Annotated in this window: 52 protein-coding genes and 3 tRNA genes (2 of these 55 running past the window's edge); 38 read left to right on the top strand and 17 right to left on the bottom strand. The window is 35.9% G+C overall.

Annotation, left to right across the window (positions count from 1 at the left end):
- The 5 genes from AS4_RS21220 to AS4_RS21855 all read left to right on the top strand — a co-directional run.
- On the top strand, nucleotides 1–610 hold the 3' portion of the coding sequence (locus AS4_RS21220) for a Bcr/CflA family efflux MFS transporter (RefSeq protein WP_096735422.1). Its footprint begins 527 nt before the window's first position; 610 of the gene's 1137 nt are visible here — the last part of the coding sequence; its start codon lies beyond the left edge, outside the window; its stop codon occupies nucleotides 608–610.
- 185 nt (nucleotides 611–795) lie between these two features.
- A complete protein-coding gene (gene rph, locus AS4_RS21215; RefSeq protein ID WP_004723527.1) occupies nucleotides 796–1512 on the top strand; it encodes a ribonuclease PH in 717 nt (238 codons plus the stop codon).
- A gap of 218 nt (nucleotides 1513–1730) precedes the next feature.
- The gene (locus AS4_RS22140; protein WP_262087376.1) at nucleotides 1731–1859 is read left to right on the top strand and encodes a hypothetical protein; all 129 of its coding nucleotides are present in this window, start codon (nucleotides 1731–1733) and stop codon (nucleotides 1857–1859) included.
- Nucleotides 1860–1879: 20 nt separating this feature from the next.
- On the top strand, nucleotides 1880–4060 hold the full coding sequence (locus AS4_RS21210) for a phosphocholine-specific phospholipase C (protein ID WP_096735421.1): 2181 nt from the start codon (nucleotides 1880–1882) through the stop codon (nucleotides 4058–4060).
- A gap of 230 nt (nucleotides 4061–4290) precedes the next feature.
- A complete protein-coding gene (locus AS4_RS21855) occupies nucleotides 4291–4455 on the top strand; it encodes an ABZJ_00068 family colistin stress protein (RefSeq protein WP_004723523.1) in 165 nt (54 codons plus the stop codon).
- Nucleotides 4456–4469: 14 nt separating this feature from the next.
- Here AS4_RS21855 and AS4_RS21205 read toward each other — a convergent pair whose 3' ends face one another.
- The 3 genes from AS4_RS21205 to nadC all read right to left on the bottom strand — a co-directional run bounded on the left by AS4_RS21205 (nucleotide 4470) and on the right by nadC (nucleotide 8677).
- A complete protein-coding gene (locus AS4_RS21205) occupies nucleotides 4470–6347 on the bottom strand; it encodes an LTA synthase family protein (RefSeq protein ID WP_096735420.1) in 1878 nt (625 codons plus the stop codon).
- A 171-nt stretch (nucleotides 6348–6518) separates the two neighbouring features.
- Nucleotides 6519–7682 (bottom strand): tetratricopeptide repeat protein, encoded by a 1164-nt coding sequence (locus tag AS4_RS21200; protein ID WP_096735419.1) that lies wholly within the window; start codon nucleotides 7680–7682, stop codon nucleotides 6519–6521.
- Nucleotides 7683–7831: 149 nt separating this feature from the next.
- Nucleotides 7832–8677 (bottom strand): carboxylating nicotinate-nucleotide diphosphorylase, encoded by an 846-nt coding sequence (gene nadC / locus AS4_RS21195; protein ID WP_096735418.1) that lies wholly within the window; start codon nucleotides 8675–8677, stop codon nucleotides 7832–7834.
- A gap of 154 nt (nucleotides 8678–8831) precedes the next feature.
- On the opposite strand from nadC, the gene ampD reads away from it, so the two are divergent.
- The gene (gene ampD, locus AS4_RS21190; protein WP_096735417.1) at nucleotides 8832–9419 is read left to right on the top strand and encodes a 1,6-anhydro-N-acetylmuramyl-L-alanine amidase AmpD; all 588 of its coding nucleotides are present in this window, start codon (nucleotides 8832–8834) and stop codon (nucleotides 9417–9419) included.
- 74 nt (nucleotides 9420–9493) lie between these two features.
- The gene (murJ, locus tag AS4_RS21185; protein WP_171066920.1) at nucleotides 9494–11044 is read left to right on the top strand and encodes a murein biosynthesis integral membrane protein MurJ; all 1551 of its coding nucleotides are present in this window, start codon (nucleotides 9494–9496) and stop codon (nucleotides 11042–11044) included.
- Between the two features lie 265 nt (nucleotides 11045–11309).
- Here the strand turns inward: murJ and AS4_RS21180 are convergent, their stop codons facing one another.
- From AS4_RS21180 to AS4_RS21160, 5 genes are all read right to left on the bottom strand, one after another.
- On the bottom strand, nucleotides 11310–11999 hold the full coding sequence (locus AS4_RS21180; protein ID WP_096735416.1) for an FKBP-type peptidyl-prolyl cis-trans isomerase: 690 nt from the start codon (nucleotides 11997–11999) through the stop codon (nucleotides 11310–11312).
- Between the two features lie 46 nt (nucleotides 12000–12045).
- On the bottom strand, nucleotides 12046–12753 hold the full coding sequence (locus AS4_RS21175) for an FKBP-type peptidyl-prolyl cis-trans isomerase (protein WP_096735415.1): 708 nt from the start codon (nucleotides 12751–12753) through the stop codon (nucleotides 12046–12048).
- 190 nt (nucleotides 12754–12943) lie between these two features.
- Nucleotides 12944–15139 (bottom strand): polysaccharide biosynthesis tyrosine autokinase, encoded by a 2196-nt coding sequence (locus tag AS4_RS21170; protein WP_096735414.1) that lies wholly within the window; start codon nucleotides 15137–15139, stop codon nucleotides 12944–12946.
- 21 nt (nucleotides 15140–15160) lie between these two features.
- Complete coding sequence (locus tag AS4_RS21165) at nucleotides 15161–15589, bottom strand: low molecular weight protein-tyrosine-phosphatase (protein WP_096735413.1); 429 nt, start codon at nucleotides 15587–15589, stop codon at nucleotides 15161–15163.
- A 1-nt stretch (nucleotide 15590) separates the two neighbouring features.
- Complete coding sequence (locus AS4_RS21160) at nucleotides 15591–16691, bottom strand: polysaccharide biosynthesis/export family protein (protein WP_096735412.1); 1101 nt, start codon at nucleotides 16689–16691, stop codon at nucleotides 15591–15593.
- A 363-nt stretch (nucleotides 16692–17054) separates the two neighbouring features.
- Between AS4_RS21160 and rfbB the strand changes: the two genes are divergently transcribed.
- From rfbB to galE, 21 genes are all read left to right on the top strand, one after another.
- Nucleotides 17055–18131: a dTDP-glucose 4,6-dehydratase gene (gene rfbB, locus AS4_RS21155; protein ID WP_096735411.1), complete on the top strand. Its 1077-nt coding sequence runs from the start codon at nucleotides 17055–17057 to the stop codon at nucleotides 18129–18131.
- A gap of 15 nt (nucleotides 18132–18146) precedes the next feature.
- Nucleotides 18147–19052, top strand: a complete 906-nt coding sequence (gene rfbD, locus AS4_RS21150; protein WP_096735410.1) for a dTDP-4-dehydrorhamnose reductase — start codon at nucleotides 18147–18149, stop codon at nucleotides 19050–19052.
- Nucleotides 19052–19954 (top strand): glucose-1-phosphate thymidylyltransferase RfbA, encoded by a 903-nt coding sequence (rfbA, locus tag AS4_RS21145; protein ID WP_096735409.1) that lies wholly within the window; start codon nucleotides 19052–19054, stop codon nucleotides 19952–19954. Before rfbD ends, rfbA begins: the two co-directional genes overlap by 1 nt.
- 40 nt (nucleotides 19955–19994) lie before the next feature.
- Nucleotides 19995–20549 (top strand): dTDP-4-dehydrorhamnose 3,5-epimerase, encoded by a 555-nt coding sequence (gene rfbC / locus AS4_RS21140; protein WP_096735408.1) that lies wholly within the window; start codon nucleotides 19995–19997, stop codon nucleotides 20547–20549.
- Between the two features lie 194 nt (nucleotides 20550–20743).
- On the top strand, nucleotides 20744–21766 hold the full coding sequence (locus AS4_RS21135; protein WP_096735577.1) for a polysaccharide biosynthesis protein: 1023 nt from the start codon (nucleotides 20744–20746) through the stop codon (nucleotides 21764–21766).
- A gap of 4 nt (nucleotides 21767–21770) precedes the next feature.
- Complete coding sequence (locus AS4_RS21130; protein ID WP_096735407.1) at nucleotides 21771–22859, top strand: DegT/DnrJ/EryC1/StrS family aminotransferase; 1089 nt, start codon at nucleotides 21771–21773, stop codon at nucleotides 22857–22859.
- Nucleotides 22859–23926 (top strand): DegT/DnrJ/EryC1/StrS family aminotransferase, encoded by a 1068-nt coding sequence (locus AS4_RS21125; RefSeq protein WP_096735406.1) that lies wholly within the window; start codon nucleotides 22859–22861, stop codon nucleotides 23924–23926. Before AS4_RS21130 ends, AS4_RS21125 begins: the two co-directional genes overlap by 1 nt.
- Nucleotides 23927–23935: 9 nt before the next feature.
- A complete protein-coding gene (locus tag AS4_RS21120) occupies nucleotides 23936–24799 on the top strand; it encodes an acyltransferase (protein WP_096735405.1) in 864 nt (287 codons plus the stop codon).
- Between the two features lie 59 nt (nucleotides 24800–24858).
- Complete coding sequence (locus AS4_RS21115) at nucleotides 24859–25359, top strand: GNAT family N-acetyltransferase (RefSeq protein ID WP_096735404.1); 501 nt, start codon at nucleotides 24859–24861, stop codon at nucleotides 25357–25359.
- Nucleotides 25360–25466: 107 nt separating this feature from the next.
- Nucleotides 25467–26975, top strand: coding sequence for a lipopolysaccharide biosynthesis protein (locus AS4_RS21110; protein WP_096735403.1), 1509 nt, complete (start codon nucleotides 25467–25469; stop codon nucleotides 26973–26975).
- Nucleotides 26972–28117, top strand: a complete 1146-nt coding sequence (locus tag AS4_RS21105; RefSeq protein ID WP_096735402.1) for a glycosyltransferase family 2 protein — start codon at nucleotides 26972–26974, stop codon at nucleotides 28115–28117. The genes AS4_RS21110 and AS4_RS21105 overlap by 4 nt, the downstream gene beginning before the upstream one ends.
- Nucleotides 28117–29184 carry an EpsG family protein gene (locus AS4_RS21100; protein WP_096735401.1) on the top strand — a complete coding sequence of 356 codons (1068 nt, stop codon included), beginning with the start codon at nucleotides 28117–28119 and terminating at the stop codon, nucleotides 29182–29184. Before AS4_RS21105 ends, AS4_RS21100 begins: the two co-directional genes overlap by 1 nt.
- A complete protein-coding gene (locus AS4_RS21095) occupies nucleotides 29181–29975 on the top strand; it encodes a glycosyltransferase family 2 protein (RefSeq protein ID WP_096735400.1) in 795 nt (264 codons plus the stop codon). The genes AS4_RS21100 and AS4_RS21095 overlap by 4 nt, the downstream gene beginning before the upstream one ends.
- A complete protein-coding gene (locus AS4_RS21090) occupies nucleotides 29972–30562 on the top strand; it encodes a DapH/DapD/GlmU-related protein (RefSeq protein ID WP_096735399.1) in 591 nt (196 codons plus the stop codon). The genes AS4_RS21095 and AS4_RS21090 overlap by 4 nt, the downstream gene beginning before the upstream one ends.
- Nucleotides 30552–31691, top strand: a complete 1140-nt coding sequence (locus AS4_RS21085) for an NAD-dependent epimerase/dehydratase family protein (RefSeq protein ID WP_096735398.1) — start codon at nucleotides 30552–30554, stop codon at nucleotides 31689–31691. Before AS4_RS21090 ends, AS4_RS21085 begins: the two co-directional genes overlap by 11 nt.
- Nucleotides 31692–32723 carry a CgeB family protein gene (locus AS4_RS21080; RefSeq protein ID WP_096735397.1) on the top strand — a complete coding sequence of 344 codons (1032 nt, stop codon included), beginning with the start codon at nucleotides 31692–31694 and terminating at the stop codon, nucleotides 32721–32723.
- A gap of 256 nt (nucleotides 32724–32979) precedes the next feature.
- Nucleotides 32980–33600: a sugar transferase gene (locus AS4_RS21075; RefSeq protein WP_096735396.1), complete on the top strand. Its 621-nt coding sequence runs from the start codon at nucleotides 32980–32982 to the stop codon at nucleotides 33598–33600.
- Between the two features lie 20 nt (nucleotides 33601–33620).
- On the top strand, nucleotides 33621–34496 hold the full coding sequence (gene galU, locus AS4_RS21070) for a UTP--glucose-1-phosphate uridylyltransferase GalU (RefSeq protein WP_096735395.1): 876 nt from the start codon (nucleotides 33621–33623) through the stop codon (nucleotides 34494–34496).
- A gap of 14 nt (nucleotides 34497–34510) precedes the next feature.
- The gene (locus tag AS4_RS21065) at nucleotides 34511–35770 is read left to right on the top strand and encodes a nucleotide sugar dehydrogenase (protein WP_096735394.1); all 1260 of its coding nucleotides are present in this window, start codon (nucleotides 34511–34513) and stop codon (nucleotides 35768–35770) included.
- Nucleotides 35767–37428 carry a glucose-6-phosphate isomerase gene (gene pgi / locus AS4_RS21060; protein WP_096735393.1) on the top strand — a complete coding sequence of 554 codons (1662 nt, stop codon included), beginning with the start codon at nucleotides 35767–35769 and terminating at the stop codon, nucleotides 37426–37428. The genes AS4_RS21065 and pgi overlap by 4 nt, the downstream gene beginning before the upstream one ends.
- A gap of 17 nt (nucleotides 37429–37445) precedes the next feature.
- Nucleotides 37446–38465 (top strand): UDP-glucose 4-epimerase GalE, encoded by a 1020-nt coding sequence (galE, locus tag AS4_RS21055; RefSeq protein WP_096735392.1) that lies wholly within the window; start codon nucleotides 37446–37448, stop codon nucleotides 38463–38465.
- 41 nt (nucleotides 38466–38506) lie between these two features.
- On the opposite strand, the gene AS4_RS21050 is transcribed toward galE, so the two are convergent.
- Together AS4_RS21050 and AS4_RS21045 are read right to left on the bottom strand one after the other, a co-directional pair.
- A complete protein-coding gene (locus AS4_RS21050; RefSeq protein ID WP_096735391.1) occupies nucleotides 38507–40414 on the bottom strand; it encodes an acyltransferase family protein in 1908 nt (635 codons plus the stop codon).
- Nucleotides 40415–40542: 128 nt separating this feature from the next.
- A complete protein-coding gene (locus AS4_RS21045; RefSeq protein ID WP_096735390.1) occupies nucleotides 40543–41913 on the bottom strand; it encodes a phosphohexomutase domain-containing protein in 1371 nt (456 codons plus the stop codon).
- Between the two features lie 417 nt (nucleotides 41914–42330).
- Here AS4_RS21045 and AS4_RS21040 point away from each other — a divergent pair, with 417 nt between their 5' ends.
- From AS4_RS21040 to AS4_RS21030, 3 genes are read left to right on the top strand one after another with little or no spacing between them, the layout of a single operon-like run.
- Nucleotides 42331–43896 (top strand): TolC family protein, encoded by a 1566-nt coding sequence (locus AS4_RS21040; RefSeq protein WP_096735389.1) that lies wholly within the window; start codon nucleotides 42331–42333, stop codon nucleotides 43894–43896.
- Nucleotides 43893–46028, top strand: coding sequence for a type I secretion system permease/ATPase (locus AS4_RS21035; RefSeq protein ID WP_096735388.1), 2136 nt, complete (start codon nucleotides 43893–43895; stop codon nucleotides 46026–46028). Before AS4_RS21040 ends, AS4_RS21035 begins: the two co-directional genes overlap by 4 nt.
- Nucleotides 46025–47281, top strand: a complete 1257-nt coding sequence (locus AS4_RS21030) for an HlyD family type I secretion periplasmic adaptor subunit (protein ID WP_096735387.1) — start codon at nucleotides 46025–46027, stop codon at nucleotides 47279–47281. The genes AS4_RS21035 and AS4_RS21030 overlap by 4 nt, the downstream gene beginning before the upstream one ends.
- Before the next feature lie 182 nt (nucleotides 47282–47463).
- On the opposite strand, the gene AS4_RS21025 is transcribed toward AS4_RS21030, so the two are convergent.
- The 3 genes from AS4_RS21025 to AS4_RS21015 form a co-directional block, all read right to left on the bottom strand.
- Nucleotides 47464–47539, bottom strand: a tRNA-Gly gene (locus AS4_RS21025).
- A 45-nt stretch (nucleotides 47540–47584) separates the two neighbouring features.
- Nucleotides 47585–47660, bottom strand: a tRNA-Gly gene (locus tag AS4_RS21020).
- Between the two features lie 46 nt (nucleotides 47661–47706).
- A tRNA-Gly gene (locus AS4_RS21015) sits at nucleotides 47707–47779 on the bottom strand.
- Between the two features lie 217 nt (nucleotides 47780–47996).
- Here AS4_RS21015 and AS4_RS21010 point away from each other — a divergent pair.
- The 4 genes from AS4_RS21010 to AS4_RS20995 all read left to right on the top strand — a co-directional run bounded on the left by AS4_RS21010 (nucleotide 47997) and on the right by AS4_RS20995 (nucleotide 50064).
- On the top strand, nucleotides 47997–48305 hold the full coding sequence (locus tag AS4_RS21010) for a BolA family protein (RefSeq protein WP_004723487.1): 309 nt from the start codon (nucleotides 47997–47999) through the stop codon (nucleotides 48303–48305).
- 17 nt (nucleotides 48306–48322) lie between these two features.
- Nucleotides 48323–48715 carry a SirB2 family protein gene (locus AS4_RS21005; protein ID WP_096735386.1) on the top strand — a complete coding sequence of 131 codons (393 nt, stop codon included), beginning with the start codon at nucleotides 48323–48325 and terminating at the stop codon, nucleotides 48713–48715.
- An 85-nt stretch (nucleotides 48716–48800) separates the two neighbouring features.
- The gene (locus tag AS4_RS21000; RefSeq protein ID WP_004723483.1) at nucleotides 48801–49637 is read left to right on the top strand and encodes a ParA family protein; all 837 of its coding nucleotides are present in this window, start codon (nucleotides 48801–48803) and stop codon (nucleotides 49635–49637) included.
- Nucleotides 49638–49650: 13 nt separating this feature from the next.
- On the top strand, nucleotides 49651–50064 hold the full coding sequence (locus tag AS4_RS20995) for a hypothetical protein (RefSeq protein ID WP_096735385.1): 414 nt from the start codon (nucleotides 49651–49653) through the stop codon (nucleotides 50062–50064).
- 64 nt (nucleotides 50065–50128) lie between these two features.
- Here AS4_RS20995 and AS4_RS20990 read toward each other — a convergent pair whose 3' ends face one another.
- Nucleotides 50129–50779 (bottom strand): DedA family protein, encoded by a 651-nt coding sequence (locus AS4_RS20990; RefSeq protein WP_096735384.1) that lies wholly within the window; start codon nucleotides 50777–50779, stop codon nucleotides 50129–50131.
- A 196-nt stretch (nucleotides 50780–50975) separates the two neighbouring features.
- Here AS4_RS20990 and AS4_RS20985 point away from each other — a divergent pair, with 196 nt between their 5' ends.
- On the top strand, nucleotides 50976–51392 hold the full coding sequence (locus tag AS4_RS20985; RefSeq protein WP_096735383.1) for a DoxX family protein: 417 nt from the start codon (nucleotides 50976–50978) through the stop codon (nucleotides 51390–51392).
- Nucleotides 51393–51687: 295 nt separating this feature from the next.
- Entirely contained in the window at nucleotides 51688–53256 is a 1569-nt protein-coding gene (guaA, locus tag AS4_RS20980) for a glutamine-hydrolyzing GMP synthase (protein WP_004823655.1), read from the top strand.
- A gap of 124 nt (nucleotides 53257–53380) precedes the next feature.
- Here the strand turns inward: guaA and AS4_RS20975 are convergent, their stop codons facing one another.
- From AS4_RS20975 to AS4_RS20965, 3 genes are all read right to left on the bottom strand, one after another.
- The gene (locus AS4_RS20975; RefSeq protein WP_096735382.1) at nucleotides 53381–54469 is read right to left on the bottom strand and encodes an MrcB family domain-containing protein; all 1089 of its coding nucleotides are present in this window, start codon (nucleotides 54467–54469) and stop codon (nucleotides 53381–53383) included.
- A 237-nt stretch (nucleotides 54470–54706) separates the two neighbouring features.
- A complete protein-coding gene (locus tag AS4_RS20970) occupies nucleotides 54707–55474 on the bottom strand; it encodes a putative porin (protein WP_004823657.1) in 768 nt (255 codons plus the stop codon).
- A gap of 300 nt (nucleotides 55475–55774) precedes the next feature.
- Nucleotides 55775–56653, bottom strand: a complete 879-nt coding sequence (locus AS4_RS20965) for a putative porin (RefSeq protein ID WP_406565203.1) — start codon at nucleotides 56651–56653, stop codon at nucleotides 55775–55777.
- Between the two features lie 175 nt (nucleotides 56654–56828).
- Here AS4_RS20965 and prfB point away from each other — a divergent pair.
- Nucleotides 56829–57671, top strand: a protein-coding gene (gene prfB, locus AS4_RS20960) for a peptide chain release factor 2 (protein ID WP_096735380.1) whose coding sequence is annotated in 2 segments (ribosomal slippage) — nucleotides 56829–56900 and nucleotides 56902–57671 — 1095 coding nt in all (it continues 253 nt past the right edge of the window). Because the reading frame shifts where the segments join, the coding sequence is not laid out codon by codon here.

The raw sequence follows: 57671 nt of genomic DNA, 5'->3' as shown, positions 1-57671 counted from the left end.
TGTATTTGAGCTACCTGAGACGCTTGTTAAAAACAATAAAAAAGTTCCTATTCTTCATATTTTTATTGCCATGCTTAAAGATAATGAGATTTGGAAAACCGCATTTTTGGTTGCACTTTTTAATATCAATCTTTTTGCTTACTATCAGTTGTCTCCTTTCTATTTTCAAATATTAGAAGCCTCATCATGGGTGTTTGGATTGAGCGGTCTGTGTTTGACCTTAGGCGCCATTCTTGGCGCATTACTGAATAAATCTTTGCTTAATAAAAACGTAAATCCCCATACTTTGGTGTCCATTGCGGCATTGATTGCGATTTTGGGGAGTGTTTTGATCTGTATCACTCTAGCCATCAAGAGTTGGTTATTTATTTTTCCTGTACTGTTGATCATGGTTGCATATGGACTTGCCATCCCTAATCTTCTTGCGACAGCACTTAAACACTATGCCGAATGTTTAGGTACAGCAGGCGCACTGTTGGGCTTGATGTATTATTTATTATTAGGTGGGGGATTAGTTTTGGTTGGTTGGGGACAAAATTTGGCAGCAGTATTATTGATTTGTAGTGTGGCGACTTTATGCATAAATTTATTTCGGCATCGTGATGTATGAAAACTTTCACATTGATCCAATTATTTTTTAAGATGATGCTCCGTCGCATGCAAGTGGTTTGGACCAATCTGTCAGTCAGCGACGTATACTCAGCAATTTCAAAAACCACCATCTTGTAACAAAACCAACACTAGAGTATCTGTTATACTTAGCCGCATTATTTCTGAATCCAATAAGGACACACTATGCGTATCGACCAACGTGCATTAGATCAATTACGTGAAGTTAAAATTACTCGTAACTACACACGTTATGCGGAAGGTTCTGTATTGGTTGAATTTGGTCATACAAAAGTGCTATGTACTGCAAGTATTGACAATTCAGTACCTCGTTTCTTAAAAGGACAAGGACAAGGTTGGGTAACTGCTGAGTATGGCATGTTGCCACGTTCTACCCATACACGTAGCGACCGTGAAGCTGCTCGCGGTAAGCAATCTGGTCGTACTCAAGAAATTCAACGTTTGATTGGTCGTAGTTTACGCGCAATGGTAGATTTGAAAAAATTGGGTGAAAACACCATTACCATCGACTGCGATGTGATTCAGGCAGATGGTGGTACACGTACTGCTGCAATTACAGGTGCTGCGGTTGCATTAATCGACGCCATGAATGTACTTCTTGAGAAAAAGAAAATTAAGCATGATCCATTAAAAGGTCTCGTTGCTGCGATTTCTGTCGGCATGTATCAAGATGAAGTATTGCTTGATCTTTGTTATGAAGAAGATTCTAACTGTCAAACTGACTTGAATGTGGTGATGACTCAAGCAGGTGAGTTTATTGAAATTCAAGGGACTGCAGAAGAAAAACCATTTACCCGCGCTCAATCCAATGCGATGCTTGAAATGGCTGAAAAAGGTATTCAGGAATTGGTAAAAAAACAACAAGAAGCGCTTGGTTGGTAATTCGAAAATATTGATATATCTTTATAAAGAAACGCATCTTCGGATGCGTTTTTTATTGCATAAAATTGTTTTAAGCTAAGTCGCTTATTTATAAATTAAAACAAATATTTGATATTTATCATTTTTTTAAAAATATTCATCAAACTGCCATAAAAACTTCACTCTAGCGTCATAGCAGTTGTATTGACTATCCCTACCTTTATTTCATGGACAGGACAATGCGAAATTTTTTGCTGATTTTAGTGACCAGTCTGAGTGTCTTACTCAGTGCTTGTAATGATGATAATGAAAGCTCGACGACGAATCCACAGCCACCCGCTGCGTGTAAAGTACATTGCGCACCATAATAAAAAATAAGGAAATAGAGATGAACCGTCGTGATTTTTTAGTCAATTCAACAAAAACAATATTTGGTACAGCCGCTTTAGCCAGCTTTCCAGCCAGCATCCAAAAAGCCTTAGCCATTGACGCCAAAGTCGAAACAGGCACGATTAAAGATGTAAAACATGTCATCATTTTGACGCAAGAAAACCGTTCTTTTGATAATTATTTTGGAACATTAAAAGGTGTTCGTGGGTTTGGTGATCGTTTTACGATTCCGCTATCCGACAACCGTAAGATTTGGGAACAATACGATAAAGATAAGAATAAAATCTTTCCCTATCATTTAGACAGTACTCGCGGTAATGCACAACGTGTTAGTGGTACGCCACACTCATGGACAGATGGACAATTTGCTTGGAACCATGGCCGTATGGGCAATTGGGTACAATATAAGCAACCCCAATCTATGGGATATTACAAACAAAAAGAAGTTGAATTTCAGTTCTCACTTGCCAACGCCTTTACCCTGTGTGATGCATATCATTGTGCAATGCATACAGGAACCAATTCGAATCGTATGTTCTTATGGACAGGTTCAAACGGTCCTAAAGCTGCGGGTGTTGCCAGTGTCGTCAATGACTTAGACAGTATTGGTGCATCAAGCACAGGCTATGATTGGACAACCTATCCTGAGCGCCTACAACAAGCGGGTGTGACGTGGAAAGTTTATCAAAATATGCCAGATAACTTTACCGACAATCCTTTGGCTGGCTTTAAACAATATCGCCGTGCCAATGAGTTATCTGGTAAACCTGTAAACAATGACAGCACGTGTCCTGCTTATGATCCCGCAATTGATGCAGCACAACCGTTGTATAAAGGGATTGCCAATACGATGCCTGATGGTGGATTTCTTGCTTCATTTAAAGATGATATTGCCAAAGGTCAATTACCTCAAGTCAGTTGGATGGTTGCACCTGCGGCCTATAGTGAGCATCCAGGACCATCAAGCCCTGTACAAGGTGCTTGGTATATTCAGGAAGTTTTAAATGCTTTAACGGAAAACCCTGCAATTTGGAGTCAAACGGTTTTATTGGTCAACTTTGATGAAAATGATGGCTTTTTTGACCACGTTCCATCACCAAGCGCACCTTCAAAAGACACTTCAGGTGTGATGCAAGGTAAAACCACCTTGAGTGATGAACAAATCTCATATGAATACGCCACGCATCCTAAAGCTTCAGCAGGGCAACCTAACTTTACTGATCCTAAAGTCAGCAATGGTGTGGGGGTCTATGGTCCAGGAATACGCGTACCCATGTATGTGATCTCTCCGTGGAGTCGTGGTGGTTGGGTAAATTCACAGGTTTTTGATCATTCGTCTGTTATTCGTTTCTTAGAGCAACGTTTTGGCGTGCAAGAACCGAATATTAGTCCATATCGCCGTGCTGTATGTGGTGATTTAACCACAGCTTTTGACTTTAAAAATCCAAATACCACCGCTATTTCGGACTTGATGGGTAAAAAAACCAAGAATGATGCAGATGCAATTCGTAATGCGCAAGCGTTATTGCCGCCAGTTTCCCGCCCTTTAAGTCAGGTCTATCCTGTTCAAGAGTTAGGAACACGATTGTCTCGGGCATTGCCTTATATTTTACATAGTAGTGCGAAAGTTGATGTGGCAACAAAAACGGTGAAGTTAATGTTCTCTAATACCGGAACACATGCCGCAGTTTTCCATGTTTATGACAAATTGAATTTAGACGCAATTCCTCGTCGTTATATGGTTGAAGCAGGCAAGCAATTGGACGATGTATGGAAAGCTTCAAATGGACTATATGATTTATGGGTATTGGGTCCAAATGGCTTCCATCGTGGCTTTGCAGGAGATTTAGTCAAGTCTGCACAAATAGATGCATTGCCAGAAGTGCGTGTATGTGTTGAAGAGTGTGATCCTAAACTCTATTTAAAAGTTCGTAATGACGCTGCGAAAACAGCAAAATTGACCGTGAAAGCCAATGCTTATCTACCCAATAAGACATGGAATATCGAAACGGCTTCTACAGAAAAGGAGTTGAATTGGAATATGTCTGATTTCGGTGGTTGGTATGATTTTACTGTAACAATAGAGGGCGATAGCACCTTTAAACGTCGTTTTGCTGGGCGTATTGAAACGGGTAAAGATTCATTTTCTGACCCTTATATGGGATTTATAGAATCTTAATTTTAAATAGCTGAATTTTTATAATTTAAATAAGGTGCGCTTTGCACCTTATTTTTAGTTGATAGAAGGCCACATCATTTGCGCAAACTTACATGATTAAGATTCCAATCATCTATTTACTTCAATAGATACATAAATCAGCTGAAATCCCTTGTTTCGTATACAGACTCTACAAATCTTTTCATCAACCGATATTTAGAATATTTCAAACTTTAGCAAATGGCAGGCTTATGAAAATACTCATTGTTCTATTCGCAGTGATTACCTTTGTATTGATGGCTGGAGATCCACGCCGTGAAGATTTCGAAAGCAAAGAATTTGACGCAAAAAATAATGAACCGCAACAACATGCTGAACAGCAGCATGATCAAGAAGACTCTGGAGAACCTTCTTAATCATTTGGATAGGACTAGCTTTCAGCTTTTGATTTTAACATCTGATAAGTGAAATTCTTACCATTTAGCACATCCATATTCATGTCTTTATACTGTTGTAGAATCTCTGTTTGATCAAATTCACAAGATTTTTGCGTTTGCGTCCCTGTTTGATGAACAGTGCTATAACAAGAACCCACCTTATTTACAAAAGCATAGTAAGGTGAAAGGGGAATATGCGCAGCTTCTAATACTTTGGGTGCTAAGAAATGTGCCGCTACAAAAGGCCCTTTAAATTGCTTTTGATCAATCGGGAAATTTGCCCAAACTGCAAGTGGTGTTTCAAAGAAGCGAACATCTTTTTTCTCAGCTTTTTCTTGCGCTGATTTAAAGAAGCCATACTCATCGTAAACGCTTTGTAAGTTGGGTAAATGGTCACCAAAGAAAATCACAATTGTTGGGCGATCAAGCTGTTTGACATGCTCAATCAGGGTTTTAAATTTATCGTCAGCACGTTGCATACCCGTTAAATAAGTATTCAGCGCGCGTTTACTGTTCTCACTCACACCATCTTTGGTGATTTTAAAATGGTCTTTACCAAAGCGATCATCACTGTACATTGGATGATTTTCAACACTTATCGCATAGATAAATTGCGGTTTATCCGTATTTTTAAGCTGATTTTCAATGCTGTTATAAATTAAATCATCAGTAGCCCAACCCGCAGCATTAATATATTTAGCACGGTCAGCCATGTTGATCATATTTTCAATTGAAGTAAAACGGTTAAAACCTAGATTTTGATAAACTGCGCTACGGTTATAAAAATATTTGCCGTTGTTATGCATTGCAGTTGTTTCATAACCCAATGTATTTAAATACATCGGTAATGAATAAGTTGGACGTTTTAATTTTGATACATAAGCCAATTCATTATGATTTAAATAGGTATTTAGACTGGTTAATACTTCAAACTCAACGTTAGCAGTTCCTCCACCAAAACTTGGAGACAATAAGCTAGAAACCTGATTTTTACTAATCGTTGGGGTGATGTTAGGTGGAATGCTTTTGTCTAATTTTCTGGCATCCCAATGCGACTCGCTCATCACAAAAACGATATTTGGCAATTGTTTTTGTTGTGACGGATCATCTGATGCTAGATTCGATGTAGATTCTTCATCATGTTCAACCGCCATCGGTTGATAAAAAGCGGCAACTTTTTCTTCAGGGATGACTTGTGTTTGGAAAATTTTATTGTTTAATCCATCTACGGTTTTGGAAAAAAAGAAGGTCGAAAAACCTAAATATTTAATGGTTAAATGATCACCAATCCAGTCACCACGGGTATTGGGTAAATATTTTGCATATTGGCAAAGTGAGTTTTTTGCTGCATTGGCACAAGCTTCACTAAAATTATTTTTAAAATTCGCGGTGATAAAGAAGCCAAGGATAGCAAAAGATAAAATGCTGTTTGTCAGGAGGAGCGGCTTTGTTCCTAATTTCTCTTTTTTATAGAGAAATACAAATAGCCCAATAAACACTGCAATTGCTGCAAAGACTGCAATTTTGAGCATGATTGGAGAGGCGATAAAGGTTTCTTTAAATAATAAAAAATCACTAGGAACCAAACTTGCAGAAAGATATTGCTCTTTCTTGATATTGATAAAGCTCAGTAAAAAAATAATAAATTGACTGAGTAAAATGGTCGCAAAGGTTTTTCTTAAGATTAAATAAAATAAACTAATAAAGGCGTAGTTTAAGAGAATTGAAAAGCCATATTTATACAGACGTGGTTTTAGATAGATGTCACGTAATTGAAAGAAACGCGTGATATCTTCTTGGTATAAGAAAAAAGCAAATACAGATAAAAAAGCGACAAGTAAAAACAAAACTTGTTGTTTCAAAGTCTTCATTGGCCTAATTACAGGAATGTATTGGAAGCCAAAGATTATAGGCTTATTCGGACGACTTTTCTATGTAAAAACTGCTTGTTTTGTAAGCAAAATTAAAACTAATCAATAAAAAATAGCAAACTAAAGCATCAAAGTTGCCCAAAGAATGTAGATATCCTTTGGGCAATTTTTTTACTGGCTTACACGTTGTATCGCTTCATTATAAGTCGCGCTTGGTTTGTATTGATTGGCCAATTGGTAATGTTGCTTAGCTTGGACATAATCTTGATTATTTTCATAGATTTTACCCATATTATAGTGAGAATAAGCTTTGGTATTGTTATTGGTCGCCAAAGCAATGGCTTTTTGATTTGCCCATAAGGCTTCTGAGGAACGATTGAGCTTTTGATAGGCAACGGCAAGATTACTATAGGTCTGGCCAACATTTGGATTGTAGTCGATAGACTGTTGATAGAGCATTGCAGCTTGTTCAATCTGGTTGTTTTGATAGGCTTTATCCGCACTTAAATTAAGTGTCTTGGCTCGTTTTTGCGCATCGGCTGAGACAGGAACGATATTTACCCGAGTTGTTTGATTTTGATAATTTGATACTGTTGAACCCACTTGGCTTGCGTTAACCGTGGTTCCTGAAATACGATTGATGTCTTGAATTTCACCTTCAGGGCTAATGCGGAATACAGTCCATAAATTACCCGTTTGGCCAGTTGGAATATAATAAGAACGAATCAGTGATTCACCTGCATACACCATGACTTTGGCTTGGCTATTGGATAAATTGGTCGTAGTTGGTTGAGTCCGATCAGAAAAGTCATGTACTGAATACACATAATATTGACCTTCTAAACGTTTATCGATAGTGACGGTTTCTGGACCATAAGAGTCGGTGTCATCCACATCCAGATTTGCAGCCAAACCTTGTTTACTGTCCCAATATACATGCTGATTTTTATAACTTAAGTGTGAATCGAGATCTAAAGGGTTTTGCCCCCAATTCAGTACAATTCGCATACTGTTGAGATCTTTGAGTACAGGACTTAAGGCGTAGGTCATACCATCACATGGACATTTTGCAACCAGTGTTGAATAACCTGATTTTTTGATAATCAGTAAATTATCTGAACTGTCTATAGTATTACTATTGACTGCGGCTCGGCCGCTTGTATTGGTAGAACTTGAGGCAGAGCGCTCACCATTTTTTTGCAAAATTACTTCAGCATTGGCAATATTTTGATCTTTGACTGTTGCACTTAACACATGCACATTGACTGTGTCTGCATGGCTCAGGATCGGAATAGATAATGCGAATAGTGATGAATATAAAATATGTTTTTTCATTGTTTATCTCTTTTGTTGGTACACCTAATTTGATTGTTATTTAGAAGATCTTTTGCATAAAATTAGCTGATTATTTATTGACTCATCGTTATATTTTGTAATAAAAAGCAGTATATATATACTGCTTCATGGCTCAAATGATTGAGTGATTAGGCATTAAAACGCATAGATAAATCAATCGCTTTAACATCTTTGGTTAATACACCCATCGAAATATAGTCAACACCTGTTTGTGCAACTTGACTTAAATTCTCAAGGGTTATATTTCCAGAAGCTTCTAATTTACAGCGTCCTGCTACATGTTTAACCGCATCAATCATTTGTTGTTGGCTAAAATTATCTAGCATGACGATATCGGCTTTGGCTTCAAGTGCTTGATTCAGTTCATCCCATGTCTCAACTTCGACTTCAACAGGCTTACCTGGTGCGATTTGATGCGCTTTGGCAATTGCTTGAGCAATACCACCTGCAGCCATGATGTGATTTTCTTTAATTAAAAACGCATCGAATAAACCTAGGCGATGGTTTTGCCCGCCACCTACAGCAACTGCATACTTTTGTGCAATCCGTAAACCCGGCAAAGTTTTGCGTGTATCTAATAATTTGGTTGCTGTACCTTCTAGATATTTTACATATTCAGCCGTTTTGGTTGCGACTGCAGACAGGGTTTGTACAAAGTTTAATGCTGGACGCTCAACAGTCAGTAAACTACGTGCAGAACCTGCCAATTTATAAATGGTTTCATTGGCTTTAACCCAGTCACCATCATTTTTAAGCCAAGTAATTTGTACGCTTGGATCATACGCTTTGATCAGTGCATCGACCCAAGGTTGTCCCGCCAAGACCATATCTTCACGCGAAATGATCGTGGCAGTCGCTTGCTCATCTTCTGGTGTGAGTAGGGCAGTAATATCAGCATCGCCAATATCTTCTTGGAGTGCTTGTTGAATATTAATTTGAATAGATTGTTCAAGCAAAGATTCAGGTATGCTCATGGATATCCCTATTTTAGTCACCCTTAAAAACTGAGCGATATATTAGCACTGTCATTGCAAGTTTGAAGAAGTTTTTATTTTATACAGATAAGAGTACACTAAAATATTGAAAATCAGCTTTATTGAAAATAGAAAAATTCTGTAGGAATAAGATATGCAATCTGCACCACAGTTTCAGGTCGTGAATGGTCAATTGATTGGCGCAAGACAAGTCCCATCACCCAACTATAATCAACGTCCTGAAAATACAGAGATTCAGCTGATTGTGATTCACAATATTAGTTTGCCGCCATCACAGTTTGGTGGTGGTTATATTGAACAGTTTTTTCAAAATCAACTAGATTGGTCAGTCCATCCTTATTTTCAAACCATCGAGGGTATGCAGGTTTCTGCACATTTATTGATTTTAAGAACTGGTGAAATTATCCAATTTGTTAATTTTAATGATCGGGCTTGGCATGCTGGACGTTCAGCTTATCTGGGTAAAGTTGAGTGTAATGACTATTCAATTGGGATTGAGCTTGAAGGAAGTGATGATACCGATTTTGAAGCGATCCAATATCAACAATTGGTTGATGTGGTTGCCGCTTTGCAACGCGCTTATCCAAAAACAGATCATCATTTAACAGGACATTCTGATATTGCATCAGGACGTAAAACTGATCCTGGACCACATTTTCAATGGCAGCAGTTTAGAGAAGGTTTGAATCAGAAAAAAATTAAGATAGAACAACTGAAGTAAATAAGCGTCTGTTTATGATTTAACAACGCAATTTTAAGAATATTTAATTACAATAGCGACTTTATTTTAACTAGGTGAATACGATGGCGCTGTGGCGATCCACCTTTATTGTCAGTGCAATGACCATGTTGTCAAGAGTCTTGGGCTTAGTCAGAGATATGGTTTTGCTCAATGTGTTTGGGGCAGGTAAGGATTTTGACACCTTTGTGGTTGCTTTTCGTATTCCCAATTTTTTCAGGCGTTTATTTGCAGAAGGGGCTTTTTCGCAAGCCTTTATTCCCGTACTCACCGAATATAAAACTACAAAACTGCATGCGGAAGTACAGATTCTCATTAGTCGTGTGTTTGGCTGCCTGTTAATGGTGATGTCACTGTTAACCTTGATCAGTATGATCATTGCACCTGTGATCTTGTATGTCTATGCACCCGGTTTTCATAACGACCCCGCAAAATTTGATTTGGCTGTAGATATGTTTCGTTTAACGATTCCCTATCTGATGTTTATGTCGTTGACTGCATTTGCCAGCAGTATTTTGAACAGTTATGGATCTTTTGCTTCGCCAGCGTTTTCGCCTGTCTTACTCAACGTGGCAATGATTGCTGGTGCTTGGTGGTTAGCCCCGCATATGGCTCAACCAATCATGGCTTTAGGATGGGCTGTGGTTGCGGCAGGGGTTTTACAACTTGCGATTCAAATCCCTGAATTATGGAATAAAAAATTACTGATTCCACCTAAAGTTGATTTTAAACATGAGGGTGTAGATCGAATTCTAAAACTGATGTTGCCCGCTTTATTTGGTGTATCAGTCACTCAAATTAACTTATTACTAAATACAATCTGGGCATCATTTATGCAAGATGGTTCGGTGTCATGGTTATATAGTGCAGAACGTATGACCGAGTTGCCACTTGGATTGATTGGTGTTGCCATTGGTACGGTGATCCTTCCGTCTCTTTCCGTGAGTAAAGCAGAACAAGATCAGGCCAAGTTCCGTAGAATGTTGGATTGGGCTGCACGCGTGATTGTCTTGGTGGGTGTGCCAGCCAGCATTGCTTTGTTCATGTTATCTACGCCAATCATTCAAGCACTTTTCCAGCATGGTGCTTTTGATGCACGTGATACGCAAATGACCGCTATGGCACTGCAATGTATGAGTGGTGGTGTACTGGCATTTATGTTGATTAAAGTCTTTGCACCAGGTTTTTATGCAATTCAGGACACCAAAACGCCTGTACGTGTTGGCTTAATGGCTGTTGCAGCCAATGCGATTTTAAACATTATCTTTATTGGTATTTTTAAATTGATTGATTGGCAAGCTGAGCATATGGCCTTAGCCATTGCTTCTTCAGGCTCAGCCTTGGTCAATGCAGGGATGTTATATTTTTATTTACATAAGAAAAATATTTTCCGTTTTGGTGCGCATTGGAAAAAATTATTCGTTCAATTTGCTATTGCCAATATCGTGATGATTGGCGCGCTATGGTTTGCTTTAAATTGGTATGACGGTACGGCTTCGCAATGGCTTCGAATTCTTGAAGTTGTCGGGTTATGTTTGGTGGGTATTGTGGCTTATGGTATTGCACTGCTTGCTGCAGGATTTAGACCAAGACATTTAAAGCACTAAAATTAAGACCAATCAATAGAATATAAATGAGATAGCTTTTACTTTGAGCATCATTCAATCATAAGTGATGTATCTAGTGCATGGTGACAAGGATGTCGCCATAGCGTGTGGGATAGAATTTAAATTCTAAATATAGATACAGTACTGTAAGTTTGACCAAGGGATGAATTTACGTCTATGAAATACGATAAGATTTTTTATTAGAGCATAAAAAACATCGCAATTGAGCGATGCTTTTTATTTTCAAAGCTATTTTACCCTGAAACTAAGGTAAAACTTTTAATAGTTCTACATCAAAGATTAATGTACTGTTTGGACCAATTGCATCACCCGCACCAATCTCGCCGTAGGCAAGTTTTGCTGGAATAAAGAAACGATATTTCGCGCCTTCTTTCATCAGTTGCAAACCTTCTGTCCAACCTTGAATCACTTGGCTAACTTGAAATTCTACCGCTTCATTTCGTGCAAAAGAACTGTCGAATACAGTCCCATCAAGTAAACGACCTTCATAGTTTACAGAGACTTTAGATTTTGCAGAGGGCGATTTTCCAGTGCCTTGTTGTAAAACACTATACTGCAAACCACTTGGGCGAGTAATCACACCTGCTTTCTTCGCATTTTCTACAAGAAAGGCTTCACCTTGTTTGGCATTTATATCTGCAGCTTGCTTAAACTCAAGCATTTGTTTTGCTTCAGTTTGCTGTTTATATTGTGCAAGGGCTTTTGCCATTTCTTCATCAGTTAAGCTTGCTTTCTGACCGGTAGAACCTTCTTTGATGCCTTGGATAAAGGCATTTAAATTAATTTGTTTTAAGGTATCGGCATTGGTACGTCCCATGACATAACCGTAGCTATAACCCAGTTGATCTTGTTGGGAGCTTTTATTGTTAATCGGTGCTGAGAAAGTTGCAGTACTCAGCAGACTAAGACTAAGCACAATAAGTGTTTTTTTCATAATCAAAATCCAAAAAAGGAGAGTAAATCTCTCCTTTTCTTAAATGTTATTTCACTTTAACAAGTTCAACATCGAAAATTAAAGTGCTGTTTGGAGGAATCGTGCCAGGAACACCTTGTTCACCATAAGCCAATTTTGCAGGGATATATAAGGTTGCTTTACCGCCTTCTTTCATGAGTTGTAAACCTTCAGTCCAACCCGGAATCACTTGATTTAAAGGAAACTCAACTGGTTGACCACGATCATATGAACTGTCGAATACTTTGCCATCTAACAACTGACCTTTGTAATGTACAGTGACCATAGAGGTAGCAGCAGGTTGTTTACCTGTACCTTCTTTGGTGATTTTATATTGCAATCCTGAAGCCGTTGTTTTAACACCTTCTTTTTTCGCATTTTCAGCTAAGAATGAGTCATTTGATGAGGCTGTTTCTTTGCTTTGTTGCAATTGCTTTTGTTGCATTTCTTTTTGGAAGTCAACATACGCAGCTTGTAATTCTTCATCTGTATAGGCACGTTGTTTTTTAGCATGCCCATCACGAATACCACTGATAAATGTATTCACATCGACTTCAGGTGGGGTTTGGCTCGCAACTTCATAGCCAAGTGCATAACTAATTTTTTCTACAGGTTTAGCATTTTTTGACATTGAGTGACTGTTTACATCAGCAGGATGTTGAGATGCATAATAAACAGGTACAAGTGCAGCACCACCTAAGATTACAGCAATTGCGATGGGTAAGGCTTTACTCATAAAAATTTCCAAATTTTAATCTTTTAAGAGGCTAATTTGATCATTAGCATAATCTGTTCAAGCATATAACTTCTTCATCATAAACGATATAGTTATCTGATGACGACAACTAAAAATATACAGTTAGATTGATCAAAAAATTGGCACAAAAAAGCCAGATTCAATCTGGCTTTTTCTTCATTATTTGATATTAATCATCTTTGGAAGCGGTGTAGGCATAAGCATAATTATAGCCATAATTGCCCCCTACAGTTGCTCGGACATCATTGAGAATAATACCATTTACCTTAGTACCCGCTTGTTCAAAGCGATTAATGGTTAATTCGAGTTCTTTCATTTGTGTTTTTGCATAACGTGCAACCACAAGATTTACACCTGCAAATTGAGAAATAATGATGCCATCCGTTACCGCTAAGATAGGCGGTGTATCGATAATAATATGATCATATTGCAGGGAAAGCTGTTCTAATAATTCGCTAAAGCGGTCTGAACTGAGCATTTCAGAAGCATGATTATGATTCTTACCACGAGGCAGAAAATCTAAATTGTTTACAGTATTTGAATGGACAATGCATTGCTCAAGCGTACTCTGCCCTGCCAAATATTCAGTCAAACCAGGAGAGGTGTCATGACTAAAGTATTTATGTAAGTAGCCTCGGCGTATATCTGCATCAATCAATAAGACTTTCTTATTACCTTGTGCAAAAATTGCTGCGAGATTGGTAGAAATAAATGATTTACCAATTTCTGGAGCTGGTCCTGAAATGGCAATAATATTATTTTTTGCATTATTTAAAGCAAAGTGAATCGTGGTACGAATACTACGCAAGCTTTCAATCGCAATATCTTCACTATTTTTAGCAGCGAGAATAGGAATCGACTTTTTCTTTTTCAGTAACTGTACACGACTTTCTTGAATTGGAGAGCGAGGCACAGTGGCATAGACAGGGAGATCAAGTTCATTTTCAATTCGGCTTGAATCTTTAATCCCTGATGAAAGCATATTACGCAATAATGCAATAACAACACCAATAAACCCACCCACAAAAATTGAAAGAAGTAACACAATTACTTTTCTTGGTTTAATTGGATTAATAGTTTCTACCGCTGTATCAATAATACGAACATTACCAATTTCACCCGCTTTAACAATTTTTAATTGTTGGTAGCTGTTTAAGAGTGATGTATAGAGTTCTGTATTGACTTTAACATCACGATAGAGTTGTAAATATAAACGTTGAGTTTCAGGTAAACGTTTAATAGCCTGATTCAGCTCCGTAGATTTTTTATCAATTGCCGCGAGTTGCGCATTGATCTCTGTCATGAGCGGGTGATCAGGGGTATATTTAGCAGAATATTCAGCTTGTTTTTGCTTTAACTCGATCCGTATTTTTTCTAATTCAATATTCTGCTTTAACATCAACTCTGATTCTTGAGTGACATCAACAGTATTGTATTGTTCACGGAATCTATTAAATTTAATTTCTGATTCTTCAAGTTGCTGTTTTAGCTCAGGTAGTTGTTGGTCGAGAAAGCTTAATGTTTGTTTCGACTCTAAGGTTTTTCGTTCAATGTTCTGTTCATGATAAACTCTCAGGATACTGTTGAGAACCTGAGTAATATGTTGTTGATCATTCCCGATATAACTGAGGCCAATAACACCTGTCATTTTGCCTTTTTCAGCAACTGAATAATTTTCTTGCATCAGTTTAACAGCTGAAGGAAGTGCAAGTTTAGTGAGTGTGAAATCTTGTTGAAATGGGTTTAGGCTATTAATCTGAACAGACCATAATCCTTTATTATCTTGAGCTTGATTGAGCTGGTTGAGGGTACCTTTAAATACAACTTGATCTTGATAACTTAAACTAAATTGATTTTTGTCAATAAAGTGTAGAGTGAGTTTTTTATCATAATAATATTCGGGAGTATCTAACTTTAAAATAGAAAAACTAGATTGATTTTTCTGAAAATCAACCGCTTTAGCACTATAACTGAGCTGGGCTTTGTCTTTGGAAACTAATTTATGTAAAAAAGTATCTGCATTATCTTGAATTTGAATATTTAAATTCAAATTATTAATTACTTTGCCAAGTACAAGTCGTGAATTTAAGATTTCGATTTCGGCATCAGCTGGAGATTTCTGACCAATCCCACCTGCAACATCTTTTAACTCACCCATCAAAGCGGCTGAAGCCGCACTTTTACCATCTTCAACCTGAACCAGTGCATCAGTGGAATAAACAGGGGAGGTTACACGTAAATAGAGTAAGGCACATATTAAAGATAAAATGACACAAAGTACAATCACTTTCCATTGAGCGATTAAAGAGAAAAATAGCTCTTTTAAGTCAATCGTATCATCATTAGTTTTTAAATTTTGGTTCATAGGTAAACAACTAATTAAAATTTATAGATGTGATTGCCAGTCATTGGCATAAGCTTGGATATTTTTACATGTTTCGTCAAAAAAAGCTTGATCATGTTTGTATGGGTCAGGGATATTTTGACCTTGCCAGTGCCCTAAACGAAATACCTTGCCTTTAGCAAAAGGCCACTTCTGCTCAATATGTTGTGATTGGTTTTTGCTCATCACTAGAACAAGATCGGCCTTTTTGATCAACTCCGCATTTATTTGTCGAGCAACATGGGAACGCATATCAATATTTAAGGCATCCATACATGCAATCGCTTTATTATCAGCTGAATGGTCGACCATCGCAGAAAGTCCCGCTGATTCTATATTTAAATTTGGATGGCTTTGCTTTAAAAAAAACTCTGCCATTGGGCTACGACAGATATTCCCAACACAGACCACTAATATATTCTGGATCTGCATTTTATTTACCCAGTTGATCAAATGTATATAAAGCACTTGAGAATGGAACAACTTGGTTCATGATACGTTGCCAACGAGTCAAACCTGTGGCATCAATATAAACAATATCATTTTTTTGCATCGCAAATTGATTCGCCAACGCTAAATTTCCTAAGCTACTTAAGTTAAGATGATAAATTGTAGATTTTTTTGTGCTAAGGTCGGTACGCATTACATAAATACGTGCAGCGCTTGCTGAAGTAGGATTAATTCCCTCACTTTCACCAAGTACGTCACTCAGGGTCATACCTTGGTCACGGAGTGTCAATGCTTGGCTACGACTCGACTCACCCATGACATAGAGCTTTTGATCTTGCTTAGTATTCACAAAAATCGTGTCATTAGGTCGGATTAATAATTGATGAAGAGACAATCCTTGTTTTTCTAACTGAATGGTATTTAGATTATAAGTCTGTCCATTTCTGATCAGTTGGATATTGGTGGTATCACCTGTTTTAGTGTCTACACCACCTGCCTGACCCAATGCAGTATAGATACTGATCGGTTGATCATTTAAAGTATATTGACCACTTTTCATCACTTGACCATTAACAAAGTAGCGGCGTCCCTCATAAGACAGTACACGAACAACCACATCTGGATGCTTTAAATATTTAGCAAATTGTTGATGTAAAAAACGATTGGTTTCAGCTAATGTTTTACCAGCAATACGCACTGAACCAACCAAAGGTAATTGAACATTACCATTTGAATCGATTGGATAACCTACAGCTTTGATATTGTTTGCATCTTGGATTGGTGGTGTAATTTCAGGATATGCCCAAAGCTGAATTGAGAGGACATCACCTGCGCTTAAGCGATATGTATCTTGTTGGTGATGAAATAAAGAAGCAAGATCACTCGATTGGCTGCGATCAGAAATATTCAGACTTGGAATAGTAGTTTGGGTTAATTGTACAACTGAGAGTTCCGCACCTTGTTCAGTTTTATATTGACCTTGTTCAGGAAGGTCATAGGTTTGGAGTCCTGAAGTGATCGCACAACCAGAAAATGAAATTGAAATGGCTAAAATTGTAAACAGTGATGTGTACGGATACTTCACATTCAAAACCCTTATATTTTATATTGCGTGTTGCTTGGAATCTCATCTTGAATACGAATTGTATGCTAAAAAAGGTAGGTTGGGTATCTTATTGTTGGTGTGTAATTGTATTAAAACCGAAAAATAAGTGTGTTGACTTGTATCCATTTAATGATTTTTTAGTATTTAAAGAATAAAGTGTTTTGGCCAAGTTGATAAGAGAAAGTGTATTAATTAGGTTAGAACCTTTTAATATATGAATTTAACTCAAGTTTAGATATAATATTTAAAGTGAATAAAAGCACTTTTTGTAATCAAAATCTACGTGCTTAAGTAAAGTTATATTGAAATATATTGATTAAAAAATGATTTGCAGGGTGTGAAATGAGAATTTTGGTTACTGGTGGTGCGGGTTTTATTGGATCAGCAGTTGTTCGTTATATTATTAATAATACAAATAATAGTGTGCTTAATGTCGATAAGTTAACTTATGCTGGAAATCTAGAATCCCTTAAAGAAATTGATCAAAATAAACGATATCAATTTTCACAAACTGATATTTGTGATCGTCAAGCTTTGGACCAATTATTTATAGAATTTAAACCTGATGTGGTGATGCATTTGGCTGCTGAGTCGCATGTGGATCGTTCAATTACAGGTTCAGCCGCATTTGTTGAAACCAATATTATTGGAACATATCAGTTGCTTGAAGCTGCTCGTCAATATTGGAATGATTTAGCTGAGGATAAAAAACAAAATTTTCGTTTTCATCATATTTCAACAGATGAGGTTTATGGTGATCTAGAAGGGACTGAGGATCTTTTTCATGAAACTACATCTTATGCACCAAGCTCGCCTTACTCCGCAAGTAAAGCAAGTTCAGACCATTTAGTACGTGCATGGCAAAGAACCTATGGTTTACCTACTATTGTGACCAATTGTTCAAATAATTATGGCCCTTATCATTTTCCTGAAAAACTAATTCCATTGGTTATCTTAAATGCATTAAAAGGAAAAACTTTGCCAATTTATGGTAAAGGGGATCAAATCCGTGACTGGTTGTATGTTGACGATCATGCTCGTGCGCTCTATAGAGTCGTGACAGAGGCTAAAGTTGGTGAAACTTATAATATTGGCGGGCACAACGAACAAAAAAATCTTGATGTAGTCAAATCGATTTGTAATTTATTAGAAGAGTTAGCCCCAAATAAACCTAAGGGTGTTCAACAATATGTTGATTTAATCGCATATGTTAAAGATCGTCCTGGCCATGATTTACGTTATGCAATTGATGCGAGCAAAATTCAGAAAGATTTAGGTTGGGTTCCACAAGAGAGTTTTGAAACAGGTTTACGTAAAACGGTTGAATGGTATTTAAATAACCAAGAATGGGTTGAAAACGTTCAAAGTGGTGAATACAAAAATTGGGTTCAACAACAATATCAATCTAAAAAAGCCTAAGTTCTGAATTAAATTATGAAAATATTATTGCTCGGAAAAAATGGACAAGTCGGTTGGGAGTTGCAACGTGCTTTACAACCGCTTGGAGACGTTGTAGCTCTTGATCGTGCTGCAAATGAAAATAACTTGATTGGTGATTTAGAGGATTTTGAACAAATTCAATATACTATTGAAAAGGTTAAACCATGTGTTGTTGTCAATGCCGCTGCATATACAGCAGTTGATAATGCAGAATCTGATCAAAATAAAGCAGATTTAATTAATCATTTAGCTGTAAAAAAATTAGCAGAGCTTTGTAAACTTCAAAATTGTTTACTTATTCACTATTCAACAGATTATGTATTTAGTGGAGAGGGGGAGAAACCTTGGTCTGAAAACGACCTGACTAATCCGGTAAATTTTTATGGTACTACGAAAAGATTAGGTGAGGTTGCATTAGAGCAAAGTGGTTGTTCTTTTCTAAATTTTAGAACATGTTGGGTATATGGCTCACATGGTAATAATTTTATCAAAACTATGCTGAAATTGGCATCGAGTCGTGAAGAGTTAAGTATTATCAATGATCAAGTCGGAGCACCAACAGGGGCAGCTTTGATCGCAGATATTACTTCTCAGGCTTTAAGATACTATTCACTTAGCAATCTGAGTAAACAAAAAGAGCTGTGTGGACACTATCATCTTGCTGCTGCAGGCGAATGCTCATGGTACGAGTATGCACAGTTTGTTTTTGAATTGGTAAAACAAGATGGTCAAAACTTAGCCATTCAAAAAATTAATGCGATTGAAACAAAATCATATCCAACACCAGCAAAACGACCATTGAATTCACGATTGAATACTTATAAATTGCAAACAAATTTTAAAATACATCTTCCTGATTGGAAGTTAGGTGTGGCGCAAGTTTTAGAGGAAATAATTTAATGAGCCCATTAAAACGTAAAGGCATTATTCTCGCTGGTGGATCAGGAACACGCTTATATCCAATTACAATGGGTACATCAAAACAACTACTTCCGATTTATGATAAACCGATGATTTATTATCCTTTATCTGTTTTGATGTTAGCTGGGATTAATGAGGTTCTGATTATTTCGACACCTGAAGATTTACCTAATTATGAAAAAATGTTGGGTACAGGTAATGAGATTGGTTTAAAACTTTCATATAAAGTTCAGCCATCTCCAGATGGCCTTGCTCAGGCGTTTATTTTGGGTGAAGAGTTTATTGGTGATGATAATGTTTGTTTAATTCTAGGCGATAATATTTTCTATGGCCAAAGTTTTGGCGCCCAACTTAAACGTGCAGCTGAGAAAACAGTAGGTGCAACAGTGTTTGGGTATTATGTTAATGATCCTGAGCGTTTTGGGGTTGTAGATTTTGACGCTGTGGGTAAAGCATTAAGTATCGAAGAAAAACCAAAACAACCTAAATCAAATTATGCAGTTACTGGGCTTTATTTTTATGATAATAAAGTGATTGAAATTGCAAAAAATATTAAACCATCTCACCGTGGTGAGTTGGAAATTACAGATGTAAATAATGTGTATTTACAACAAGAAAGGCTTAATGTAGAGCTTCTTGGCCGAGGATTTGCTTGGTTAGATACAGGTACACATGACTCATTATTAGAAGCGAGTCAATTTGTTCAAACTGTTGAACATCGTCAAGGCTTGAAAATTGCTTGTTTAGAAGAAATTGCCTTTAATAATGGTTGGATTGATGCTAATCAATTATTAAATAGAGCTACTTTTTTCCAGAAAACTGGTTACGGTCAATATTTATTGAAATTGCACCAAGAACAGCAAAAGAAATCAAAAGCATAATTTTTTAATTAAGCTTAGTAGCCTAAATAGAGAAGTAAAAATGAATGTAATTGAAACAAAAATTAAGGATCTTCTAATACTCGAACCTAAAGTGTTTGGAGATGAGCGTGGTTGGTTTATGGAGAGCTTTAATCAAAAGGTTTTCGACCAAGCATTACAAGAGCGTGGTTTAGGTGTCCCTCAATTTGTTCAAGACAATCACTCTTTATCTCAAAAAGGTGTATTACGTGGATTGCACTATCAACTCAATCCTTTTGCACAAGGAAAATTAGTTCGAGTTGTTCAAGGGCGTGCATGGGATGTCGCTGTTGATATTCGAAAAGACTCAGAAACATATGGACAGTGGGTTGGTGTTGAACTTTCAGCAGAAAATTATAAGCAATTTTGGATTCCTGAAGGTTTTGCCCATGGTTTTATTGCATTAGAAGATAATACCCAGTTTTTATATAAGGCAACAAATTATTATAATAAAGCGAGCGAGCGAGCAATTGTTTGGAATGATGAAGACTTGGCTATTGATTGGCAAGTAGACGGCTTGTTAGAAATATTAGTGAGCGAAAAAGATCAAGAGGCAAATCGATTTTCCAATCTTTAAAATTTTGGAAATTTTAGTTAATACATTGTGTATGGTGTAGTAGTTTAAAAGATATTACTGTCATCCAAAATAGTTACAACTACCTAGAATTGAAATCATTTATCAAAAAACAGATTTTAATAGTTTATTTAGGTAGTGTGAAGCAAAGAGATTGAGGAAAAATGGAAACTAAACAAGTTCAAGAACTATCAGAGATGTTTAAAGGAAAAACACTTTTGATTACAGGTGGTACAGGTTCATTTGGTAACGCTATGATTAAGGGTTTTTTAAATTCACAGCTGAAAGAAATCAGAATATTTAGCCGTGATGAGAAAAAGCAAGAAGATATGAGAATTGAGTATAAAAATGAAAAACTTGATTTTATTCTTGGCGATGTTAGGAATTTTAATGATATAAATCAAGCAATGATGGGAGTGGATTTCGTTTTTCATGCTGCGGCCTTGAAACAAGTTCCATCCTGTGAATTTTACCCAATGCAAGCTGTGCAGACAAATATATTAGGCGCAGAAAATGTGCTTGAAGCAGCTGCTCGCAACAATGTACAACGCGTTGTTGTTTTGAGTACAGACAAAGCCGTATATCCAATTAATACTATGGGAATGTCAAAAGCCTTAATGGAAAAATTGGCAGTATCTAAAGCAAGAGATACGCGAGTAAAAAATATAGACGCAGTTTATACCGCAACGCGTTATGGTAATGTGATGTGTTCACGTGGCTCCATTATTCCATTATTTATTAAACAAATTAAAGAAGGTCTGCCTTTAACTATTACTAATCCCAATATGACACGTTTTATGATGTCACTACAGGACTCGGTAGAATTGGTTATGTTTGCTTTCAGTCAGGGTAATCCAGGTGATATTTTGGTGCAAAAATCACCAGGTGCAACAATTGAAGTTTTAGCTCAAGCACTTAAAGAACTCTTTAATGCAGACAATGAGATTAAAATTATTGGAGAGCGTCATGGAGAGAAGCTGTTTGAAACGCTTTGTTCTAAAGAAGAAATGGCGAAAGCTGATGATTTAGGAGACTTTTACCGAATTCCTGCTGATTTTAGAGATCTAAACTATAGTAAATACGTGCAAGAAAATGCCCCAGCTTTACTTGATGACGAATATAATTCACATAATACGCATAGATTGAATGTAGAAGAGCTAAAAGAATTATTGCTCACTTTGGATTATGTTCAAGAAGAATTGAAGTCACATCAAGGATAATAAAATGTTGCCGCTTATAAAAACTAGTTTACCTGACAGAGATCTTTTAATCCCCCGCTTAGAGCAAGTTTTGTATAGTGGGTATATCGCTCAAGGTGAAATTGTTGAGAATTTTGAAAGAAAATTCGAAGAATATATTGGAAGTGGAAATACGCTGTCATTAAACTCAGGAACTGCAGCATTACATATCGCATTGATATTGGCTGGGGTTAAGCAAGGCGATGAAGTAATTAGTACAGCATTGACTGCTGAACCGACCAATGTCGCAATTAAAATGGTTGGGGCAAAAGTTCGTTGGGCTGATGTCGATTATGATACTGGCAATATATCACCCGACTCGATTGAAAAAGCAATCAATGCAAAAACGAAAGCAATCATTGTTGTAGACTATGCGGGTATTCCTGTTGATGTAAAGAGAATTCAGGAGATCTCTGAAAAATATAGAATTCCTGTGATTGAAGATGCAGCACATGCAATAGGTGCTAAATTTGATGGCAAAAAAACAGGCAATCATTTTCCATTTACCGTATTTTCTTTTCAAGCAATAAAACACCTAACTACCATAGATGGCGGGGCATTGCAGATTCAAGATAAAGCCCTTTACGAGCGCGGTAAAATTATAAGATGGTTTGGATTAGATAAAAAGAAAACTAGATTAGATAATAATATAACTGAGCAGGGCTATAAGTATCATATGAACAATGTGAATGCTTGCGTAGGACTTCTACAGTTGGAAGGAATCGATAAAATTGTTGATAGGTATATCGAGAATGGTAAATACCTTGATCGAAATCTAACAGGTGTACAAGGTGTAGAGTTAATTAAGTACTATGGTAACTCAGAGCCATCTTATTGGTTGTACACATTAAAGGTTGAGAATAGGGCTGGCTTTATCAAAATGATGGAGGCAAATGGAATAGCTGCTTCTGAACTTCATAAACGCAATGATTTACATGAATACTTAAATGATAATCCTGTGGAACTACCAAATTTAGATCAGTTCTATGAAAAGATGGTACATATTCCATGTGGGTGGTGGGTCACTAAAGATGACTGCGATAAGATGATTGAATTGATTCGGAAAGGTTGGTAATGATTCCTATTTTTAAACCGTATATGCCAAATGATATTTTGCCTGAACTAGAGAATATTCTATATTCAGGTCAATTAGCATATGGAAAATATGGGAAACTATTTGAATTAGAATTAGCAAAATTTATAGGGAACCCATACCTAATTTCTGTAAACTCTTATAATCAAGCTATGTTATTAGCCTTGTCGATATTAGATTTAAAGCCAGGGGACGAGGTAATCGTCTCTCCTGTAAGTTGTTTGGCATCGAATCAACCATTTGTGATTAAGGGGCTCAAAGTTATTTGGGCCGATGTCGATCCAAATACTGGTTCTCTCTGTGTTGAGGATGTCAAGAAAAGAATCACTACAAAAACAAAAGCAATATTTCATAATCATTTTTGTGGTTATTTAGGTGATATAGCAGCAATCAATCAAATAGCTAAAGAATATGATCTTTGGGTTGTTGATGATTGTATCGAAGCATTTGGCTCTGAGTATAATACTCAAAAAGCAGGAAATTTAGGTGCTGATTTAAGTGTATTTTCTTTCCAGACAGTTCGATTACCAAATACTGTAGATGGCGCTGCAATAAGTTTCTCTTCTAAAGAGTTATATGAGAAAGCAATTCTCATGCGTGACTATGGTATAGATAGGAAAAACTTTAGAACCTCAACGGGTGAAATTAACCCAAATTGTGACATCAGGTTAGAGGGCTATGGTGCAACTCTTAGTGAAATTAATTCATATATTGGTTTGAAGCAAATGTATAATTTGCCTAATTTGTTAGAGAGGCAGAGAAAAAATGCGATTGATTGGAATAATAAAATTCAAGAAACTCCATCTATAAAACCTCTAGAATTAATATCTGATACTCAGCCAAATTATTGGGTTTTTGGTGTTTTATGTGAGGATAAAGCACAAGCACTACAAAATTTCCGTAATCAAAACTGGTATGCAACTGGTGTTCATATCAATAATAATATTTACTCTGTTTTCAATAATCTTGAAAGTTTGAACGGAGTTAATGAATTTATGAATAAATTTCTAGCTTTACCATGTGGTTGGTGGGTTAATTATAGTGAATGAGAATATTAAATGAATCAAGTTGATGTAACAGCTAAAATACATCCTAATGTTAAGTTGGGTGTATATAATAGAATTGGTAAAAATGTTGTAATTGAAATATTAGGAGATGATCCAAATCTTAGTGTAACAATCGGTGATAATAACATTATTAACGATAATACACGTATTTTTATCCATGGTAAATTTAGTATGGGGGATTGGAATGTATTGCATAATGACATGCTAATTATGGCCGAACAACATTTATACATAGGTCATAACTGTTGGTTTGGTCAGAATACTATACTTGATGGCGCTGGTGGCTTAGTAATAGGGAATGGTGTAAGGGTTGGAATGTATTCGCAAATTTGGACTCATGTAGCGAGTGGAGAACAAATCGAAGGTTGTATATTGTATTCAAAAAGAGAAACTATAATTGAGGATGATGTCTGGTTAGTGGGCAGTTGTATTGTTGGATCTGGTCTTAAATTAGGTTGGAGAAGCGTTGCTTTAATTAATTCAGTGCTTACAAAAGATACTTTGCCAGATAGAGCCTATGCTGGCAGTCCTGCAAAGCTTATGGAAAAAGCTCAGTTTTATGTGGAAAAGTCACTGGATGAGAAATTTGAATTATTAAGTGGTTGGTTAAATGATTTTGTCATGATTAATAATGATTTAACTTTAGAGAAAATAAATTCACAATATTTGTTGTTGGAGAATGGTATAACAAAAGAAAAAGTGATATTTTTAAAAGAAATACTTAAAGATAATAAAAAAGTAGAAAGTATTTTTTATCTAGAAGATAAAACATTTGTTAAAACAAACTCGTTGTTAGAGAGACAAGTATATAAATATTTGTATAACAATAAAGCTCGTTTTTTGCCTCGACAGTAAAAGGTAGTTTAATTTTAATTAAGAAAAAACTTATTTAATATTGGAGTTAAGTAATTAAAATGTTCCAGATTAAGTTAATAAAACATCAAGATGCAACTGGTAAAGATATTAAAGAAATTATTGATTTAAAATCTAAGCAATGGAGTTTTAGTTTAGATGAGCAAATGCAGTGGATAAAAAATAATATTAAAAATTCTGACTTCCATATCCTGTTACTTTTAGATAAAAAAAGTGTAGCTTATCTAAACTTAATAGATATTGAGTTAATTGTAAATGGCACGACTAGAAAAGGTTTTGGAATAGGTAATGTCTGTGCAATAGAAAAAGGTAAAGGATATGGTTTTGAGTTGATGAAGGAAGTAAATAAAATTATTACTAATTTGAACAAAATTGGCTTTTTATTTTGTAAAGAACCGTTGTTGAAATTTTATAGTTCTTTGGGGTGGGTAAAATTAGCATCACAGCACTATAAAATCAAAGGTGATAATTTAAACGTTATGATTTTTAATATGAAATGCGATAATAGTTTTTTAATTGAATATGATGGTATTATTTTTTGATTAAAAAATGTTTTTTATATTTATTTTAACTAATCAAAATATTAGATTAGAATCTTTTAATTTTGCATTTAGGAGATTTTGCAGTATGGTTAAAAGGTTTTCATTAAGTGAATAAAGTAACTAAAAATATTATTGCAAACTATCTAGGTAAATTATGGAGTTTTGTATCCATATTTATTTTCGTACGTTTATACATTGACTTACTTGGTATTGAGTCCTACGCAATAATTAATTTTTATACAGTAATACTTGGATTGTTAGTATTCGCTGATGCTGGCTTAACAGCAACTTTAACAAGAGAATTAGCAAGAGATATCAGTATTGAATCAAAAGCCAACTTAGTTTATACCTTTGAAAGGATCTATATTGGCATATGCTTGTTACTTACAATTTTAGTCATAATTTTTGCGCCCTATATTGCTAATCATTTTTTAAAATCACAAATTTATCCTGTAGAGACAGTGGCTTATTTTTTACGTTTAATAGGTTTTGGTGTGACTTTACAACTTTTCTCAACATTGTATGAGGGGGGGTTAAATGGTTTGCAACATCAGGTTTTAACAAATAAAGTTAAAATTATTTGGAGTGCTTGTAGGGCAGGTTTGGTATTAGTGCCTCTATACTTTCTGCCTAAATTAGAAATATATTTTTGGTGGCAGATTTTTTGCAATGTAATTCTATTACTGATTTTTAGAAAGAAAATACATATCTTATTACCAAATTCAAATCCATTTTTTTCAAAAGAACTATTAAAGTCTATTTCTAAATATGCAGTAGGAATGATGGGAATAGCTTTAATTTCGGGTATCAACATTCAAATCGATAAACTTGTAATTAGTAAATATTTATCAATGGAACTTTTTGGTTATTACTCAATTGCAAGTTTGTTAGCCCAACTTCCAATAATGATTGTAACACCAATTATCATTGCAGTATTTCCTATTTTAGCATTGTTCGTATCTCAAGATGATCAAAACTCTATAGTAAAGAGCTTTCATAAATATTCGTTTTTAATAACTGTAATTGCAGCACCAATTGTATTTTGTATAGCATTGTATTCGATACCATTGGTAACTTTATGGACTGGTAAAGCTGGCATCGCGCAAAGTGTGGATTATGTAGTAAAGATATTAATCATTGGTGGTTTATTTCTATGTTTGCAATTAACCCCATTTTACCTCGCTTTAGCAAATGGTTCAACTAAGATAAATTTGTATACTGGAATTGTTGGACTCATTGTTATTATCCCGTTTATGATCTATTCAATAAGTCATTATGGTATGATTGGCGCTGCCATTCCTTGGGTGATTGTAAACATTGGAGGTTTTCTCTTTGTTGGATTCTATAGTGTTAATAAATTTTTGAAAGGACAAGTATCATATTGGTTGATTTGGGATATTTTTGTCCCAATAACAATAAGTGTGATGATAGGTCTTTTTATTGAGACAATATTGAGCAATATCAATGGTGAGTATATGTTTATTGGTAAATCTTTACTTATTGGTGTTTTAAGTGTTGTATTTAATATTATAATTCAAAATATGAAAAACCCAGATTATTCAATAATTGATATTAGATCATTTTACGAATTGGTTAAAGGAAAAATCCTTAAATGAAGCCTTTGATAAGTGTAGCAATTGCAACAAAGAATCGTGAAAAATATTGCATAGAAGCGATAAAGTCTATTCTTAGATATAAAAATCCTGAGATTGAAATAGCAATTTCTGATAATAGTGCAACAGATGAAGTAAAAAAATTTGTTGAAGAACTAGATAGTATCGCTCTTAAATACACTTACCATGGTGAAGATAATATTTCTTCGATAGAAAATTTCAATCGTGCAATGGAGTTAACCACTGGTCACTATGTGATGTTGATAGGGGATGATGATTCAATACTTCCCAAAGCCATTGAAATTGCACAATGGGCTAAAGAGAATGATATAGATTCAATTTGTTCAAAGGAAGCTTTAACTTATTACTGGCCTCATGCTTTAGACCAATATCCAAATGGATTGATGATAAGCCCTTCATCAACTGGCAAGATTACTAAGATTGATTTCCGAAAGCATCTCAATGAACTTTTGGAAAATGGTTTACAATTATATTTATTATATCCTTTACCTAAGACTTATCATGGATTAGTTAAACGTAGTCTAATGGAAGAGATCAAGCAGAAAGTTGGCCATTATTATGGTGGGCTAAGCCCAGATTTATATTCATCAATAGCAGTATCATGTGTTGCAAAGAATCATTATATTATTGATGAACCACTTTCGATAGCAGGCGTCTGCGCTAAAAGTACTACTGCGGATAATTTTAAAGGGCTTCACTCAGGTAGCCTAGAAGGTATTCCTCATTTAAAGAATCGACCCAATTATAAATTCAGTGACAAAATACCTCTATATTATTCAGTAAATACAATCTGGGCAGAGTCTGGTTTAAAAGCTTTAGAGGAATTAAATGAACAGGAATTAATTAAAAAATTTAATATGCATAGATTAATGGCTCAAGCTTGGATACATAATCGTAAATTTATTGCCCCTATTATAAAAGAAAAGCATCACGAGCTAGTTAATAGACATAATATTGGAGGTCTAAAAAATATATTATCTTTTTCTTTGGCAATTTTAGAGATATTGAAAGCAAGATTTAAACGTATTGTTTTTAAAAAATTTAAGAAAAAAAAATCCATTAAAGTTATAGGGTTGCTTAATATATCTGATGTAATTGAATTTTATAGGAAGGAAAAAAAATAATGATTTATTATCTCTTTCCATATTTTTATACTTTGTTTTTTTCACTGCTTTTGTATTATGGAAATATAAAAGCAGTAAAGATATGGCATCTTTTTTTATTATTATTACCAGCTATATTGATTTTTTTTCTTAGAGGCAATGTTGGGACGGATACATATTATTATTTAGGATTGTTTGATGATTATATGTATTATGGTGAAAGTGATGCGAAATATGAACCTGGATTTGAAATTTTAGGAAAAGCTTTAATCTATTTAGGTCTTTCTCCTCGTTTCGCATTAGCTTCAATAGGTCTTATAACAACTTTAGTTTTGTGTAAAGCCTATTCTGCATCTAAACGGCAGATGTTGTTATTAACATTATTAGTTTTTCCATTATTCTTTTTCGACTTTACGATGAATGGTATTCGATATGGATTGAGTTTTAGCTTGGCAACTTTAGCAATTGACTCACTTCAGAGAGGGAAATATAGAGCTGCTACAATATGGGGGGTGATTGCATTTAGTATTCAATATTCCGCAATTTTAGTTATGCTTCCCTTTGTTGGGGTTCTGGTAAAAAAGAAATATATTTTCCTTTTTATTTCTTTATTAAGTATAGCATTTTTAGCAAGTCCGGATCTATTTAGTCTGATTACAGATAGAATATCTGGAAAAACAGATGCATATAGTAATGTTTTTTCTCCAAGTATCTTTTCTGGGGTGGCTCCTTTAGCAATAGTATTAATGATATATATTAGCTTTTTACATTTTAATAAAGGACTATATTCAAAGTTGATTCATATAATTCTTCTTTTGGAAGTATTGTCTTTTATTTTGGCAAAATTTACGTATGCAGGTTTAAGATTTCAGGGGGTATTTATGTATTGTATGATCTTATATATCAAATACAACTTAGATGGAATAGAATTGCAGTATATTAGAAAATATGTCTATATCCTTATAATATTAAGTATAATAGGAATATTATTGTTTGTAAAAAATATATCAGGTTTTGTTGATGGTGATATGTCTCCATTTCTACCTTATAAATTTTTCTGGGAAGAGTATAGGCCTTATACATTATGAAAATTTCAGTAGTTATACCAATGTACAACTCAACAAATACGATCGTTAAGGCCTTGGATTCTATTAAGAATCAATCTTATAAGTGTGACTATCAAATAATAGTAGTAAACGACGGCTCAAAAGATGATTCATACGCTGTGGTTAATGACTATCTTTTGCAAAATCCTGAGTTAAATATTCAACTGGTTAATCAGGTTAATGGAGGGGTTTCGAAGGCAAGGAATATAGGCTTAAAATTATCTGATGGGGATTTCGTTGCATTTCTTGACAGTGATGATGAATGGCTTACTGATAAAATTGAAAAGCAGCTTTTAATTTTTGAAAAAAATCCTGATGTTGACGTTTTGGCTACGAATCGAAATAATGAATATTTCGAGAGTTTTTTTGGCCAAAAATTTTCGAAACTTACAGATATTAGCTCACGATTATTATTGTTAAAAAACTTTCTTTCTCCTCCTACTGTTATGATGAGAAAAAATGTTATTGCAGATGTTGGCTATTTTGATGAAGAACAAAAATATGCTGAAGAAGGTAATTATTGGATACGAGTATGTGATCAGAAAAAATGTTGCTTATTAAATGAAAGTTTAGTCGTTACAGGTGGAGGAAAACCAAGTTTTGGTCATTCAGGTCTTTCAGCTAATTTGTGGGAAATGGAGAAAGGTGAGTTAAAGAATATTATTTTGGCTTTCAGAATGAAAATAATTAATATTTTTGAGTTTTCTTTTTTATGCATATATTCTCTTTTAAAATACATTAGAAGAGTATTAATAGTTGGTATGAGAAAATGAAACAATATAGTCTGTTACAAACACTTTATCTTGTTTATTGTAAAATTAGAACAAAGCTAACCTTTTCGAACGCTAGAATTATCCGCTTTCCTATAGATATTCGTGGTAAAAAATTTATCAAAATTGGTGGAAATTTTACGACGGGCATAGGTTGTAGAATAGAAGCCTATCCAGAAAGAGATAATAAAATATTGTTTATTGGGGAGAATTTCCAAATGAACGACTATGTACATATTACTGCAATGAACAGTGTAGTTATTGGTGATAATGTATTATTAGCCAGTAAAATTTATATATCTGATTGTACTCATGGAAGTTATATCGGTGATGAAAATGATAGCGACCCATTACTAAACCCTATAGATCGTCCGTTGTCAGTAAAACCTGTAAAAATTGAAGACAATGTATGGTTAGGTGAATTTGTTTCAGTTTTGCCTGGAGTAACAATTGGAAAGGGAACAATAGTAGGTGCAAACTCTGTCGTATCTAAAAGTTTACCTTCATATGTAATAGCTGTTGGTTCACCAGCAAGACCGATTAAATTTTATAATTTTGAAAGTAAAAGATGGGAAAAATATGTCAATTAGAAATGTATTAATTACTGGCGGAGCTGGCTTTATTGGGTCAAATTTGGCTCTAAAGCTTGCTTCAAAAGGTTATTCAGTAACAGTGCTAGATAACTTATCTCCACAAATTCATGGTGATAACCCGACTCAGACATCGCCACTTTATTTAAGTATCAAAGATAAAGTTAAATTTATTCAAGGTACAGTTACTTCTAAAGACGACTGGGAAAAGGCACTACAAGGGCAAGATGCAATAATACATTATGCAGCTGAGACTGGTACAGGACAGTCTATGTATGAGGTTGAAAAGTATGTAGACGTAAATATTAATGGTACAGCATTGATGCTTAATCTACTTGTAAATGGTGATTATGGTGTTAAAAAAGTAGTAGTTGCATCTTCGCGATCAATTTATGGCGAAGGTAAATATATTAGTAAGGAGTTAGGCCCTGTATACCCTACTCAAAGAACTGCTGACTTTATGGATCAAGGTGATTTTGAGGTTAAATACACGGGTTCTTCAGATCTTACTTTAGTTGCAACTGATGAAGACTCGAAGATTCATCCGTCTTCTGTTTATGGGATTACTAAACAAAATCAAGAGCAAATGGTTCTTACAGTTTGTCCAACTATAGGTATTGCTGGCGTCGCATTTAGATATCAGAATGTTTATGGACCAGGCCAATCACTTAAAAATCCTTATACAGGAATTTTGTCCATTTTTTCTACTCAGATTAAAAATGGCAATAGTATTAACATTTTTGAAGATGGGAAAGAAAGCCGTGATTTTGTGTACATTAACGATGTAGTTGATGCTACTATTCTTGGTCTTGAAAAAGAAGAAGCGAATAACCAAGTTTTTAATGTCGGAACAGGTGTAGCAACAAATGTACTTACAGTTGCTAATGAATTAGTTAAAAATTATGGTATTAATGTTTCTATCAAAGTTTCAGGTAACTACCGTTTAGGCGATATTCGTCATAATTATGCGGATTTGACTAAAATTAATAAGCTTCTTGGTTTTCAACCTAAAGTTTCGTTTGAAGATGGATTGAAAAAATTCGCTGATTGGGTAAATACTCAAGAAATCCAAGAAGATAACTACCAAAGATCTATTGATGAAATGAAAGCGAAAGGATTGTATAAATAAATGAAGAACTTAGGGCACCTAAAAGGGAAAAAAATCTTATTTTTTTGTGTACAATCGTTTAATATGGAAAAAGATATTATTAAACAATTGGAGAAGCACGGTGCTCTAGTTATCTATTTTGATGAAAGACCTGCAAATAATAATTTCACCAAGGGAATGATTCGAGTCAATAGAAATTTTTTACAAAGAAGAATTAATAAATACTATCAAAATATTTTGAAATCGATTGGTAATGAAGAATTTGACTTTTTATTTGTTAATCGTGGAGAGGTTGTTCCTAAATTTTTTTTAGAAAAATTCATAAAATTACAACCTAAGTGTCAGCGTATATTTTATACTTGGGATAGTTTTGGAAATCATAGTCACGGTTTATCAATTCTAGAATATTTTCATAAAAAATTTACTTTTGATAGAAAGGATGCTGAAAAATATCAGATAGGATTTAGACCTTTATATTTTACAGATCGGTACCGTGGAATTTATGAAAGTAAAACAATTAAAACCATTGATTTATTGTTTTTAGGCACTGCACACTCTGATCGCTATATTATTAGTAATCAAATTGCAGGATGGTGTAAGGAAAATAAACTTACTACTTTTAATTATTACTATATGCAAGGAAGATTAGTATATTATTATAAAAAATATTTTGATCAAAGTTTTAAATTGTTTGATTTTAAAAAGTTAAGTTTTAAAAGTCTAACATCAGAAGAAATTATTCAATATTATGATAAATGTAATGTAGTTCTTGATATTAGTCATCCTGGTCAATCTGGTCTAACAATGCGTACTTTTGAAACAATTGGGGCTAGGAAAAAATTAATTACAACAAATATAGAAATTAAAAATTATCCTTTTTATAATCCTCAAAATATTTTTGTATTTGATCGTAATGAGATTAAATTAGAAGCAGATTTTTTTTCCAATGAATATGCACCACTTAACAATGAATTGTATGAAAAGTGCTCAATTGATGGTTGGATAGAGGATATCTTCTTTGGTGAAGAACTTAATTCATGGAATATTAATTAGTTAGATATGTTTTTAAGTTGTGATTTAACTTATTAATAAAGCTATTCTGTATCAATATTCATAGCTAATGATTTCAGTTTACCTAGATCTTATTCCTAAATGTATAACATTGAAGATTGCAGGGGGAAATGTGTTATTTTATTTATATTGCAATAAATTAATGCTGATTTTATGGTAAATTAGGTTGTGCAGATAATTAGTTTGATCTTATATTTTCAATAAAATTTATTGTAAATTATGGGTTTAGAAGAGATAAATGAAAAGACTTATTGATATTGTAATTGCATCTATTGCATTACTACTGCTTTCCCCGATTTTTATATTAGTTGCCTATAAGGTTAAAAAAAATCTAGGGTCACCAATATTTTTTTATCAAAAGCGCCCTGGAAAAGATTGTAAGCAGTTTAGAATGATTAAATTTCGGTCAATGAAGGATGCTTTTGATAAAGATGGTCAGCCCTTACCAGATGATCAGCGTATAACACCATTTGGAAAGAAACTTCGTTCAACAAGTTTAGATGAAATGCCGCAGCTAATTAATGTTCTTAAAGGTGATATGAGTATCGTTGGGCCACGCCCACAGCTTTCTGAATTTGTGGAACATTATACTGCCCATCAATTGCGTCGCCATAATGTTAAACCAGGTATGACTGGTCTGGCACAGGTGAGCGGACGTAATAATTTATCTTGGGAAGAAAAGTTTGATTTAGATGTACAGTATGTTGAAAAACAATCAACTCTTCTCGATTTTAAAATTATGTTTAAAACAGTTGAGGTTATGTTTAAAAAAGAAGGCATAGATTCACCAGACCAAGCAGTTGGGGCAAGTCGTTTTTCAGGTTCCGAAACGACTGATACCAAATCTACTAATCGTTAATAATGTTGTTAAAGTAAATCATGATCAAAAAAGCCATTTTCCCCGTTGCTGGTTTAGGAACACGTTTCTTACCTGCAAGTAAATCAATCCCTAAAGAAATGGTGACTGTTGTAGATCGTCCTGCAATTGAATATGTTGTTAAAGAAGCAGTGGCTGCTGGAATTGAACAAATTATTTTAGTGACACATTCATCAAAAGCATCCATAGAAAATTATTTTGATCGTAATTTTGAACTGGAAACAATATTAGAAAATAAGAAAAAAATTGATCTACTTAAAGAAATTACTGAAATTTTACCTAAACATGTCAGTGTGGTGAGTGTACGCCAACCTCAACCATTGGGTTTAGGGCATGCTGTTTTATGTGCGAAATCAGTAATTGGAAATGATGATTTTGCTGTGTTATTACCAGATGTTTTAGTCAAAGAAAAAAGTACAGAAAATGATTTAGCACGAATGATTCATCGTTTTAATACATCTAAAGCATCGCAAATTATGGTTGAGGCTATACCTGATCATCTTGTCGATCAATATGGTATTGTGGATGTTGCATCTTCACCTGTTGAAGGTGCAAGTATTGTGATGAAAGGGATTATCGAAAAGCCTACTGTCGGTACAGCACCTTCAAATTTATCTGTGGTAGGACGTTATGTACTTCCTGCTAAGATTATGCAGTTATTAGAACAAACGCCTAAAGGTGCGGGTAATGAAATCCAATTAACAGATGCCATTGCTGCTTTACAAAAATTAGAAAATGTCGAAGCGTATCGTATGAAAGGTCAGACTTTCGACTGTGGTAGTAAAATTGGTTATTTAAAAGCAGTATTACACTATGCTGTGGAGCATCCTAAGTTGGGTGAAGAATTTAAACAGCTTATTAAAGAATTGAATTTATAATAATTGGATCTGATATGAATATTTGTGTATTTGGCACAACACTCCAAGCTGGCGTACTCGCTGGCTTGTTTGCTGAATATGGACACCACGTGTATTGGTGTCCCCAAGTAGGCGCTGATCATCAATCCTCAGTACACTACCAAGATGAAGATTTAAATCAACTCATTCAAAAACAGATTAAGAACAATTCAATTCAATTGGTCGGGTTAAAACAACTTCAATTACAAAGTGAAGTTTTTTTATTTAGTTTTAATCCTTCTGAGTTTGATCAAGCCAAGCACTTGGCTGAAGCATTAAAACGTTTTCCAATCATTCATCCAAGACTGATGATCAATGGTTCTACGTTCGGTTTACAAGGCACTGAAGAACTAAAACAAATTTTAGTGGCTGATCATTGGGCGTATTTGCCAGACACTATTCAAGAAGGTAATGCGATCCAAAGTTTTATTGACTTAAAGCAAGTAATTGTGGGCGTAGATCAATCTGCGACACAACAGATCATCAAAGAATTATTAAGACCTTTTTTTCAATTAAAACATCAATATTTGTTTATGCCATTTTTAGATGCTGAATTTACCAAGCTGAGTATTTCAGGTATGTTGGCTACACGCATCAGTTATATGAATGATATGGCGCAAGTCGCTGAAAAATTAAATATTGATATTCATAATGTTAAGCAGGGATTAGCATCTGATAGTCGAATTGGCGCTTCATATTTATCTGCAGGTGTAGGTTTTGGTGGGGAAAATTTCTCGCATGATATTTTAACCTTAACAGGTACAGTGGCAGGTTCAGGGATCAAAAGCCAATTGCTGGATCAGGTTTGGAATATCAATGAACAACAAAAAGAAATTTTATTTAGAAAACTGTGGAATTACTATCAAGGGCAGTTAACAGGTAAAGTTGTGGCGATTTGGGGAGCTTCTTTTAAAGAAAATACCTCGAGTATTGAGAATTCACCGATTCATGCCATGCTTGCAGCACTTTGGGCACAAGGCGCAATTGTACAGTTGCATGATCCTCAGGCCTTAGCGCGGGTAGCAAATTTCTATGGCGAACGTGCTGATTTGATTTTATGTCATGATCAATACCAAGCAGTAGAAAATGCACATGCATTGTGTTTATTGACGGCTTGGAAGCAATATTGGAGTCCTGATTATTCACAACTTTTACAGAAAATGACCCATCCTTTAATTCTTGATGGTCGTAATATGTTAGATCCAGATTTCGTCAAAGCACAAGGTTTTGCTTATCAGGGTGTAGGGCGAGTATGACAAATTCTATATTAGACAATGATCAAAGAGAGCAGCATTTAGTAAGATTGCAAAATCTTTCTGTGGAACAACAGCAATTGAGTTTGACCGATTTATTTGAACAATATCCACAGCGTTTTGACAAGTTCTCAGTACATTTTAATCAACTGAGTTTTGATTATAGTAAACATCGTATTGACCAAAATGCATGCGATGCTCTGTTTAAATTTGCAGATTCAAAACAATTAACACAATGGATCAAACGCTTATTTACCGAAGGATCGATCAATTATACGGAAGACCGAGCAGCAATGCATTGGGCATTGCGTTTACCGAAGCATGATCAAGATTACCCTGAACTGGCTGAATTAGTACATCAGCAATTAGATCGAATGTATCAGCTTGTTGATAAAGTCCATGCAGGACAATGTCGTGGTTCGACAGGTGAAGTGATTCAAGATGTGGTCAATATCGGTGTGGGTGGTTCTGATTTAGGACCATTGATGGTGAGTCATGCTTTATCGGACTATAAAGTCAGTACCGCTAAACCATTAAAAGTACATTTTGTTTCAACTATGGATGGTAGTCAGCTTTCTGATTTACTACATCAATTACGCCCTGAAACCACCTTATTTATTATTTCGTCCAAGTCTTTTGGAACCATCGATACTTTATCTAATGCTCAAACAGTTCGTCAGTGGTTAGAAAAAGATTTGGGTACGCAAAACAGTGTGATCCAACATCATTTTATTGGGGTTTCAACCAAACCTGAGAAAATGACAGAATGGGGAATCGCACCAGAAAACCAGTTCTTACTTTGGGATTGGGTTGGTGGTCGTTACTCGTTGTGGTCATGTATTGGTTTACCGATTGCATTGCAAATTGGTGTTGATGGGTTTAAACAATTGCTCGCAGGCGCTTATGCAATTGATCAGCATTTCCAAAAAGCGTCATTTGAACAAAATATTCCTGTATTGATGGGGTTACTTGGAGTTTGGAATAATAATTTTTTAAATATTCAGACCCATGCAGTATTGCCTTATGATGGTCGCTTAAAATATTTTGCTTCTTATTTACAGCAGCTTGAGATGGAATCGAATGGAAAGTCGATTCAAAGAAATAATCAAAAAGTTGATTTAAACACATGCCCAATTGTTTGGGGCGAAGTGGGCCCAAATGCGCAACATGCTTTTTATCAGCTCTTGCATCAAGGAACCCATGCGGTGAGTTGTGATTTTATTGCGCCAGTACAGCGTTATAATTCGAATCAATTTACCTATGCAGAAAGTGCAGAGTCCTTAATTGAGCAGCATCATTTGGCTTTATCCAATTGCTTGGCGCAGTCGCGATTATTGGCTTTTGGTAACACAGCATTAAATGCCAATGAATTATCAGGCTTACCTGTATATAAACAGTATGAAGGCAATCAACCAAGTTCAACGCTATTGTTGCAAGAACTAAGTCCTTATAGTTTAGGAATGCTGATTGCATTGTATGAACATAAAGTGTTTGTGCAATCGGTCATTTGGAATATTAATCCATTTGATCAATGGGGCGTTGAAAAAGGCAAAGAAATTGCCAACCAATTACTCCCTATTCTCAATGGTAAAGAAAAAGACGTGTCTCAACTGGATGCTTCAACACAAGGTTTAATTAAGATCTTGCTGAGCAAAGAGTAGAAATACTGGAAAGATTTATGGCAAATATTTTAGTAACAGGTGGTGCGGGTTATATTGGATCGCATACCTGTGTGGAGTTACTTGAGGCTGGGCATAAGGTTATTGTTCTAGATAATCTATCAAATAGCTCAGAAGAATCATTAAAACGTGTCCAAGAATTGACTGGAAAAACACTAAAATTTGTTCAAGGTGACATTCGTTATCAAAATGATTTAGATCAAGTTTTTTCAAACAATAAAATCGATGCTGTGATTCATTTTGCAGGTTTAAAAGCAGTGGGGGAAAGCCAACAAATTCCACTGACTTACTTTGATCATAATATTGCAGGATCAGTTCAGTTGGCACAAGCGATGCAAAGAGCGGGTGTTTTTAATTTAGTTTTTAGTTCATCTGCAACAGTTTACGGAGAAAGCAATTCTTCCCCTTATCAGGAGGATATGCAACTAGGTCTACCGAATAATAATTATGGTCATACAAAGCTAATCGTTGAGCAATTATTGGAAAAACTATCAATTGCGGATAAGCACTGGTCGATTGCACTATTGCGTTATTTTAATCCTGTTGGTGCGCATAAGAGCGGTCGTATTGGCGAAGATCCATTAGGTATTCCAAATAATCTTATGCCTTATTTGACTCAAGTCGCTGTAGGTCGTAGAGAAAAGCTTTCTATTTTTGGAAATGATTACCCAACTCAAGATGGAACATGTGAAAGAGATTTTATTCATGTTGTCGATTTAGCAAAAGCACATGTTTTAGCTGTTGAAAATAGAATAAAAAGCCAAGGGTGTCGTGCTTGGAATATTGGGACTGGTCTGCCTATTTCAGTACTACAAATTAAGAGTACTTTTGAAAAAATAAATAATATCAGTATAAATTCAGAATTTGTAAGCCGACGAGCTGGTGATTTGCCGAGTTTTTATGCTAATGCATTGCGAGCTAATATAGAATTAGGTTGGACGCCAAAATATACTTTGGAAGATATGTTAGCAGACAGTTGGAATTGGCAAAAACAAAATCCAACAGGCTATCAAGTATAAATTTAACAGTAAAAAATAGGCGCATTAAGCGCCTATTTATATTATTCAATATTTGGTTTTATGTAGTTATTTACCACATAAATTGATCCTTTTTTACTCAAATGACCATAATCAACTTGAAGTAGATCAGAACCTATCTTAGTTTCACAATAATATTTCGAACTCTTTAAGTCACACATTTGGTTGATAAGGGATATGTATTTGATTTGATGATCATTCAAATTGTTAACTATAATTTTTGCTTTAGCATCATGTTCTATAATATCCATATCCAGACCAGTATCATTAATTTTTGACACTATGGAATCAAAATGGGAATCTTTTACAATAACTTTAGGTAAAGATGGTCGCCATTGCGGTACAGCGCCAACAATCAATATTTTTTTTACGCCTAAGGATTCTAGCTTCTTTGTAATCGATTTCCAATCAGATAGATCATGACTATCAGCCTGAGCAATAATAACAAATGAGGGCTTTAATCGCTTTATTTCCTCTAAAGCTAATATATTGACTTTATCACACGCCTGTTTAAGCGCTCCTTTAAGTGTTTCAGTTGGAGTTAAAGATGCTTTACAACCTGAGGAGCCAATCTGATAAAAACTATAATCATTCAATGTTGTCCTAAGTCCAAGTGATAATGCTTGAGAGTGAGAGTCTCCCCATAAAAGGATTGACTTGGTTGATAGTGGTCGATTGATACAGGACTTATCAATACCATTAAATCCATATTTTGTTAAATTGGAATAAGCATCACACTGTAACCAATAAGCATCATCAAGATTTTTATGTTCATTAATGTATTTTTCAATCAAAAGAGCTTGAGGAGTATTTGCTGCACCTCTTATGCTTGAGTTACCTCCATTTGTTTTAAAAATAATTAAACCCAAACCAATAATTGATATACAAGACATTGAAATAATTAAGTTTGACTTGAATAGAGATGTTCCTTTTAATTGATTTCCAATAAATTTTTCAACGTATGTTGCTGATAAATAACCCAAAGCAATTGAAATAATAATACCTACTAATAGATAAATAATATTATTTTGTTGGTTTTTATGGAATAACCAAAAAACAATTGGCCAATGCCATAAGTAAATTGAATAAGAGGCATTACCTAAGAATTGTGCAATTTTATTGTTTGTAAAAATAGATTTTTGGTTTTGTGTATAAAGAATGAGAGCTGTCCCAATCGTTGGTACTAAAGTATAGATACTTGACCATGGGGTTTTCGCATTGAATAAGTATAGGGATGCTATTATTAAAGAAAATCCTATGATTTCTAATAAATATGATGTTGCATTTTTTAGATTAGGTTTAGGTAAAAAGTATAAAAAACCACCTAAAACCATTTCCCAAGCGCGAGTTGGTAAAAGGAAAAAAGAAGCAGATGGTCGATATGTTGAAATAACATGTGCTAAAGCTAGCGAGCAAATGAATAGAAGAATAAGAGAGTAAATGGTTTTATGTTTTAATAATTTATATGCAATGATTAAATATATTGGCAAAAATAAGTAAAATTGCCATTCAACAGATAGAGACCATGTATGTAATAAAATTTTTTCATGTGAATCAACATCAAAATAACCAGACTCTTTCCAATAAATGATATTAGAAACAAATAAAAGACTACCGATTACATGTTTACTTAATGATCTATAATCTGAAGGAATGAGTTCAAACCATCCTAATACCAGTAGAAATATGCACAATACAGCTAAAGCAGGAATGATACGAACAGCTCGATTCGTATAAAATTGAAGAATAGAGAAGTTATTTTCTTGTAGACTGTCCATGATGATTTTTGTCATCAAAAAACCAGATATAACAAAAAAAACATCGACTCCAATAAATCCACCTGTAAAACCGAATATCCCAAAATGGAAAAGAACTACAAACAAAACTGCGTATGCTCTTAATCCATTGATATCGTATCTAAATTTGTTCATAATTTTTCACTAAAATTAGGAAACTGGGTCGTATATAGTTGAAGTAATATAAATTCTATGGCTCACTCTTTTTATTTTACATCATGCCGCCATACTCTGAAAGAATCGGGGTATGGCTTATAGCGATATTAACCCTGAATCAACTGAGTTAACTCATCTACATAATCTTGCATTGGTTTAGGATTTTTATCTGCACGGCTTTCAATATTTAAGCGTAATAATGGCTCGGTATTGGATGCACGGACATTTAAACGCCATGCACCAAAATCAAGGCTAACGCCGTCTGTTTGATCAATTACAGGGTTTAAATCGGCAAAATGATCGAAGATTTTTTGAATGGTTTTTTGCGTATCTTCAACTTTAAAGTTGATTTCACCACTACAAGGGAAACGTTCAATCATCCCTTCGACCAGACTGGATAACGATTGTTGAGTTTCTGATACCACTAAAATCGCCAATAACCAAGGAATCATCCCGCTGTCACAGTAAGCAAAATCACGGAAATAGTGATGTGCACTCATTTCCCCGCCATAAGCCGCATTGTGTTCACGCATCACATCTTTAATAAAAGCATGTCCAGATTTAGATTGAACAGCAATCCCTTGATATTGCTCAATGATATCCAGTGTATTCCAGACTAAGCGAGGATCGTGTACGATTTTTTCACCGGCTTGTTTTAATAAGAAGGCTTGGGCTAATAATCCGACTATATAATAGCCTTCAATAAATTGGCCTTTTTCATCAAACAAGAAGCAACGGTCAAAGTCACCATCCCATGCAATCCCCATATCCGCATGGTGTATTAAAACTGCATTGCGGGTGCTATCTCGATTTTCCACCAAAATTGGATTAGGAATACCATTTGGGAATGTACCATCTGGATGATTATGGATTTTAATAAACTCTACGGGGATATTGAGCGCTTTGAATTTTTCTTCGATTGCGTCAACAACATGACCCGCTGCGCCATTGCCCGCATTCATCACCAGTTTAAGCGGGCGGATTTTGCTCGGATCAATATAGGTGAGTAGGTGTTCAATAAATTCAGGGAGGATATTATATTTTTGGGTTGAGCCTTTTTTCTCAACTTTAATGAACTGTTCCGATTCAGCCAACGATTGGATATCTTTTAGTCCTGTATCTGCACTGATTGGTCGAGCATTTTCACGAACCAATTTCATACCATTGTAATCCATCGGATTATGGCTTGCTGTGATTTCAATACCACCCTGAACATCGAGATGAAAAGCGCCGAAGTAAACTTCTTCTGTTCCCGTCATGCCAAGATCAAGAACATCTACCCCAGCATCATTTAAACCACGAATCGTTGCTTGTTTTAAGTCTTCGCTGGTTAAACGGACATCACAACCAATGACAACAGTTTTGGGTTGATAGATTTGACCATAAGCACGGCCTACTTTATAAGCAATTTCTTCATTTAGCTCTGTGCCAAGTTTGCCTCGAATATCATAGGCTTTGAAACAAGTCAGTTTATTCATGTTCATCTTTATATTGTTTAAGGTTGGCTGGTAGTGAAACATCATTTTAACCTTAAAGTGTATAAGAAATTATATTGGAAGATGTAAATTTAGTTTGAAGTACACAATTGAATACGTTTCGATTACGCCAAGCCTCAATTTTAATAAGGTGTTTGTTCATCCATGATAATTTGCACATTGTGGATTTACAGCTTTTGAGATGATTTATGTATAATTTTATAATTCATGTGATAATAGTCACATTTTTTTGCTGTTAGTATTTGAATTTAAAATATTTTATTAAAGAAATTTAACTTTAAAAAGTAAAAATAAGCATTTGATTAGGTTTTATAATGTGTAGAATAGAAATGAGGTAGGGAAATAATTCAAAATAATTCAATACCGATAATTAAAAGCTTTTCTAGGTGCCATTCGCGAATGTTAATAGCAAAAAAGCCCACTATATTGTTAAAAAGTTTGAGTGCTGTGAGTTTATTGGTTCTATTGCAGAACAATGGTTATACACAAGAAACAAGCTACTTAAAAAATATCAAAGAAGGTGTGACAGGGTTGATAAAACCCAAGGATGATCAGTCATTTAGAACTGTCCAGCTCAAGGATTTGACCGATTTTAAATATCAACCCGATGCCCATATAGGCAATCAGAATCAACTCCCTGTTGTAAAGCCATATACTGGACAAAAGGCTTCGCTCAATAATTTATATTTAGAACAAGCGCAAACACAAACAACCCATGCGTATTCAAACCAAGCAAAAATCTTAAGTCTTGAAGATGCGATTCAAATTGCAGTAAAAAGAAACCCCAATATTGCCCAAACAATTTCGACTTTGGCAGGACAAAATGCCAATATTGATGTGGCAAAAGCGCAATATTACCCACAGTTAAAAGCGGGTATGAATACAGGTGATTTTACCTCCAACGATAAAGGTCGCCAATTGTATTCAGTTGAAGCCAATCAACTGCTTTATGACTTTGGTAAAGTAAAATCCAGTGTCACTACGCAACAAAATAAATTGGCAGTTGAGCAAGCCAATGTATTAATCAGTATTGATGATATATCGACCCAAACCGCACGAGATATTTTATCCTTATTGCGTTATCGCAATATTATCAAAATAGCGCAAGATCAATTTAATGGGGTTAGTCGTTTACATGAGATTGCACGCTTAAGAGCAGATGCGGGAATTAGTAGCAATGCCGATCCTGTACAAGCACAAAGCTATGTTGAGTATGCGCGTTCTTACTTAATTACTCAGCAAAACTTTTTAAAACAACAAGAACAAAAATTACGCACATTATTGGGTTTTGATGTGAGTCAAATGGATTTTAATATTCCTGATGAGTTTGTAAAACAATCCGGTCTTTATGATGATCCTGAAATGAATACCATCCCCACGATGATTGCAGCAAAAGCAGAGATTGATGTTGCACAGAGTCAGAAAAAACAAACCCAATTGAGTGCTTATCCCACAATTTCATTGGTGGGATCAGTCAGTAAAGCATTGAATGGTCAAAATCCAAATACCGGTTTAGAAAATGATACCGATGGTTCTATTGGCGTGCAGATGTCCAGTAATTTTTATCAAGGTGGTGCACTAGGATCTCAAGTCAAGGCTGCAAATTTTGCTGAACAGGCTGCACGTGCAAAGTTGAATGCAACTTACCTAGATATTATGGATCAAACACAAATTGCGCGAGAAAGTATTGAAAACACGGATAAGCAAATTTGGGTTCTATTGGATCGGGAACGCTCAACAGCAAAAACCCGTGAGTTGTATGAAGAACAATATAAATTAGGCAAGCGTTCGATCTTAGATTTATTAAGTTCAGAACAATCCTATCAAAGTTCAAGAATAGAAAGGGAAGCGGCACGCTTTGATATCTATGACACGATCGCGGTGTATATCAAGGTAACCGGTAAAAGTAGAAATGCTTATCATTTAAATAACATTCAAATTCAGGGGTTTGAAGTTCAACCATGAATACAAAAACATTAAATTATCAACCCTGGTTACAAGCGATCATTACGGTTGCGCAGCATTATCGGATGCAACCTGCTGAAGAACAAATTCGTCTGCAATTGGATTGGAATAAATACACAAATATTGACGACATGTTGTCCATTATTACCCGTCAAGTGGGTTTGAATGTTCGCAAAGCAGACTTTAGCACGGATGTACTGAATCCATGGCGATTGCCCGTTGTTGTTGAATTTAACAATGGTCAAGTTGCAGTTATCGAGAAAGTCGACAATGAGGGCAATGCAAGTTTACAGTTAAGTGGTGATCAAGGCCTTTCACAAACTTTTAATTTGCATGAACTTCAAGCCAATGCCAGTCGCGTTTATATTTTTCGACCAGAGACATCGATTCCCGATGCTCGTGTTGATGAATATATCAAACCTTATGAAAAAAGCTGGTTCTGGGACATCGTTTTAAAAGATTGGAAACGTTATACCGACATCATGGTTGCTTCAATGATTGCCAATATTCTGGCATTGGCAACCATCATCTTCTCTATGCAAGTCTATGACCGAGTTGTGCCTTCTCAATCTATTCCAACCTTGTGGGTACTCGCGGGTGGGGTGTTGATTGCAGCTGTTTTTGAGTTTGTGTTGCGCATTGCACGGGTTTATTTGTCAGACATTATTGGTAAGCGTGCAGATCTCAAGATTTCAGACCGCGTTTTTGGTCATGCATTGCGGATCCGTAATAAAGATCGCGCCCGTTCAACAGGTTCGTTTATCTCACAGATTCGTGAACTTGAAGGTGTTCGTGAATTGGTGACCTCAACAACGATCAGTGCAATTGCTGACTTACCGTTTTTCTTCCTGTTTTTAGTGATCTTCTGGATTATCGGGGGCAATATCTTTTGGGTGATGTTACTGGTTGTGCCATTGATGATTATTCCTGGCTTTTTGGTGCAGAAAAAGTTGGCTCAATTGGCCACTGAAGGGATGCGAGAGTCTGCGATTCGCAACGCGATTTTGGTCGAAGCAGTTCAAGGTATTGAGGATATTAAGTTATTACGTGCTGAAGCCAGATTTCAAAATCAATGGAATCACATGAATGAAGTGTCTGCCGATGTCAGTATGCGGCAACGTAAAATTGTGGGTTGGTTAAATGCTTGGACACAAAAAATTCAAGGACTGACTTATGCAATTGTGGTTTTAGTGGGTTGTTTTGCGGTGATGAAAGGCGATATGACCACGGGGGCTTTGGTGGCGTGTTCGATTTTATCTTCACGTATGCTTGCACCGATTTCACAAGTCACAGGTGTACTCGGTCGTTGGCAGCAAGCCAAAGTGGCTAAAAATGGTTTAGATGAGCTGATGCAAAAGCCGGTAGACCGTCCTGATCGAGCACAATTGATTCAGCGTAAAGTCCTCTCTGGTGATTATGATTTTAAAGGTGTGGTATTTAAATATACCGAAGATGACCCACGACCAACTTTAGTCATTCCGCAGTTAAAAATCCATGCAGGTGAAAAAGTTGCAATTCTTGGACGCAATGGCGCAGGGAAATCTAGCTTATTACAGTTACTTTCAGGAATGCAGTTGCCAGTACAGGGCAAGATCAGTTTGGATGGCGTCGATCAATCTTTGCTTGATCCTGATGATATTCGTCGTGATATGGCATTACTGAATCAAAATGCGCATCTTTTTTTTGGTACCATCCGTGAAAATTTAACTTTGGGTGCACCATTGGCAAGTAATGATGAAATTATCCGTGCATTACAAATCACCAATGCTTTAGAAATCGTGGAACAAAAAAAGGAAGGTCTAGATCATCTTATTCTTGAAGGGGGTGTGGGATTCTCTGGAGGGCAGAAACAAGCATTGTTACTCACACGATTATTGCTCCGAAATCCAAATATTGTGTTGTTGGATGAACCGACTGCTTCGATTGATGATGTTTCTGAAAAAGTATTGATACAGCATTTAAAAGAATGGCTAGGTCATCGGACCTTAGTGGTGGCGACGCATCGCCCTGCTGTTTTGCAACTTGTTGATCGTATTATCGTTGTGCATGAAGGGAAGATTATCAAAGATGGGCCACGTGATGCCATTCTAAATCCTGCACAGCAGGCAAATGCAGGAGGGACTTCAACATGAGTCAAGAAAAAAATGACCCAAATATCACAGTTCAAGAGGCTGAACCTGCTCAAGTCGATCATGCATCCAATATTTTACAGCGGCCAACCAATCCCTCTGCGTTAAAGTTCTCAGAACCACCGTTACCCAAATCCACATTTATTATTTGGATTGTTGCCATAGGTCTGCTGGCTTTCTTAATTTGGGCTTGTTTATTCAAATTGGAAGAAGTTTCTACAGGGACAGGTAAAGTTGTTCCGTCATCTAAAGAACAGACGATTCAATCTTTAGATGGTGGTGTGTTGACCAGCTTAGATGTTAAAGAAGGCGATATTATCCAGAAAGGGCAGACCCTTGCGCAAATTGACCCTACTCGATTTGAGTCCCAAGTCGGTGAAAGCCAAATGAAATTACTTGCGACACTGGCTACGGCAGCACGCTTAGAGGCTGAGGTGAATGGTACCGCAATCAAGTTTCCAAAAGAGGTTTTGGCCGTTCCTGCTTTGGTGAGAGAGGAAAGTGCACTATATACTTCGCGTCGCGCAAATTTGGATGAATCAATTACTGGTTTAAAACACGCATTGTCTTTGGTTCAAAATGAATTACAAATGACTCAACCTTTGGTGGCGAAAGGTGCTGCTTCTGAGGTTGAAGTGTTGCGTTTAAAGCGAGATATCAATAATTTTGAAAATCAAATTAATGACAAGCGTAATGACTACTATGTAAAGTCACGTGAAGAATTGGCAAAAGCCAATGCCGATATCCAATCATTACAGCAAGTTGTTGCTGGTCGTAATGATTCGGTGAAACGCTCTACTTTTAAAGCGCCTGTACGTGGTGTGGTAAAAGAAATTGCGGTGACAACCATTGGTGGGGTTATTCCACAAAATGGTAAATTGATGACCATTGTACCGATTGATGAGCAGTTATTGATTGAAGCGCGTATTTCGCCACGAGATATTGCGTTTATTCATCCGGGTCAACCTGCATTGGTGAAAATCACGGCATATGATTATTCAATTTATGGTGGCTTGGAAGGGAAAGTAACGGTAATTTCTCCTGATACCATCCGCGATGAAGTTAAACAAGATCAGTTCTACTATCGAGTCTATATTCGGACCGATAAAGATAAGCTGACCAATAAGGCAGGGAAATCTTTCTCAATAACGCCAGGTATGGTGGCAACAGTAGATATTCGTACCGGTCAAAAAACAATTATTGAATACTTGTTGAAACCGTTTAATAAAGCCAAAGAAGCGTTAAGAGAACGATAATTGCATCACATGGTGATTATTTTAAAAACCAATCTTCGGATTGGTTTTTTTGTGCTTTTGCAGTTTTGTGATCAACACACTGATTGAGTGAATACAGCATAAAGTGTGTAAGTATATGCTGATGATTTATAAACCAATAATGCAAAAAAAGCCCCAATCTTTCGATCAGGGCTTTTTAAATTTGGAGCGGGAAAGGAGACTCGAACTCCCGACCCCAACCTTGGCAAGGTTATGCTCTACCAACTGAGCTATTCCCGCGGAGTCTGTCCAATTTTTTAAATAAAAAACTGAATAAAAAAATTTTGGAGCGGGAAAGGAGACTCGAACTCCCGACCCCAACCTTGGCAAGGTTATGCTCTACCAACTGAGCTATTCCCGCGGAGTCTGTCCAATTTTTTAAATAAAAAACTGAATAAAAAAATTTGAGCGGGAAAGGAGACTCGAACTCCCGACCCCAACCTTGGCAAGGTTATGCTCTACCAACTGAGCTATTCCCGCATGCGGTGTATAATACATCAACAGATGGTAGGGTCAAGATTTTTCTGCAAAGGAAAACACTAATTGCATAAAATAAAGACATTTTTATGAAAAAACTTCAAAATTTAATTTAAAAAAATCAAATCGAACAGCAAAAGCTTTGCTGAACACACAGCGATGCTCAAAGAATCCGCTATACTATGTCATTCACCCATTGATCGATCTCTAAGGAATCTGTATGAGTTTAGAACAACAATTGATTGAAAGTTTAAATCAACTTGAGCCATCACATTTAGAAGTGATCAATGAGTCTGCTGGTCATGGCGGGTATTTTCCTGGAAAAGAGTCTCATTTTAAAGTGATCATTGTCAGTGAACAATTTGCAGGGTTACGTTTGGTACAACGCCACCAAAAAGTGTACGCAGAAGCCAAAGCCTTACTCAGCCCTGGAAAAATTCATGCCTTAGCGATCCATGCTTATCTTCCAAGTGAGTGGCAAGGTCAAGCCCCAGCAAGTCCAGACTGCGCTCATGCACCTAAAGTATAAAGTGCAGAGTAACTAAAATGGATACACATTTACTGATCAAAATCATTCATATGACCAGTGTTGGGTTATTAATCCTGGTTTTTGTTTTACGCGCTTCAACATTATTTATTGGAACACACAACCAGCAGCCGAATCCTAAAGGGCGGGTGGCTTTTGTTGCCTTGCAACATCTTTCCCTCACGGTGGTTATATTTACAGGGCTAACTTTATTGATCATGAATGAGTTTAAAGTGCAGCCTTGGTTCTATGCGAAAATTATTTTGTTTATGGTTTTCCTTTCCTCACAAATAAAAGCCTATAAAAAGGATGATACCGTTCTTTTAGCACAACGCAGAGCTGGTTTAGTGATTGGCGGAATTGCCTTGTTTGCAACTTTAGTTTTGGTCGTGCTTAAACCAGTTTTTAGTTGATTGTTAGACATGAATTTCACACTTGTATAGCGTCTAGGTTAAACTAGATACAAGTTTAAAAATAATGATAGCTTAGGGAACTTGTATGCTAACTCGTGTGGTATTTAACCAAAAAGGCGGTGTAGGAAAATCAAGTATTACGGTGAATCTTGCTGCGATTAGTGCGTATCAAGGTTTTAAAACATTGGTGATTGATTTAGATCCTCAAGCAAATTCTAGCCAATATCTTTTGGGTGATGACGCCACCTATTCTGCTGAAAAAACGGCATTAGAGCCGAATATTGAAAACTTTTTTAATGACGTACTTGGAAATCATCAACAAAAAGGATTGATTGGCAATGCCATTGGTAGCCTTTTAAAAACAAAAAATAAAGGTTTTGAGCAATATATTCATCGTTCACCTTTTAAAGATTTGGATGTATTACCCGCCAGCCCGAGCTTAGGCGAGTTAGAACATGCGTTAGAATCAAAACATAAAATTTATAAGTTACGTGATGCGATTCAGACCTTAACCAGTCAATATGAGCGTATTTATATTGATACACCGCCAGCATTTAACTTTTTTACCTTATCGGCACTGATCTCAGCGGATCGTGTTCTGATTCCGTTTGATTGTGATGTATTTTCAAAACGTGCATTACAGACGCTTATTCAAAATGTCATAGAAACTCAAGATGATCATAATGATCGACTTGAAATCGAAGGGATTGTGGTCAATCAATATCAAGCTCAGGCAAAATTACCGCGTGAAGTGGTACAACAGCTTAAAGATGAGGGGTTACCGGTTTTAGAAAATATGTTGCCACCTTCTGTATTAATGAAAGAATCGCATCATAAAAATCTGCCATTAATTCATTTGGCTACAGATCATAAATTGACTCAAGCCTATCAATCATTGTTCAATGAGATTGATAAAAAATAATTTCGAGATCGTGATGAAATCATTGAAAATGACTTCTGTTAAATTATCAGTCGTTGCCTTAACGGTGCTTGTCGTATCTGCTTGTACGACGACGGTTAAACCCACTTATGTGTCGCCTACGCAGTATCAGGCGATGAACTGTTTGCAATTGACGACAGAATTTAATCGTATACAGCAATACATTAATAATGGTGTACAACCTGCGAAACGTACAGGCGTGGGTGTTGGACTAGGTGTTGGTGGTGGTTGGGGCAGCGGTGGCTGGGGTTGGGGGATTGGTCCAAGTATTTCAGTAAACCTAGGACAATCTTCAAATACCAAAAATACTGAGCTTTCCCGACTGTATGGTGAGCAAGATGCCTTGTCTCAGGCGGCTCAATTTAAGAATTGCCCTTACGTCCCTAAACGTCAGGAAGTTAAAAAATAACGGGTTTTACCCATAAAAAAGCCGATTTTAGAAATCGGCTTTTTATCATCTTTAAATATGCTGTTTATTGATTATTGGGCATTTTATTTTTATTAAAAAATTTATGACGAATATAACCAATCACACCAGGTAACACACTGAGAATAATGATACCGAAAACCAAATGGGTGAAATTATCTTTCACAATGGGCATATTACCGAATAAATAACCCAAGGTAATAAACGAGCCAACCCAGCAAATTGCACCGACTGCATTATAGGTTAAGAAATATTTATAATTCATGCTTCCTGCACCTGCAACAAAGGGTGCAAAAGTACGGGCAAAAGGGATAAAACGGGCAAAAATAATGGTTTTTCCGCCATGCTTTTCAAAAAATTGTGATGTTTTTAACAAGTGTTGTTTGTTAATAAATTTAGAATCAATTTCAAAAACACGTGGTCCGACATATTTCCCAATATGATAATTGAGGGTATCGCCGAGCACTGCCGCAATAAATAGCAGAATGATTAAAACCACAGGATCCATTGCACCCGTCGAAGCAGCTAAAGCACCGGCAGCAAAAAGTAAGCTATCCCCAGGCAGGAATGGCATCACCACGAGACCTGTTTCAACAAAAATAATCAGGAATAAAATTCCATACACCCAGATACCATAATTTCTAATAAATTCAAACAGGTGTTCGTCTACGTGCAAAATAAAGTCAATCAGATCCATAAGGCAGAAACTATGCGAATTGGTGCACAAATCCTAGCAGTGTGAGTTATGAAAGTCAGTATTAAAAAGTAATTTTTTAAAACTTATTATTGTTCTTAATTTGCAACGATGAGTTTAGTTTTTAAGTATTTAACTTGAAATGTTTAGTGATTAATATGTATACATCTTCAGAACGAAATACAAATTAGGTCACACCATGTTTAATCCAAATGTTGTTGTTAAAAATATTGTGAATCAACCCACCGTCAATGCAAGCATTGCATTGATTGCACGTATTCTTATGGCATATATCTTTCTTGTTGCAGGTTGGGGCAAAATCACGGCTTACAGTGCAACTGTCGGTTATATGGAATCAATGGGTGTACCAGGTGCCATGTTACCTTTAACCATTCTGGTTGAGTTCGGTGGTGGTTTGGCATTGTTATTTGGTTTTCAGGCACGCTTTGCAGCATTTGGTTTGGGCGTATTTAGTTTGATTACTGCATTCCTATTTCATGGTGGTGACGCAGATGCAATTAACTTTATGAAAAACTTCGCAATGGCAGGTGGTTTGTTTTTCTTGATGTTGCATGGTGCTGGGAAATTGAGTCTTGATCATGTAATAGAAAAATAATTTAAAGATAAATAAAGCTTTGAAAAGCCAGATCTGTATCTGGCTTTTTTGTGTGTTCATTTAGCCTTATTCAAATGGATCAATTGGTTTATGCTATCTAAACATATTCAATTCAGTTTTAACTATGACCCCCAGTGAACTGATTGGCATCATTAAAGCCAAAATGAACCTATAAGCTGATTATTTAAAATGATTTTTTACAAAGCTAAGGAACTTAATTGAATGGAGTGCGTACGGCTTATAAAAATGATAGAATATGGCGCTTATATTCGTTTGCCTGCATAGTTGTTGACTCATGACTACCAATACTCAAATTACTGAAGATCGTATCCTTATCTTGGATTTCGGTTCTCAATATAGCCAGCTTATTGCACGCCGTGTACGTGAAGCTGGTGTATATTCTGAAATGTATGCTTTTGATATGTCTGAAGAAGACATTCGCGCGTTTAATCCGAACGGTATCATCTTATCTGGTGGTCCTGAAAGTGTGCATGAGGAAGGTAGTCCACGTGCGCCAGAAGTTGTGTTCAACTTGGGTGTACCTGTATTGGGGATCTGCTATGGTCTGCAAACCATGTCAGAACAACTTGGCGGTAAAGTAGAGCCAGGGACTGTACATGAATTTGGTTATGCAGCAGTTGACGTTTTAGTACGTGATCAATTGCTTGGTGATTTAAATGATGGTGATGACAAACTTAATGTTTGGATGAGCCACGGTGACAAAGTTTCTGCGATTCCAGCAGGCTTTAAAGTGACTGCAAGCACACCAAGCTGCCCATTTGCTGCAGTGAGTGATGAAACGCGTCGTTTCTACGGGGTGCAATTCCACCCAGAAGTGACACATACTGCCAAAGGCGCAGAGTTACTGTCTAACTTCGTTCATAGCATTTGTGGTTGCCGTAATCTTTGGAATTCTGAAAACATTATTGATTTACGTGTTGAACAATTACGTGAACAAATTGGTGATCAAAAAGTTCTTTTAGGTCTTTCAGGTGGTGTTGACTCATCTGTAGTTGCAGCATTGTTGCATAAAGCAATCGGTGACCAACTGACTTGTGTGTTTGTAGACAATGGCTTACTTCGTTTAAACGAAGGTGAGCAAGTGATGGACATGTTTGCGAAAAACATGGGGATCCGTGTGATTCGTGCTGATGCAGAAGAACGTTTCTTATCTGCACTTGCAGGCGAAGTTGATCCTGAGAAAAAACGTAAAATCATTGGTCGTGAATTTATCGAAGTTTTTGCTGAAGAAGCGCGTAAACTTGATGGCGTAAACTTCCTTGCGCAAGGTACGATTTACCCTGACGTGATTGAGTCTGCGGCAACTAAAAATGGCAAAGCGCATGTGATTAAATCACACCATAATGTGGGTGGTTTACCAGAAGATCTAGCATTTGAATTGGTTGAGCCAATCCGTGACCTATTTAAAGATGAAGTACGTCGTTTAGGTACAACTTTAGGTTTACCACATGAAATGCTTTATCGTCATCCATTCCCTGGTCCAGGTTTGGGCGTGCGTATCTTGGGTGAAGTGAAAAAAGAATATGCTGATATTCTTCGTCTTGCTGATGACATCTTTATGCAAGAGCTTCGTGCAAGTGGTTGGTATGACAAAACTGCCCAAGCATTTGCAGTATTCCAACCAGTAAAATCGGTGGGTGTCGTAGGTGATGGTCGTCGTTATGCATGGGTCATTGCACTTCGTGCCGTGGAAACGGTTGACTTTATGACAGCTCGTTTTGCCCATCTTCCATATGAGTTGGTGGATAAAATCTCAACACGTATCATGAATGAAATTAAAGATGTTTCTCGTGTGGTGTATGACGTTTCTTCTAAACCACCAGCAACAATTGAATGGGAGTAATTCAGGGATTTCAAGAAGCGAAGCTTCTTGCCTGAATTACGCCAAGGGCTATGCCCGCGGCAGCAGGGTTTTAAGAAGCGAAGCTTCTTGCCTGACTTTTAAAAAGAGCGCTTAGGCGCTCTTTTTAGTCGTAAGTATTATCTAAATTCTTTTTTGTATAAACTTTTATTAATTCTGCTTTTTTTACTTTAATACCAGATTTAATAAGAAGAACTTCTCTTTTATCAAATATAGTATTTAAAATTTTTTTCTTAGTTGGATTATCTCCATAGTGAAGAGCTTTATGGCAGTTAGGACAAAGAGAAATAATATTAGCTGGTATGTCTAATGAGATTTCATAATAATCTTGTTGGCTCATCGGGACTAAATGATGACCTTCCATGTATTGATGTTTACCATTAAAAAAAGTTGTATGTTCATTACTAAATTCACATTTGTATTCAGCAAGATATAAAGCTAATTTACTGTATCGAGGATCTCTCAAATAATATTTAGTATTTTTAGAACTTTTGAGTGGGCGTGGTCGATTAATATTAGGATCAATATCTTTAAAACTCTGATCATCACTTTTTTGAATTTCTAGCTGATAAGATGAATCTGAAATAGGTTTTAAATCTAATATATTTTTGCCAACTAAATTGTAGATATTTTCATAATCCATCAAAAGCTCTTGGAATTGTTGTTCTATTTTTATAGACAAATCAGAGTTTTTTAACTCTTCCAATGTGTACTTATAGCTTTTAATAGCCGCTTTTGCATAACTTTTGCCTAAATTGTTTTTAGCTTTAAAATCGATAGGCCCAAAAAAAACATTGTGAGTATTAGATGGTTTCATGTATTCAATTGCAACATGAGCAAACTGAGATAAATCGTTTTTATTTGTTTTTGAAACGCCTTGATTTAAGCTCAGATAACAGCTCTGCATATCAGCTGAAAAGCCTAGTACGATATAGTAACCAGCTTGTGGTGTAGATGTTATATTTCTATTAGCACAAACAATCCAAGGAATTTCGGCCCAATTTCCCATACCATGTGAATGAGTAACTTTATAAGAAGTTGGAAAATCTGAAAATGATTGGATCCATTGTTCAAACTGCTTTGGAATTAACACGGATAATGCTTCAAAATGATCTCCTTGGTTTACTGCTTTAGGAAATTGTTTTGTACTGGTAATGAAGTTTTCTAAAACTTTTACAATATTTTTTTGGATCATTGGAGTGAAATAATTAAAAATTCATAATAATCATATGATTTTTATTTTATTATTGAAATATGATTTATAAACATAATTAAATTTAATGTCAGGATTTAAATGAAAGTTTAATTTTAGGTTTATAGAAAATTTACTAAAACGTATTTAATTAATGATGCATACACATATAAAAAAGCCAATCAACGTATTGATTGGCTTTTGTTGCTCCAAAAGAGCGATTGCTAAATGGATTTAAACTTAGAAACGGTATCCAGCACGAACGCCGTAAGTGTTGTAGTTATCACCAAAACCTACACGACCTTCTAAGCTAACGTTTTGATTAAAGAATTTCTTCGCAGAAATACCCCATTCATCACGATCAGTTAAATCATTGTTGTAGTAGTCAGCACCTACACTTAAAGTCTTATCTAAATACAAGTCACCACGTACTTTGTACTCATCCAAGTCCCCGAATGCACCAAAAGCTTCAAAGTTAGCGTCATATTGACCTACTTTGGTTACATATTTAGCACGTACAGTTGGGTCTGCGCCGTCATCACCATTTTTAACATCATAACCCGTTACACCAAGTGCAAGTAATAAACCAGGAGCTGGTAAATAACCCACTTCAGCGCCATAAGTTGTTACTTTATTGTCGATGTTAGTGTTATCAACTTCAAGTTCATCACGACCTACACGACCACTTACATAGAAGTCTGAGTTAGGTACATAGTATTCAAGACCCGCACCATATTGGCTGTCTTTTACACCATCATTTTTAGCATAATTTACATTGGCTTTTACATTACTTGCGCGATCTAAGAATGCAGCCTCATTAAGCGGTGAATTACGAGTTTGTACTGGTTTGAAATAATAAGTACCATCTACACCAAAGCTATGAGTTGCATCAAAATTATCTGGATCATTATATGTATATGAACCACCAACTTCGGCTTGGTAAGCATGTGCAGTGCCAGTTAAAGCGGCTACGGAAAAGATTGCAGATGCGATTGCTAATTTTTTCATGGAATTCGCCCCTATGAAGAATTGATTGATTTATACATGTTTGGTTACAATTTAGAGTCTAGGGCAAATATAAAAATCGTCAACCACGCTATAGTAACTGGAATGTAATATTAGTGAGTTTATGTAACAATATTAACTTAAGATATTAAAAATAAACAAATAAAACTTATGTGTTGTTTTATTAAGATTGTGTAGATAGTGTGGATATTGGTACGCTTTGAGTAAGAGCTGGACATAATTTGTAATAAAAAAGGCATTTCAGAAATGAAATGCCTCAAAGTTTTTTGGCTTTCTAAGTGCTTAAAAACGGAAAGTTCCATTCACAGTAAAAAGATTCATGCCACTGCTAAAACCTGCTTCGGCACCAATAGCAACATTTTCATTCACAAAGTATTTGCTACGGAACCAGAGGAAATTATTATTGCTTTCATCGTCATCTTTTAAACTATATGCGCTGCCGATACTGAAAGCATGGGTCAAATAGTAATCTGCAGTGAAGATAACATTATTTTCATCGCCAAACACCCCATTCGCTTCAAGATTTAAATAATGTCCATTTTGACCAATTGGCATTACATATTTAATTTTAGCGGCAAAATCCGTTTCATCATCAAGATATTTATCACCACTGAAACCATCGACACCTGCTGCAATGAGCAAATTGCTGATCGGCATATAGCCCACCAATGCGCGATAAGTGGTGACGTTATAATCATTTTTATAACGAACTGAACCATAATTTGAATCTATGTTGCTTTTTATTTTGACTATGCCAAGCCCAATCTCACCATTGAGATAGAATTGTTCATGAAAATATTCTAAGCCACCTGTAAAGTAATGAAGATCTTTTTCATCTTTTGCTCGAGCAAGCTCATAAAATGTGCTTGTAGATAAAGGATCATAGGTTAAGTAGTCCTGACTTTCGATAGTACGATAAGCGTAACCACCATAGACATTGCTATTACGGCCTAAAAATGCTGCCTCATTCAATGGGTTGTTTTTGATTTGTACAGGATCAAAATAGTATTTGCCTTTAATATCGGCTTGATAGTCTTGATCAATGTAATTGTTATCATGATCAAAAGATCTAAACCCAGCATCAAATTGCACATTGTAGGCAAAACTAGAACAGCTGATTGCGGTTAAAGCGAAAAATAAAAGAGATTGTTTCATAAGTATCCTAAATTTTTTTGTGGTGTTGTAAGGTCAGAGCTTTGTTACAAAACAACAACATTGTTCACAAAAACTACACTGTAGTCAATTGTGTTGTCTAAAAAATGCCATATCTCAACTTTTTCCACTCTGTGGTAGAATGCGTGCGAATTAAAAGACGTCAAATGTGAGATTAAAACTCGTGGAAATTAATCCTTATCTAGTTCAGCTAAAAGACTTAAATGACCGTGGTCTAACACTACGGGGGTATCTTTGACTACGATCTAAAGAAAGAGCGTTTAGAAGAGGTTCTCCGCGAGTTAGAAGATCCAGCGATCTGGAATGATCAAAGCCGTGCACAGGCGATGGCAAAAGAAAAAGGCGAGCTTGAAAATGTGATCAACGTTTTAGAAGGCTTGGCGACACAGCTTGATGATGCACAAGCCATGCTTGATCTTGCTGTTGAAGCAGATGATGAAAGCTTATTGGCAGATGTTCAGTCGGAATTGACTGCAGCGGAAGAAGAGTTAGCAAAACTTGAATTCCGTCGTATGTTTAGTAATCCAATGGACCCAAATCCATGTTATGTGGAAATTCAAGCTGGTTCAGGCGGTACTGAAGCACAAGATTGGGCTTCAATGTTGTTACGTATGTATATGCGTTGGATCGAACGTCATGGCTTTAAAGCAGAATTGATGGAAGAATCAGATGGTGATGTTGCAGGGATTAAATCTGCAACAATCCGTGTTGAAGGCGAGTATGCTTATGGTTGGTTACGTACCGAATCTGGCGTTCACCGTTTAGTGCGTAAGTCACCATTTGACTCAGGTAATCGCCGTCATACCTCATTCTCGGCAGTATTTGTATCGCCTGAAGTGGACGATAATATTGAGATTGATATTAATCCTGCTGACGTGCGTACAGATACATATCGTGCATCTGGTGCAGGCGGTCAGCATATTAACAAAACCGACTCAGCAGTACGTTTGACTCACGCACCAACTGGGATTGTGGTGGCATGTCAGAACCAGCGTTCACAACATGC

The organism is Acinetobacter guillouiae, assembly GCF_002370525.2.
Lineage (GTDB): Bacteria > Pseudomonadota > Gammaproteobacteria > Pseudomonadales > Moraxellaceae > Acinetobacter > Acinetobacter guillouiae.
Note: the sequence above shows the minus strand (reverse complement) of the source record. Positions and strands in the feature narration are given on the sequence as shown.

Coding starts and splice junctions, on each gene's coding strand:
- AS4_RS21210 (WP_096735421.1), top strand. CDS start 1,880: ATGAACCGTCGTGATTTTTTAGTCAATTCAACAAAAACAATATTTGGT.
- AS4_RS21065 (WP_096735394.1), top strand. CDS start 34,511: ATGAATATTTGTGTATTTGGCACAACACTCCAAGCTGGCGTACTCGCT.
- rfbD (WP_096735410.1), top strand. CDS start 18,147: ATGAAAATATTATTGCTCGGAAAAAATGGACAAGTCGGTTGGGAGTTG.
- AS4_RS21045 (WP_096735390.1), bottom strand. CDS start 41,913: ATGAATAAACTGACTTGTTTCAAAGCCTATGATATTCGAGGCAAACTT.
- AS4_RS20975 (WP_096735382.1), bottom strand. CDS start 54,469: ATGATCCAAAAAAATATTGTAAAAGTTTTAGAAAACTTCATTACCAGT.
- AS4_RS21040 (WP_096735389.1), top strand. CDS start 42,331: ATGTTAATAGCAAAAAAGCCCACTATATTGTTAAAAAGTTTGAGTGCT.
- ampD (WP_096735417.1), top strand. CDS start 8,832: ATGCAATCTGCACCACAGTTTCAGGTCGTGAATGGTCAATTGATTGGC.
- guaA (WP_004823655.1), top strand. CDS start 51,688: ATGACTACCAATACTCAAATTACTGAAGATCGTATCCTTATCTTGGAT.
- AS4_RS20985 (WP_096735383.1), top strand. CDS start 50,976: ATGTTTAATCCAAATGTTGTTGTTAAAAATATTGTGAATCAACCCACC.
- rfbC (WP_096735408.1), top strand. CDS start 19,995: ATGAATGTAATTGAAACAAAAATTAAGGATCTTCTAATACTCGAACCT.
- AS4_RS22140 (WP_262087376.1), top strand. CDS start 1,731: ATGCGAAATTTTTTGCTGATTTTAGTGACCAGTCTGAGTGTCTTACTC.
- AS4_RS21165 (WP_096735413.1), bottom strand. CDS start 15,589: ATGCAGATCCAGAATATATTAGTGGTCTGTGTTGGGAATATCTGTCGT.
- AS4_RS21105 (WP_096735402.1), top strand. CDS start 26,972: ATGAAGCCTTTGATAAGTGTAGCAATTGCAACAAAGAATCGTGAAAAA.
- AS4_RS21000 (WP_004723483.1), top strand. CDS start 48,801: ATGCTAACTCGTGTGGTATTTAACCAAAAAGGCGGTGTAGGAAAATCA.
- AS4_RS21115 (WP_096735404.1), top strand. CDS start 24,859: ATGTTCCAGATTAAGTTAATAAAACATCAAGATGCAACTGGTAAAGAT.
- AS4_RS21170 (WP_096735414.1), bottom strand. CDS start 15,139: ATGAACCAAAATTTAAAAACTAATGATGATACGATTGACTTAAAAGAG.
- AS4_RS21090 (WP_096735399.1), top strand. CDS start 29,972: ATGAAACAATATAGTCTGTTACAAACACTTTATCTTGTTTATTGTAAA.
- galE (WP_096735392.1), top strand. CDS start 37,446: ATGGCAAATATTTTAGTAACAGGTGGTGCGGGTTATATTGGATCGCAT.
- AS4_RS21095 (WP_096735400.1), top strand. CDS start 29,181: ATGAAAATTTCAGTAGTTATACCAATGTACAACTCAACAAATACGATC.
- AS4_RS21205 (WP_096735420.1), bottom strand. CDS start 6,347: ATGAAGACTTTGAAACAACAAGTTTTGTTTTTACTTGTCGCTTTTTTA.
- AS4_RS21130 (WP_096735407.1), top strand. CDS start 21,771: ATGTTGCCGCTTATAAAAACTAGTTTACCTGACAGAGATCTTTTAATC.
- AS4_RS21120 (WP_096735405.1), top strand. CDS start 23,936: ATGAATCAAGTTGATGTAACAGCTAAAATACATCCTAATGTTAAGTTG.
- galU (WP_096735395.1), top strand. CDS start 33,621: ATGATCAAAAAAGCCATTTTCCCCGTTGCTGGTTTAGGAACACGTTTC.
- AS4_RS21005 (WP_096735386.1), top strand. CDS start 48,323: ATGGATACACATTTACTGATCAAAATCATTCATATGACCAGTGTTGGG.
- AS4_RS21200 (WP_096735419.1), bottom strand. CDS start 7,682: ATGAAAAAACATATTTTATATTCATCACTATTCGCATTATCTATTCCG.
- rph (WP_004723527.1), top strand. CDS start 796: ATGCGTATCGACCAACGTGCATTAGATCAATTACGTGAAGTTAAAATT.
- AS4_RS21175 (WP_096735415.1), bottom strand. CDS start 12,753: ATGAGTAAAGCCTTACCCATCGCAATTGCTGTAATCTTAGGTGGTGCT.
- AS4_RS21035 (WP_096735388.1), top strand. CDS start 43,893: ATGAATACAAAAACATTAAATTATCAACCCTGGTTACAAGCGATCATT.
- rfbB (WP_096735411.1), top strand. CDS start 17,055: ATGAGAATTTTGGTTACTGGTGGTGCGGGTTTTATTGGATCAGCAGTT.
- AS4_RS21100 (WP_096735401.1), top strand. CDS start 28,117: ATGATTTATTATCTCTTTCCATATTTTTATACTTTGTTTTTTTCACTG.
- AS4_RS21050 (WP_096735391.1), bottom strand. CDS start 40,414: ATGAACAAATTTAGATACGATATCAATGGATTAAGAGCATACGCAGTT.
- AS4_RS20990 (WP_096735384.1), bottom strand. CDS start 50,779: ATGGATCTGATTGACTTTATTTTGCACGTAGACGAACACCTGTTTGAA.
- nadC (WP_096735418.1), bottom strand. CDS start 8,677: ATGAGCATACCTGAATCTTTGCTTGAACAATCTATTCAAATTAATATT.
- AS4_RS21135 (WP_096735577.1), top strand. CDS start 20,744: ATGTTTAAAGGAAAAACACTTTTGATTACAGGTGGTACAGGTTCATTT.
- pgi (WP_096735393.1), top strand. CDS start 35,767: ATGACAAATTCTATATTAGACAATGATCAAAGAGAGCAGCATTTAGTA.
- AS4_RS21030 (WP_096735387.1), top strand. CDS start 46,025: ATGAGTCAAGAAAAAAATGACCCAAATATCACAGTTCAAGAGGCTGAA.
- AS4_RS20995 (WP_096735385.1), top strand. CDS start 49,651: ATGAAATCATTGAAAATGACTTCTGTTAAATTATCAGTCGTTGCCTTA.
- rfbA (WP_096735409.1), top strand. CDS start 19,052: ATGAGCCCATTAAAACGTAAAGGCATTATTCTCGCTGGTGGATCAGGA.
- AS4_RS21085 (WP_096735398.1), top strand. CDS start 30,552: ATGTCAATTAGAAATGTATTAATTACTGGCGGAGCTGGCTTTATTGGG.
- AS4_RS21855 (WP_004723523.1), top strand. CDS start 4,291: ATGAAAATACTCATTGTTCTATTCGCAGTGATTACCTTTGTATTGATG.
- AS4_RS21075 (WP_096735396.1), top strand. CDS start 32,980: ATGAAAAGACTTATTGATATTGTAATTGCATCTATTGCATTACTACTG.
- AS4_RS21010 (WP_004723487.1), top strand. CDS start 47,997: ATGAGTTTAGAACAACAATTGATTGAAAGTTTAAATCAACTTGAGCCA.
- AS4_RS20970 (WP_004823657.1), bottom strand. CDS start 55,474: ATGAAAAAATTAGCAATCGCATCTGCAATCTTTTCCGTAGCCGCTTTA.
- AS4_RS21180 (WP_096735416.1), bottom strand. CDS start 11,999: ATGAAAAAAACACTTATTGTGCTTAGTCTTAGTCTGCTGAGTACTGCA.
- AS4_RS21125 (WP_096735406.1), top strand. CDS start 22,859: ATGATTCCTATTTTTAAACCGTATATGCCAAATGATATTTTGCCTGAA.
- AS4_RS21080 (WP_096735397.1), top strand. CDS start 31,692: ATGAAGAACTTAGGGCACCTAAAAGGGAAAAAAATCTTATTTTTTTGT.